The following is a 57,671-nucleotide window of genomic DNA, read 5'->3' as shown; positions in this document are numbered from 1 at the left end:
AATTTGACCATCTTCATAGACTTAGAAAGTCATACGAAGATTTTGGGGGTAGGAAGAAAAAGTTCTTTTTCTTTTTAAATGGTAATAGAGGGGATTTTTTGGTTAGTTACCAAGATTATATTGCCAATGGAGGAATGATTTTATTTCCGCTTCTAATAACATCTTTTCCCGAGCATAGTACATATTTTTTGAACCTTATAACATATTTTCGGACTCTTATGACATTATTTGGAAAATAAATGGAAGTAAAAGGGGGTGAGTAGGTATGTTTTTTACTAAAAATGGAAATTTTATATGTATTCATACCTAAGGGAGTAAACTAAATGATCGGGATTATTATAGCAGTCATCTTATTTAACCTCATTGCATTAAAAGTAAAAAAACGTTTAACCAGAAGTGAGATGCTGCAGATTTGGTTATTTACAACGTTATTCCAACTGATGTTTGATCTATTTGTCAGTTTGAAATACCAGGGGTACTGGTACTTTTCTAAAGGTATTGATTGGCAGTCCTTGCTTGTGTATTTATGTATAGTCCCACCTGTTAATCTTATCTTTTTAAATGTCTATCCCTCAAAAAGTCCATTATGGAAACAATTATCTTTTTTCTTAGCTTGGAATGTAGGAATTGTTATCTACGAGGTTTTAACTTTATTACCAGAGCCATGGGGATATTTCCATTATGGTTGGTGGAGTTTGTATCACTCCGTCATTATCAATCCTTTTCTCCTCCTCATTTTATTAGGGTTCTATAAATTGGTTAGTAGATTGGAACATGAGGCTGTTGTTAAGCAAGTCTAGTGGAGGATAGGAGAACCGGCTCCTTGTTCTATAGGACGTTTGGTTTATTTTTATCCTTAAGATGTTAATTGATTGACAACATTAACCAGCGGGTGTAGAGTGAAGATTAAATTTATAGGAAGACCACTAGGGGAGCCGTTTGGCGGCTGAGACAAGAATAATCTTGGACCCTTTGAACCTGATCTAGTTCATACTAGCGTAGGAAAGTGGAGACTGTGTATGAATAGATACGATTATTCTGCCGCTCCATTTTTGGGGCGGTTTTTTCGTGTTTGAAAATTCTGTCTCTTCCTCTGGTCTCTTCCCGTAAAAACAATAAGGGGGAGAAATATATGAGTTTTTCAGCAGAACTAAGAAAAGAAGCTAATCCGATTTTCGAGGCAATTTTTGAGCATCCGTTTGTCCGAGGGATCGCTAATGGGGAGTTACAAAAGGAACAATTGATTCATTATGTGAAACAGGACTTTGAATATTTGAATTCTTTTATTCGCATCTATGGAATAGCGGTTTCTAAGTGTGAGAATCGTGAAGATATGGATATGTTTAATCAGCAGATTTCTTTCATATTAAACAGTGAAACCCATCCCCATAATAACTTTTGTCAAGTAGCCGGTGTTCCCTACGAGGTATTACAGGGATATCCGTTAGCGCCTTCTGCCCTTCATTATACGCGTCATATGCTTACCGTTGCTCATGAAGGAACATTAGGGGAAATTTTAGCCGTGTTATTGCCATGTCCGTGGACGTATTGGGAAATTGGGAAAAGATTATTGGCCGAGGTGAATCCAGATCGCTCTCATCCTTTTTATGATTGGATCCATTTTTATGGAGATCGGACCGATTCGATTACGACAAAATTCTGTGGCCTCATTGATGAGTGGGCAAAGGCTGCACCAGAGAGAGAAAAGGAAAATATGAAAGAGCATTTCTTACTCAGTTGTCAGTTGGAATATATGTTTTGGGATATGGCCTATAAACTTGAAGAATGGCCAGTGAAAATGGAGGCAGTGAAATGAAGACTTGGAAGATGAAAGAAGTCGTTCTTGCTGTGATTCTTGCCGTGGCCTGTGGAGTGATCTATTTAGGATGGTCGACACTGTGGATTCCCATTTCGGCTCTTGTGGGACCGGTGGGGGCAGGTTTTATGTTTGGCATTTGGGTGATTGCAAGTCCAATCGTCGCGTATATTATCCGCAAACCGGGAGCGGCGTTTATTGCAGAGGTGGCCGCGGCCGCAGTGGAGTTATTAACCGGAAGCCATTTTGGTCTGTCGGCCCTGTTAGTAGGTGTATTTCAAGGGATTGGTTCAGAAATCGCCTTCGCCCTATTCGGATATAAACGTTATAACCTTTTTACTTTAATGCTATCGGGTGCTCTGGCTGCCGTATTTGGAATCCTTTATAACTTAATCGCCAACGGTTTCGGTTATTACACACTGGAAGTATTTTTTATTACATTAGGAATTCATGTCATCAGCGGAATGATTCTCGGTGGCTGGTTAGCAAAGGTTGTTGTGGACGCACTAGCAAAAACTGGTGTGTTAGAACAATACGAGTTGATGAAGGAAAAAAGAAATAGGGAAAACGTCGATGTTCCTGGGATGTAAGGATCTTTCGGTTCGTTTTTATAATCGCTCTGAAAAAACTATCAGTAATATTACCTTGTCAATCAATCAAGGGGAGAAGGTATTAATTCTCGGACCTAGTGGGAGTGGGAAATCTACGTTGATTTCCACTCTTGCAGGGATTATCCCTGAGCATTTGGAGGCAGAGGTCAGTGGTGAAGTATTCAAAAGGGAAGATGCCGGAGTTATGTTCCAAGATCCTGATTCCCAATTTTGCATGCTTCATGTCGATGAAGAAATTGCCTTTAGTCTCGAAAACCGTTTGATTCCGCGTAACGAAATGGATCAAATGATCTCGGACTTGATGGAAAAAGTAGGGCTAACGGTAGATAAGAAAACACCGATTGAAACGCTATCCGGTGGGATGAAACAACGATTGGCGTTAGCGTGTTTGCTTGCATTAGAACCAGAAGTACTATTTTTTGATGAACCTACAGCTCAGCTCGACCCAGCTGGCCGGAATGAGATCTTTGGTTTATTGAATCAATTAGCACGCGAAACCGACCATACGATGGTCTTTGTCGAACATGTCCTTGACGGCTGCATCGAATGGATGGATCGAGTCATTATCCTTAATGAGCGCGGACGTATTATTGGGGATGGGAAACCAAACGAGATGCTGCTCCAATTTAATCAACAAATGAAAGAAGCGGGGATTTGGCGCCCTAAGTTGTTTCCTTACAAATGGGAGGAGGTCGTTCAAAATCCTTCGCACCCTCTATCTATCAAACTTTTTAATAGGGTAAAAACGAAGCCGCTCTTACAAGGGGATATTTTACTCCGTACCGAATATGTGGAAATTGGCTATGGGAAGAAGAGCATCGTAAGTGATATAGATGTAAAAATCCATAAAGGGGAATGGATTTCCATCGTCGGAGAAAATGGGAGTGGGAAAAGTACCTTTTTAAAAAGTCTGATCCGTTTGGAGCCGATTCAAAAAGGGAGAATTTATTTTCAGGGTAAGGAACTAAAAAAATGGTCAGATCGAGAACTGTATGAAAAAGCGGGCTTTGTTTTTCAAAATCCAGAACATCAATTCATTACTGATACGGTTTTTGACGAAGTTGCTTTTGGAGGTCGACAACGAAATTGGCCGGAAGAGCAGGTTCGTTCGAAAACCAGCCGATTGTTAGAGGAGTTTGGATTGGCACCGTACCAGGATGCGCACCCATTTACCCTGAGTTTAGGACAAAAACGGCGGTTAAGTGTGGCGACGATGTTATTGTTTGATCAAGCTTTGCTATTGCTTGATGAACCAACATTTGGTCAGGATGAAAAAACAGCTAGAGAGCTTATTAAACGTCTAAAAGAGAGGCAGGAACAGGGAACAACGATTGTCATGGTAACTCACGATATGGATTTAGTGGATGATTTTTCAGATCAGGTCATTCTCTTTAACAAAGGGAGAGTAACCTATCAAGGGAGCGCCGAGGGGTTATTTTCTGATTCAAGTAATTTCCGTGAAAGTGCGTTGATTCCACCACTCCATTACCAGTTGATACATGCACGAAAGGAGGGTGTTTTGGTATGAAGGCTAATGATTCATTCCTAGCTACTCTCAATCCAGCTTGTAAGTTGCTTTCTCATTTGGTCGTTATGTTTCTTTTAATGGCAATCTCCAATCCAAAGGTGACTTTTTTGATTTGGTTCTTTGCGCTATTGATTGGCATTTTTTTAGGCGGATGGAGAATGACATACCTTGTGAAAAGGCTTTTGCCTTATGTAGGTTTTTTTATTCTTATATGTTGGATGATGGCGGCTTTTGGAGAGGGAGAAGAGACACTTTGGAAATGGGCTTGGTTCCATGTTACGGTGGAGAGTTTAAATCATGGGTTAACCATCGCCTTACGGATGTTAGCGTTTGTTACGTATGGTTTATTATTCACCTCTACCACAGACATCACTTTGTTCATCATGAGTTTAATTCATCAATGTAAACTGTCACCTAAATGGGCGTATGGGCTATTAGCGGGGTTCCGCTTTATCCCGCTGTTCCAATCGGAACTAAACCAAATGAAGACGGCTCATAAAGTGAGAGGTTACAAGCAAAAAAATAATTGGAAAGCGTTTATGAGGTACGCTTTGCCACTGTTTACGCAAGGAATAAGAAAATCAGAACGAATAGCAATTGCCATGGAGGCGCGGGGGTTTACGGGTACAAGAGACAGAACCTATTACCAAACAACTAAACTAGCAGCGAAAGACTTTGGCTATCTACTTTCGTTGTTCTTCCTTGTAGGGGGGATTATGTTTTTTATAGAATAAATTAGCAGGGAGAAGTGTTCGCACGCTTCTCCTTTTTCCTTTTCTTAGAGGTCTGCCTGATCGACGTTTAGTTCAATGAGATTCCCATCTGGGTCAGCACAGAAGATTTGGGCAAAGCCGCTCATGCTCTTGGGTTTCTCGAGTAATTCAACACCTTTATCTTTCAACCAATTCAGCGTAGCATCGTAATCCTTCACTCTTAGGGCAAAATGGCCTTCACGGCTGCTTAGGCGCTTATCTTGGCGAATTGTTTGGGAGGCAGGATCGACGATGAGATGGAGCTGTTGTCCTTCTATATCGTACCAAGCACCAGGGAAATCAAAATTCGGGCGTTGGATTTCTTTTAAACATAGGATATTGCTATAAAAATGCTTGGATTGTTCTAAATTGGTCACCGATAGGCTCACGTGGTGGAGGCAATCATATTGGATCACGGTCGTCATCTCCTTTATAAATTTATTACCATCATACCATAGAGAAGGAGGACGGAATTATATTAAAAACCAGGCATTCAGCCTGGCTTAGGTCAATTTCTTAATTCACGATACTTGCGGCAACCTCTCTGTGCTGTTCGTCCCTCGAGTTATCAAACTCCTTGATCATCGCAATAAACGGTTCGATGAATTGAGGGTCGAATTGTTTGCCGGAGCAATCGCGCAATTCAGCGATCGCCTCTTTGAAGGTTTTTGTTTTTTGATAAGGCCGCTCCGTCGTCATTGCATCAAATGAATCGATCACGCAGAGAATTCGCGCCAGTTTCGGAATGGATTTCCCTGCTAGTCCATATGGATAGCCGTTCCCATCATACCGTTCGTGGTGGAGCTCAACCAGAGGAATCAAATCTTCTAATTTCTTATTTGTTGCAATGATTTCTTTTCCAAAGGTTACGTGCTTCTTCATCAATTCCCATTCATGAGGCTCGAGCTTACCCTTTTTATTTAGAATATCGCGCGGGATCTCAATTTTTCCAATGTCGTGGACAAGCGCGGCCAGGATTAGCGTTTTGCGCTCATGAACACTTAAGTTCAGCACCCGTGAGAAATCCACCGCATATTGATAAACTCGTTTGCTATGGCGATAGGTATAAACGTCTTTAGAAAGGAAAATTTTTAATTGATATTCAGCTTCCTCTATGTCTTTTTCAAGCGAAAGAGATCGTTGAACAGAGTATTCTGAATGTCCATTGTATATCTGAACAAGATTCTTTCCTTGGTTTTTCGCCGCATACATGGCTTTGTCGGCTTTGTTAAGAAGTTCTGAAATACTATAGGTCTCTTTTTCACATTCAGCAATCCCGGATGAAAAGGATAAGCAGCCGTAGGGCAGACCTTCCACCCCTTTATAGTAGGTGTCATTTACTTTTTTCCGCAATTCATTCATGAATGAATATGCAGTCTTTCTATCTGTATTTGGCATGATGATCGAAAACTCTTCACCGCCATAACGGGCAACGATAAAGTTTGCCGCATCGGAATAGGCTTTCAAAAGGGTCCCAAATTCCTGGAGCAGATGATCACCTTGGATATGGCCGTAAAGATCATTGTATTTTTTAAAATCATCGATGTCTAGGATGACGACGCTTAATGGCTGATCATTTTCCTTGGCAGCCGCTACTTCTTTTTCCAAAATTTCTTTAAAGTAACCGTGATTATTAAGGCTAGTCAGGAAATCTTTGTTGGCCTTTTCAGAAATCTCTTTAAATAAGTTGAAATGCTGTTTAAATGCTAAAGACAATAAAAAGGCAATACAGGTAAAGAGAGACAATCCGATTATTTCTTCCTTAATCATTAAAATAACAAGAACTAATGAAAGCATAAGCGTACTAAAATATGTGGCAATGGTCTCTTTTATAATATCCTTAAAGACATTGACTAAGCTTTCTGCCTCAGCAAGAATAAAATATATCCCAATAAGCAACACATTGACTCCAAAATAGATGCTTAACGATAATAAATAGGGTATCAAGTTATCTATGTGGATACTTCCAATTTCACCACCTGTAAAAGTGAAAGCATAATAGGAACCAATAATCATTAATGAATAGATTGAGAAATTAAAAACGTGTTTCCACCAAACAATTTTCCGTTCGGTAAAGGTAAATAGAATGGAATTTAGTAGTAATACACCCAAAGTTAAGTCTAGTCCAAATAAAAAAAGACTTGCCAGAAATATAGAAGAATCCATAGAAAGGGAATTACCCTTTGGAGGTAGCAATATAGGATAATGGTTTAATAGTAAAATGGATCCAGCTAAAGCAAAAATGATTAACCATTGGAACAAAGAACGATGAGGGAAATCATTAAGAGAAAAAAAGGTTATGAAACCAATCGTGGATACAAGAAAAAGATATTTATTTGTTGTTGTCTTTAATAAATGCATTTCCATCACTCTCATATATAAGATATAGGAGAAGTAAAACATTACTTCCCCCATGAATAAGCTATTAAACTAGTCTAAATCCAGAAGTTAAAGCAATAATGATAGAACCGATAATAATTGCATTGTAAAGAATTCCAGTTAATTTAATGCCTTTTTTTTGTTCATTTTTCATCTTTTTTCACCTCCTTTAAGGAGAGGAGGTGCGGTAACTTCTTTTTTTGCGACTGCATGATGAACCATCAAATACTGAATGAAAAAGAAGATTCCGATATTCATTATTATATCACCGATACTGATGATTTGGGTACGCGGGTAAGGGTCTGAGATGGGAATGACATCGCCCAAAAATCTGAGATAGGTTGAAGAGTTTAGCATTGTATGTTTAGCGTAAAAGCTGTCTTTGAGGGCTTCGATGTAACCTGGATCCAGAACTGCAGCCGCCTCTACTGATACCGGCATTCGTCCGCCGTTAATTACCATTACTAAAAAATTCAGAAATACACCAATTAAAATGAGGATAAATCCTGGGTTTTTGCGGTTCATAAATAAGAATAGTAAACCTAGTAAATAGACTACTATATAGATAGAGCCACTGATTTGTCCAAGAAATTTGCTGTCGTTTTGGAACATAAACACGGCTAATTCAACGACCAGCAGGAGAGGGAAAATCCAGCCCCACTTAAGCTTTAACTGCGCTAGTGCCCGTAGGTTTCCTTTCCGGAGGAAACCTACTATAAATGAAAAGATGATGCCGTCAAATACCATGATTGTTCCCCACCTATGCTAGGATGTATGAAATGTTTAAAAATTTTGTCAAGGTAAAATATTCCCATAATAATATAATCAAAGAAAATATTAAAATACAAGTGGTTATCGTGATGATTTTATGAATAATTTGTGTATTTATGAAGATATTTGAGGAAATAGAGACGAATTTCAACCGAAACTATCAAAATATGAGGAAATATAGGATATTTCCTGCGAAATATTTCCGCGTATTTCGACTATTTCCCACCACACTTAGCGAGAGAATCTTTATAAATCAATACTTGCAGTAGTTTCAATCAAACGTTTGAATAGTATAGTCTATAAGGTATTTAGTCGAAAGAAACGGGAAACTTGTAGGAAATGTATGGATTGAAATAAGTGGTGAAAATTTCTTGCCCGCTGTTTCTTATCTTTTTCTTCTTTTTTAAGTAAAGTACAATAGTCTTATAGTTGTATATAGATTATGAAAAGAGTTGCCACTACATAAAATGTTATTTTAAGAGAGTAAGAGATGCGAAATTGCTTGAATTTGAAGCAGTAAATAGTAAAAATTGCAAATAAAGCCGTTCTCACTTTTAAATGAGAACGGCTTTTCAGTCTAAATAAGTTGTGAAACATGATGACCTGTTTGGTTATTTTAAACCTTTTCGAGCATCTTCATACTTCTCTTCATGCATATGGTCTACATAATCATCTGAAATTTCACCTAAATGAATCATGTCTTCCCCATCTCCAAGAGCCTCCATTGATTCGAAAAACTCTTTAGGAATGTTAAAATCAATGAGGAGTTCCCCTGAAGTACTATAGACACTGCCAGATAAAGTACCTGGAGGTTCTTTCATTTTTAGTAAATCCTTTAATGTTACAGCCCGACCGTCAGCTTTCAAGGCCACTTTAACTTCATACAGTGCAATGGTTTGCTCTAATAATCGAACCATCTCATCAAGGTCTTCATCGCTTAGTTGGGAAGGATCTTCTACAGTCATTAAATTTTCCCACAGTGTATCGTTTGTTGCCATTTGGTCTAGTTGGTCTTTATTTTTTTCTTCTACTTCCGCTAAATAGTTGAAAAATCTCTCTGCTTCTGCTTCTGTTATGCCCGTATCCGATAATGCTTTTTCTACTTCCGCCATACTTTTATCGGCATTAATATAAAATTCAACTGTTGAATCCAAATCGTTGATAAACTTATATTCATTTACAGAGTCTCCAAAATGGTCCATTAACTCATTTAGTTCTTTTTCAGTTAGACCATATTTGGTTAGTAAATCCTGATAATTTTTCGAGTTAATAGGGGGACCCAAGAGTTCTTTTAGTCCTGCCATTGTATATTCATCTAAAGGAATTTCGTAGTAATCAATATACTCCAGAAATTCTTGTTTCGTCCATCCTATATCGGCCAAATATTGGTTTATTTCATTTTCAGACGGAGCTGCTTGAGCAGAGGGAGCGCTGAATAGGAATGGGAGTATAAGAAAGCCTATTAGCATAGCTTTTATTTTGACCATTAGTACCCTCCTTCTAATTGGTGCATTAATAATTTCCCCATTTTGAACGTTATTAGAAATACAAATAATTTCCAAAAATATGGTGCATTATTTTCTAAATATGTCATAAGGACATTCCCTTAATCTGTATAAAACACTTTGTATCATCTGATTGCTTTGAAGTAAACAATAATAATGTACTTAGGTAGATATCGAATGAATAATGAAAGTAACTCTTTACATAGGATCAATGTTTTTTGGGGACAAACTATGTTGAAAAAGGCTAAATTATTTAGTTGGATTGTTGTTGCAGTTGCTATTCCATTTGTATTTTTACTATACGGCATCGCTTTTATCAAATAGTAGCGTAAAACCCCTTTCTTCAGAAATGGGGATATAAGCCATATTTTTTCTTTTTACTATCAATTACTATTCCCTAGTAGTATAATGAGTATATAGAACATACGTTCTTATCGGGAGGTGAAAAAGAAATGGAACCTCATAAAAAGAGCATGAAAGAACAGAAGAAAAAAGAATCCAAAGGAGATATTGTCATTAGGAAATTTCCGCTTCGTTTAACCAGCGAGGAGAGACGATTTGTCGATACTTTACGTAAGGAAGCAGCGAATCTGTGGAATGATTGCTTAGATCTCCATTGGTGGCTGTATGATGCCTATCAGGTTTGGACAAGTGCATCTGAAAAAAAGCAATGGTACAATGCCACCACACATAAATTACACTCGCAAACAATACAATCGATCATCGAGTTACATGAAGAAACGTGCAAAAGAACAATGGAGCTACGGACAAAAGGTGAGAAACAGTGACGGTACCCTTGGAAATACAAAAAGTTTTTTTCCGTAAAATATAAAAAAGCAGCGATTAAATTAGCTTGTAAAAAGCTCAGGTTTAGCAATGGAAAACAACAATCCCCCTTAGTGATCCCTCAACCGAAGCACATTGATTTCCATACAATAAAAAGTGCCGAAATCGTTTGGCACAAAAATCAATACTGGATGCATCTAGCAGTGGAAGTACCAAAACAAAAGCAGGTTCAAGGTAAAAAGGAAGCCGGCTGCGACTTAGGAATCATCCATGCAGCCGTTTTAAGTAACGGGAAAAGTCACCTCATTGTAACAGGAAAAGAACTTCGCTCGTTACAGCGCTACAGAAACAAAAGGTTGAAAGAGTTTCAGAAGTTGATTAGCCGGAAGAAGCCAGGTTCGAATAAAAGGCAAAAACTCATTTTGCGTAAACGCCGTTTTTTAGAAAAACTGGAACGGAGAATGGAGTATTTATTGCATTCTATTTCGAAAATGATCACCGATTGGTGTGTGGAAAACCAAATTAAAACACTCTATATCGGAACACCGGATGGTGCTCAAAAGAATACGAAAAAGAAAAAGAAAACCCGTAAAGAGATTCGTCAACAATTGTCCAATTGGAGTTTTGGGCAATTAATCGAAAAAATAAAATACAAACTAAAACTTCGGGGAGGCAAAGTCCAACTTGTGGAAGAGTCCTATACTTCCGGCACGTGCCCTTCATGCGGAGAATTCCACAAACAATGGAATCGAAATTTCCACTGTCGGTGCGGCTCGGAAGGACATCGGGATGTAGTAGGTGCCATTAATATCTTGGACAAGTCTGTAAATAATCGACTAACGAAAAATCGGGATCTACCTAAAATTGAAGATACAAAGTATCGCCGAGTTCTTTTAGCTCCCATTGTCTCGCACAATGAAGCTAAAAGGGCAGTGGCGTAGTGCCTATGATTGGGCTACGGTATGTGGTTTTTACTACATATCGTAATGAACTGGAGAAGTCGTAAGATCTGGAGGCCCTGGCCGACAGGCCGCTTTGATGAAGGTTTAAAAAAGAATCCCCTGGATTTATCCATGGGGCGAAGTCAATTGGAATATATTCCTTTTGGGGATTATTGCGCTAATAAGTAGGGACCTGGAGTTTAAAAATTAAGTAACAAAGAAAAATGCGTTCTACTAACCGTCCTTGCAGTAGATAAAGAGGAAAATAAAGGCAAACCAAAGATGACAAAAGAAGGTTCATTAGTGTACATGATTTATACAGTTCAAGCTATAAAAAGGTCATTCTTTTGAGGAGGGCTTTTTTTGTAGTTTTTTCATGCATTCGTCGTAAACCAAATTGACAACCAATCCCTGTTTTTGTATAGTAGTGGCGAAGATGATGATTGGAGTGAATCGTTTGATTTCGAACTCTGAATTACAACATTTAGACCTTATCGACCTATTAAGTGAACGCCATAGTTTGGTCCGGAAAATCTCGGAGAAAGCATGGAACGACCAAAGTGAGATTTATATTTCCAATTCTGAATGGTATATCATGGCTAGGATTTATAAAAAACAACCTAGCATTTCGTATGTGACAAAGAATGTAGAAATTTCTCGTCAGGCGATCCATAAGTTTATTCAAAAGCTTTCGGAAAAAGGATTAGTTGAAATCCAAAATGTTGAAAACAACAAAAAAGAAAAGTGTATCCAGTTAACGGCTTTAGGTGAGGAATGCTACGAAAAAAACGCGGCACTTAAAGCCCGGCTTGAAAATAAAATTGCAGAAAAAATAGGTTCTGAGCAAGTGACTATGCTTAAAGAACTATTAAAGTTAGATTGGGAAATATAAATATAACAGCTGCTAAATATTCAAAAACCCCTGCGTCGCTCATTTAGTTGAACGACGCGGGGGTTTTTCTTTTCATTCTTTTATCAATCGCAATACCAATTCTTGTATTTCCTCATAAGAAGTGTTCAATGATAGCGCTAATTCTTTAAATAGTAAATTTTGTATCGTGTTTAAAAGTTTATTGTCTTGCTCGTATAGTTTTTTGCCATGAAGGGACGCTTCCATTTTTTTTCGCATTAGTGTATTGATTACTCTCGCAATTTCTTTTCTGTTACCTGTATTAACAATATTTGAATATAAATTGTAACGTATTTTTGGTTTGTCATCCCATTCGATCCCTGAATATGTGAAGGATTCAAGTATTTCATGGGCTTCCACTTTCTGGAGTGGTTCAAGCATGACTACTTTATCCGTATTAACAGGAATAATGATCGTCAATTGCCGATCATTATCCATAGGATGCAATTCATAATAGGTTCTTGTCGTTCCTGAAACGGTTTTCTCGCAAATATCATCAATTTTGCAAATGCCATGTGCGGAATAGATGACCAAATCTCCAATATTAAACATTTGTTCACTCCCAATCAATAACGTCAACTAAGTTGATAATAACTCATTTAATTAATTTTGTCAACTTTGTTGACAATTAGAAAAATTCTTTGATATAGTTAACGAATTGTTAGTATCAGGGGGTGTACTACGGCAGGACTTTTGCTAATCATCATAATCGTTTTTTAGCAAAAGGGAAAAAAGGGGTAAGAGAAAATTTTAATATAAGGGGTTTTAATAAGTGAATGTACAAACTGCTCAGAATCAACGAATCAAAGCAGATTCCGTGGTGAATCATCAAATAAAAACAGGCCCGATCATGGCAGCCCTGTTTGTTGCAGGCTTTGTCGGACTTTTTAGTGAAACAGCCTTAAATATTGCCTTAGGAGACTTAAGTCAAATCTTTCGTGTGAATGCAACGACGATCGGCTGGTTAGCGACAGGATATTTCTTAACATTAGGTATTTTAGTACCGGTAACCGGTATTTTGATGCAAAAATTTACCACTCGTCAAATGTTTTTGACGTCTATCTCACTATCCCTAATCGGGACCATTTTAGCAGCCATTGCACCTGTATTTAGTCTGTTATTGGCGGCACGTGTGATCCAGGCAGCTGGGTTAGCGATTGCTCTACCGTTAACACAAAATGTTATTTTCACCATCTTCCCTCCCAATAAACGAGGCGGCGCGATGGGGGTTATGGGCTTAGTTATGTTAGCTGGTCCAGCCTTAGGTCCAACCATCGCCGGACTTATTTTAGATACATTATCCTGGCATTGGATTTTCTGGGTTACCTTACCGTTTTTATTGTTCTCTCTTATGTTCGGGATCCTCTATTTACCAAATGTTAATGAGGTTCGTAAGGTTTCCATTGATGCCGTATCGGTTGTTCTTTCGACAATTGGATTCGGTGGGGTCGTGTACGGATTCAGTGTTTCTGGTGATGCCGGCTGGACGAGTGCAACAGTCCTTGGATCAATCATCATTGGATTTGCTGCACTGATTCTTTTTGCAATCCGTCAGACGAAAATGGAGACGCCGATGCTAAATCTAATAGCATTCAAATACCCTCTATTCGTTCTAGGTGTTTTTATGACATTCATTACGTTCTTTAATATGTTGTCCATGCTTGTTATCTTACCAATGTATATGCAAATGGCGCTGCTTATTGCTGCTTTTACAACCGGCCTTATCCTGCTGCCGGGCAGCTTGCTTAATTGTATATTAGCTCCAACGATTGGTCGTTTATTTGATAAATATGGTCCGAAAGCGGTCATTACTCCCGGGACCATTTTAGTCGCGATTGGTTATGTATTCTATTCACAATTTGGGTCAGACACGGCATTATGGATGATTGTGGTCACACATATTGTCATGATGTTAGGGATTGGAGCGGTGCTTGCTTCGGTACAAACGAACACGCTCAATTCGCTTCCGAAACAGTACTATCCAGATGGAATTGCACTTACTCAAACACTTCAACAAGTTGCCGGAGCTATTGGTATTGCGGTGTTGGTATCGATTTTTTCAGCTAGAGAGAGTAGTTACGCGGCGAGCATTGCTCATGAATTACCACAGGCAGCAGCAGCGGGATCTTCCGTAGTGTTTACCATTAGTTTAGTGCTAGCGGTGATTAATGTTGTCTTGTCATTATTTATCAAAAGTCCTATTCATCAAAAAGCCAAAGCGTAGAAGGGAGATTGAAACAAATGGCCAATCATTATAAAAGTATTGTTGTAGCTGTCGATGGTTCAAAAGAAGCGGAATACGCATTTCGTAAATCCATCGATGTGGCAAAACGAAACAAAGGAGCACTCGTAACCATCGTAAACATCATCAATACTCGTTCATTCGAGACGTATGATCGTTCCAGTGTTGAACGTGCCCATCAGCGATCAGAGGAATTATTGAATCGTTACAAGGCACAAGCAGATATCGAAGGAATTGAAAACGTAAAGGTAGTAATCGAATATGGTTCTCCCAAAACGCATATCACTAAAGAGGTTGCAAGTGTAGTAGAGGCAGATTTAATAATCTGTGGTGCAACCGGGCTAAATGCGGTTGAACTTTTCTTACTAGGTTCCGTATCGGAAGCGATTGTACGTACTGCGAATTGTGATGTATTAGTTATTCGTACACCGGAATGATGAAGTAGACCACGGTCCCGGTCTGTTGACAAGTGATCCAGCTGCCATTATAGGCAGTTTTTTTTATGGAGCGAACTGGAAGGTTACTTGGGTAAGCAAAAGATCTTAGAAATGTGCAGCAAGCTAATATTTTTTTTATGTTAAGTAAATGTAAAGTTTTGTTCTTGTCCAATTCGAGGTTTATTGTTCTGACATACGATGTAATATCTCTTAATTAAGGTGGTGATAGACTATATCAGATAGATGTGGTGTTAATTTTGCTAATCGTGGTGCTTTCCATCCTATTAATTATTTTCGGTATATTCTTTCGTTAAGTACTAGTAATAAAATAAACGGAACAAAGTAAGCCGAACTGCATTAATTGTTCGAAACTATAGGTTCACAAGGAGGAAAAAGTAGAAACATGGAAATTGAAGTGACGGTCATCATGCCTTCATATAACCGCTATCCCCTTAATCTGCTTAGTCTTTATGCGTTGGAAAAACAGTGCTTTGATTTATCCAAAATGGAAGTGATATTGATTGATGATGCCTCTACCGACCAGACCCCAAAAATAAAGGAATACTGTCCACCCTACCATTTTCAATATATTCGTAATCGTACTAATGTTGGAGTTGCTGCTTCAAGAAATATAGGACTTAGGCATGCGAGGGGAGAAATTATTATCATTTTGGATGCAGAAACCATCGTTTCCCCTAACTATGTTACCCTTAACCAACAGCATCATCTCACTAACGATAAATCCGTTGTTATTGCAGGAAGCAAGCGGGGGCGCATTTATACTTATTTATCCCCGGATTTTACTGATAATCAAATCAACTCGATTTATAAGTGGAGTGAAAGGAATTCCCTCTTCAACCAACGCCTTAAAGAGGTACTATCGCAAGAACCGACACTTAGTAACTTAACGACTCATATCAGACATTTACAAGAGCCCCAACAAGTGGTTAAGAGGGAGGATATTGATGATATAAACAATTTATGCTCAATTGTAAAATACAGAAGTTATGCTCATCATTTATTAAAATACCTAAGTGAACATTTTTATAACAGCCCATTGCGTTGGATGGCTTGCTTAGGTTTTCTTTCTATTAAAAGAAGTTTTATGGAGCAAGTCGGCGGCTATGAGGAGAGTTTCAACGGATGGGGACCCGAGGATGCTGAGTTTGCTTATAGGTTATATAAGGCCTCTGCTAATTTTATTATCGAAGATGATTTAGAAACGTTTCATCAAGAACATCCGCCGTCAAAAACGAAGGAGGAGGATATGAACTTAAATCGTCTGTTGTTTCAACAAAAGCACCCGGTTCTTGATGTTTCCATTAGAGCGCTGCACTCTATTCATCCGACGGATTATGGACTCATGGAAATGATTATATTAGAACATCAATCCCTTAATGCAAGTTTTCCTTATGAGTTTCATGAATTTAACCAAGCAATCATAACGTTACTTCTTCAAATTCGTATAAATATTGCAGAAAACCGTCCCCCTGTTAACCTAGTTCAAGATACCAGGTTCTGCGACGACCTGATTGCAATGGAACGTATCCTGATCGAGAGAGATCAAATACAATCTTTTGGTAAATACATTCATCTTGTTTGGTTGTTCGATAAACTGAGGACGATCTAAAAGGATAGGATTGTAAAGAGCTATCCTTCCTTATTGAATTTATGAGTGCGAGAGTTAAAGATCCGGCTGTCATTCTTGGCGGCTTTTTCTTACATAAGAGTATTTTATGTGATTTTAATATTAAATAGTTTAAAAACTAGATAATAAAAAAAGACTGTAGTGTGCAGCCTTAATATTAAGAACATTCATCGCAGCAATAAACATTATGACCGTTTAAATCCTTTTCTATATAAATGAAATAAGGTTCATCTTGGTCAATTGGAAGTCCGCAGTGTACACAAAAAATGTGGCCTTCACAAGGTTGATTGCCTTGTTGATCCATCCTATCACCTCCTAAATTGATATTGATTTTAGTAATATTTAAATATTATTTTATGCAAAAAATAGAGAAAGGAATTTACGAATTTACTAGTTTTTTTATTTATTTTATTACCGGTGTGCAGATGCGAGGTCTCCTTTTTCTGGCTCCTCGAACCGTCCCCGTGGCATCTCTTTAAAAGGAACTTTGTCTATTCCCAGGATGGGAATGACAAAGTTCCTTTTTTGCATAAAAGTCAAAATATTCATATAACCGGTAAAATTAGTCTTATAGTATGGGCGAGATAATTTGATAATCTTTAACTTGTAAAGGCTTTCAATAATTAATCCTTGATAAGGAGTTGATCAGTTTAAGTTCAGACAAATGATTTTGCTATAAGTGCAGCACTGTTACAAAGTAAATGAATTAAAAAAAGTGGGGGTAAATGATGAAAAAGAATCTCGCCTTAATATTAATGTTCATACTTATTCTTAGTAGTGTAATGGTGGGTTGTAGTTCGGATAAAACAGCATCCAAGGAAACAAAAGATGGAAAAACTACCCTGAAAGTAACGGTTTGGAACTATGATACAACACCTGAATTTAAAGCATTATTTGAAGCCTATGAAAAAGCAAATCCAAATGTAAAAATCGAACCAGTTGATATTGAAGCAGCACAATATGATCAAAAATTAACAACAATGTTAGCTGGTAATGATGATTCAGATATCTTAACGATGAAAAACTTAATTGGCTATTCAAACTATGCTTACCGCGGACAATTAAAAGACATGACTGAATACGCAAAGAGTTTAGATGGAGAGAAATATCTAGGAACATTGGATTATATGAAAGATAATCAAGGAAAAATCTTTGCATTACCATATCGGAATGACTTTTGGGTACTTTATTACAACAAAAAACTATTTGACCAAGCAGGCGTAAAATATCCTGAAAATTTAACCTGGGATGAGTATAAGGAAACAGCAAAGAAATTAACTTCTGGCTCTGGTGATACAAAAGTATATGGTGCTTATAACCATGTATGGAGATCTATTACTAATGCTACTGCAGCAGCTCAAGAAGTAGGTAAGCCTGATGCAATCATTAAAGGAGACTATAGCTTCTTAGCCAATATGTATAAAGTTTTCAGAGGGATGCAGGACGATAAGAGTGTACTAGATTATGGAACGGCAAAATCAACGAACACTACGTATGCATCACAATTTGAAACGGAAAAAGCCGCAATGCTTCCAATGGGTACTTGGTATATGGCTGGTGTTCTTAATTCGAAAAATGGCGGTAAAACAAATGTGGATTGGGCTATTGCTCCACTGCCACAAACGGCCAAAGGCGAAGTTAAATCATGGGGCTCCCCAACAGCTTTTGCAGTAAATAAGAATGCAGCACATAGCAAAGAGGCTGAGAAATTTGTTAAATGGGCTTCTGGTGAAGAAGGTGCAAAAGTTGTTGCAGGCGTTGGTGTAGTTCCGGCTTATCGTACAGATGAAATTAATAATGTCTATTTTAATGTTGCTGGTATGCCAAGCGATGAACTTTCAAAGAAAGCATTTAGCCCTGACTTTGTAAATATTGAAATGCCAATGAACAAAAATTCTGCAGCCATTGATCAAATTTTAGGGGAAGAACACGACTTAATCATGATCGGTGAAAACAGTATTGACAAAGGAATCAAAACAATGGGAAAACGTGTTAAATCTGAAGTGTTAAATAAGTAGATTAAATAGGATGGGACAAAAATTAATAGGTTTAGAGCAAATGACTAAATCGTAGCTTTTGTCCCATTTTAAATACCTTTTTTGAAAGGGGAGAACCGCCAAATTAATAGGGTGGGACAATATGATTAATCCAAACACAAACATGGTCGTTAATGCTCCTGAAATTAAAATTGTATCCGAAAAGAAACGGAAAAGAAGAAATACATTAGTTGCCTGGTCCTTTATCGCCCCGAACTTCCTTGGATTCTTTATTTTTACATTAATCCCTGTGGTCGCGTCCTTCGTGATTGCTTTTATGAAATGGGATGCCTTTTCAGCTCCTGAATTCATAGGATTAAAAAACTTCATAACCATGATTCATGACACAACGTTTTGGATTTCCCTTTGGAATACAGTCTACTATACCATCGGTACCGTTCCATTAACATTAATCTGTTCTTTGCTATTAGCGATCCTACTCAATAAAAAAATCCGCGGAATCGGCACATTTCGTGCAGCGATCTTTTTTCCGTATGTTACATCCTTAGTAGCCATTGCGGTTGTATGGAATATGTTATTTCATCCTGATATGGGACTAATCAATGAATTTTTACGGTGGATTGGAATTGATCATCCACCGGGATGGACTTCTTCGTCAAAATGGGCGATGCCAGCGATTATTATTGTCAGTGTTTGGCGTGGAATGGGCTACTATATGGTCCTTTATTTAGCAGGATTGCAGAGTATACCGAAAGAATTATATGAAGCTGCGAAAATTGATGGTGCGAATGTTTGGCATGAATTTAGACATATAACTTTACCCATGCTTGCTCCAACCACGTTCTTAGTATTAATTATGTTAACGATTTCTAGTTTTAAAGTATTCGATTTGATCCAAGTCATGACAATGGGTGGTCCAGGCCGTGCGACAAACGTATTGGTATATCTCATTTATAATCAAGCTTTTGTAAAGTATGACTTTGGTTATGCTTCTGCCATCGCGTTAGTATTATTCGTCATTGTCTTAGGAATCACGATTGTTCAATTCCGAATTCAAGAAAAGAAAACGGACTATTAGGGAGTGAAAACATTGGATGCAACAGCAAAAAGCCCTGTAGATGCAACAGCAAAAAGCTCTGGAATGTCTCAAAGTACCAAGAAAAAAATAGGGAATACCATCACATATCTCTTTTTACTTCTTTTATCTCTGTTGGTGTTAATTCCTTTTTTCTGGATGATCTCATCCTCATTAAAACAAGATAATCAAGTTTTTAGTGTTCCAATCCAATGGATACCTACTAAGCCGCAATGGAATAACTTTGTAGAAATCTGGCATCAAATCCCACTATTCACATTCTTTAAAAATACCATCTTTTTAAGTGTGGTCGTTACCTTTATTCAGGTACTGACTAGTAGTTTTGCAGCTTATGGTTTTTCAAAGATGAGATTTAAAGGAAGAAATGCACTTTTCTTAGCGTATATTGGGACGATTGCAGTACCGTGGCAAGCTTATATGATTCCACAGTTTATTATGATGCGAGAAGTGCACTTAACCGATACATTATGGTCGCTCGTTCTATTACAAGCATTTAGTGCATTTGGTGTCTTCTTGATGAGACAGTTCTATATGAGTATTCCTGAAGAGTTAAGCGAAGCGGCCCGCGTCGACGGATTGAACGAATATGGCATCTACTTCAAAATCATCTTGCCATTATCTAAACCAGCCCTTACGACCCTAATCGTGTTAACCTTCGTCAATACTTGGAACGATTACATGGGACCGTTTATTTACTTAAATTCAACAGAAGTGAAAACAATTCAGTTAGGTTTACGTATGTTTGTCACTTTATATGATGCACAATATGCTCTGATTATGGCTGCATCTCTAGTATCGATTATACCGATTACCATTATATTTATTTTTGCCCAAAGATATATTATTGAAGGAATAGCAACGACTGGTATGAAAGGCTGATCTTACATGTTTCGAATGAACCTGTCCCATTTTCAATATGCTGCCATTTTTAATTATGGTTATTGGTTTTTGATGTTAAATTTGTATTTTGCTATTGCTAATATACCCTTTATCCTGGCACTGTCTACTTTACAATTTGTCCCATCAAACATGATCTATTACTTTATTACGCTTATACCAATGGGACCTGCGTTAGCAGCATTACTCGCAGCTCTTAATAAAATAGTGGTAGAAAAAGATATTAGTGTGACAAAAGATTATTGGCATTTTTTTAAGGGGAAATTCGCGGAGTCGCTGCGTTTATGGTCGATCACCTTGGCACTGTTATTCATTTTAGCGATTGATATTGCGGTGTTTATGGATAAATCAGTATTTGCTATTGTTTCTCCCTTATTTATCATCTTATCCATCCTATTATTAAATATGGTTGTTTGTGGACTGGTGATCATGGCAAAAACGAAACATTCATTAAAAACGCTGTTCATCTTGTCATTCTATTATTCTATTAAAAAATATTATATTACCTTTTTAAATACGATATTGGCTTGCTTTTTTATCTTCATATTATTAATTAAACCCGTTTTTGCCTTCATGGTATTACCAAGTTTCATTTTTTTCTTGATTGTGCGTAATAGTTCATTGATTTTACGAAATGAATCGAGCGTTAAAGGGATTTTACTTAAAGGAAGTGCCAAACATTGATACCTGTTGAGGAGTATTTCTCCAACTTTAGTGTAAAGAAAAATTATACTAAGCCTTTCCAAAATCAAGTAGAAAAATATATTGGAGAATTAACAAGTGAGGGAACGCTCCTTTTACCTAAGTTAGAAGGTTACCTCGCATACTTAAAGGATGGCAATCGCAAATTGCTAGAGGATGTATATTTTAAGCGCAGAAGAGATGCTGCATCTTTAGCCCTTTATTTGCAATGGGGACATTGTGAAGAGAAACTTCCACTTTTTGAGGAGATTCTCTTCTCCATTTGTCAGGAATATAGTTGGGCGTTACCAGCTCATATTCCAATTAGTGAAGATAAAACGAGATATATGGATGCCTATGAGACGGTTGATTTATTTGCATCGGAAACGGCTCATTTTTTAGCAGAATGTACGGTTCTTTTTAAACATAAATTAAACCCGGTATTACTGGATATGATCAAAACAGAAATTCAAAAACGGGTATTAACTCCATTTGTCAGTAAGGAATGGAAGTTTGAGAGACTGACCAATAATTGGAGTGCGGTTTGTGCCGGTTCAATTGGAATGGCAGCTTTGATCTTAGAGAAAGACCAAGAAAAACGCGGTCTCATCTTACAAAGGGTAGAAAATGCGCTGGAATGTTTTTTACAAGGGTATGGAGATGATGGTGCCTGTGTGGAAGGAATGGGGTATTGGGTTTATGGTGTAGGGTATTACACCTATCTTGCAGATATGTATGAACAAGTGGAAGGGAAAAATTTATTTGCCGCTCCCAAGTGGAAGGAAATTGTGACGTTTCCTTTAAAAGCTATGATGCCTTCGGGAAATTATCTGCCTTTTTCAGATTCACCTGAGAATGTAACCATTCCTTCTAGCCTTAATGCTTTCTTTTATAAAAAGTTTGGTATTGTCCCCTCAAAAGAAAGTACGGTTACGGATTTCCACTTTGATCACTGTTATCGCTGGGGCCATCTAAGCAGGATCTTGTTTTGGAGCAATGAGGAAGTAATAGATTCCTATCAAGAGTGGAATGGTGAGTTTATTTTCGATGATGCTGAGTGGGCAATAGTTAAACGACCCAATCTTTATTTTGCTGCAAAAGGCGGGAATAACGGTGAATCTCATAATCACAATGATTTAGGACATTTCATACTAGGTGATGCCCAGGGATTAATTTTTGATGACTTAGGTGCGCCAGTGTATACAGCCGATTATTTTGGTGAGAAAAGATATGAGTTTGCCCATACAAGATCGTATTATCATTCGGTCCCGTACTTAGATAAAGAGGAGCAAAGGGAGGGCCTAGACTATCACGCGGAGATAATAGAGATTAGTCAGGAACCGAAGCATTTCTCTGTGAAGTTTGCTCTTCACGATGCTTATCCGAATACAATGGAACTTTCATTTACACGTTCCTATACGATATTGCCTGATGAACGTGAATTAACGATTCAGGATGTATTTACACAGCCGATACCATATGAAACACACTTTATAACGAGGAGAAAGCCAGAAATTCAATCAGGGACTCTTTCTTGGAATCATGGACAATGGACTCTCCATTTTGATAAGGAACTATTTACGGTTGAGCTTGAAGAGTTAGAATTAAAAAACCATTTTAATGAAAATGAAACGGTCTACACCATCATTTTCATTTCAAAGGATCACAAAAGACAAGAATTTACGCTAAAGGTGACCTGGTTGGAAGGTGAAAAAGATGAAAAAGATGAATCATGTTGAAACGATAAAGGGAACGAGCAGAAAAGAGTTAGTAGATCTATTAGAAAAATTGCTAGACCCACTAATCGCGCATTTTGACAGCGAAGGTCCTGGGGTGAAGTTTGATACGGGCGGTACGCATTACAGTGAAACAACCCGTCAAATGGAAGCCTTGTTTCGGCCGCTTTGGGGAATAGTTCCATTACTTGCCGGGGGGACTGAATATAAAGAACTCGAGAGATATATTGCTAGACTTAAAGCGGGTATCGATCCAGAACATCAACATTATTTCGGGGTAACCCATCATTATGATCAACGTCTTGTTGAAATGGCCGTTATTGGATTAGCTTTATGTATTTGTGGTGAAAAATGGCTGAGTTTCTTTAATGAAAAGGAACAGAAACAGCTGCATGCCTGGTTAAATCAAATTAATGATTGCGATATACCGCGTAATAACTGGCTCTTTTTCCGAGTTTTAGTGAACCATGGTTTTCGTCTCAATGGCTTGGCCTATAATGAAAATCGATTAGAGGAGGACTTGGAGACCATCCATTCCTTTTACCGTTCAGAAGGCTGGTATGTAGACGGATACCCTGATCAAATAGACTATTATGTTCCTTTTGCGATTCACTTTTACGGTTTGGTTTACGCAAAAACTGCGTGTGAAGAGGATCAGCATGCAAGAATTTTTGTGGAACGGTCTAAAGAGTTTGCCCAATCTTTTGCCTGCTTCTTTGATGGGAATGGGGCAGCAGTCCCATTTGGCCGGAGTATGACCTATCGTTTTGCCCAAGTAGCATTTTTTAGTGCAGCCATTTTTGCCGAAATTGAAGTCCTGCCCTATTCAGAAATGAAATGGCTGGTGGTGGAACACTTAAAGCATTGGATGAAACAATCCATTTTTAGTCATGATGGTTTGCTGACAGTTGGCTATTACTATCGAAATCAAGTGTTTACGGAAGGATATAATGCGTTTGGCTCCCCTTATTGGGCCTTGAAGGCGTTTTTGTTATTGGGATTGCCTGAAGAACATCCTTGTTGGTCCATTCCAGAAAAGTCACCAGAACTTCCTAGCAAAAAGCTAATCACTCCAGCACGAATCTTAGTGACACGAGATCAGAACAATAGACAAGTTCAATTGTATACGGCTGGCTTACATTGTGAACCGCATACCCATTGTGATGCGAAATATGAAAAGTTTGTTTATTCAAGTGTGTTTGGATTTAGCGTTTCTAAAGGGCAGTTGAATTTAAGGCAAGGTGCTTTTGATAATACTCTAGCCGTTAGCTTAGACCCTGAAAGATACTACAAAATGCGCTATGAAAAATCCGACTATCAAGTTACGGAAGACTATTTACTAACAAACTGGCATCCATTTGAAGGGGTAAAAATTAGAAGTATTATTGTTCCATTTACGCCTTTTCATTTCCGGATCCATAGGATTGAAACAGATAAGACGATTTATCTTGCAGATGGAGGCTTTGCGCTCGGCTTTGATATAGATGGTGTTCATATGCAGAAAAAAATGGTGACTGAATCCAATCAAATTAAAGTGACGAATGATGAGCATCAGGTTGGTGTGATTGATTTTAGTCATCATTCCGAACTGGAATTTGTATTTGGTGAGCCGAATTCCAACATCATGAAGGATCAAACCTATATCCCGACGGCAAAGGATAAAGTGGAAAAAGGAAAACATTTACTCATCCATGGATTTTATGGGAGTTTTATAGACGATACCATTCTAGCAGCCAATTGTAATATAGAAGAAAATGAAATTATCTTAACAGTTGGTCAAGAGAAGGTTACCATTCCAAAGAGTCTATTAGGTGTAGATATCTGATACGTTCATCTATGGAAATTTAAATACATGAAAAGGGAGAATAAAACAATGGAAACACGTTATGCCAATCATCCGCGAGAAATTAAAAGATATACGACCGAGGAATTAAGGAATGACTTTCTTGTAGAAACCATTTTTGAACCAGGAAAGGTTCATTTAACTTATACCCATGTAGACCGGATGATTTTTGGCGGAGTTACTCCAGCCCCAAATGAATTAACGATTAATTTGGATAAAGAACTTGGCGTAAATTACTTTCTTGAACGCCGTGAACTGGGAATCATTAATATCGGTGGAGCGGGTTCTGTTGTTCTTGATGGAGTTGAATATGATATGGAGCTTCGTGATGGCTTATATGTAGGAAAGGGAACAGAACAAGTTTTGTTCCGCTCTAAAAATCCCAAAGATCCTGCCAAATTTTATATCAATTCTACGCCAGCCCACCATACCTATCCAACGGTAAAAATTGATATCAAAACTATTAAACCACTTGAAGCGGGAGAACCAGGGACATTAAATGAAAGAAAGATTTATCAATACGTACATCCAAATGTTTGTCAGTCCTGCCAGCTTCAAATGGGATTAACAATGTTATCCCCTGGCAGTGTGTGGAATACGATGCCTTGTCATACTCATGAACGTCGTATGGAAGTTTATTTGTATTTTGATATGGAACCGGATACTCGTGTATTCCACTTTATGGGGCAGCCTGACGAAACTAGACATTTAGTCTTGAAGAATGAACAAGCTGCTATTTCTCCGAGTTGGTCAATCCATACAGGTACAGCAACAAGTAACTATACCTTTATATGGGGGATGTGTGGGGAAAACATCACTTATGATGATATGGACCATATAAAGATGGAGGAATTACGATAATTACTGGAGGTTATATTCATGGAAAATGATTTGCAGCAATTTTCATTAGATTATTTCTCATTAGAAGGTAAGGTTGCCATCGTAACCGGCGGTAATACAGGCCTGGGTCAAGGCTATGCCGTCGCTCTTGCCAAAGCAGGTGCTGACCTCTTTATTACTACTCATGGCTGTAATTGGGATGAAACGAGAGAGCTAATTAAACAAGAGGGGAGACGGGTAGAATTTTTTCAAGCAGATTTATCAAATCGTGATTCCATTCATGATATTGTGTCCGCTTGCTTAAAGGCATATGGAAGAATTGATATTTTAGTAAATAACGCAGGAACGATCCGACGCGGCCCGCTTCTTGAGTATAAACAAGAGGATTGGGATGCTGTCATGGAAATTAACTTAAACTCTACTTACTTTTTAAGCCAGGAAGTCGCGAAAGTAATGGCCGAACAAAAGAGCGGAAAGATTATTAACGTGGCTTCCATGTTATCATTCCAAGGCGGAAAGTTTGTCCCTCCATATACAGCAAGTAAACATGCAGTAGCAGGTTTAACAAAAGCATTTGCCAATGAGTTGGCTGAATACGGTATTCAAATTAACGCGATTGCTCCAGGATATGTGGAAACGGCTAATACCGCACCAATCCGTGAAGACGAAAAACGTAAAGTGGAAATTACTTCGCGAATTCCTGCTGGCCGCTGGGCAACACCTGCAGATTTACAAGGAGTCGTTGTCTTTTTGGCAAGTAAAGCTTCAGATTATATGAACGGTCATATTTTAGCAGTCGATGGCGGCTGGTTAGCTAGATAGAAGAATAGTAGTTTTTGTTTACTTCAAAAGGTCGATTCCGCCTTTTACAATGAATAGTTTCTTAGATTTGTAAAAGGCTTTTACGTGTAATATCAAATTAATTTTGGAGGTTCGCAGATGAAACGAAAAAGGAAAGTTTCTTCCATTCTAGCAACGCTCATGGTTAGTTCGAATTTGATTATTCCGTCAGGCCTTTCTGCATATGCAGAAACTGGGACAACTACAGGGGTGTCTAATAATCTTTTACAGGATGATTTTGGGGATGGTAATTTTTCCTCCAATCCTGCATGGACTGTAGATTCTGGTGAATGGCAGATCTCAGCTGACCCGGCCGATTCATCGAATAAAGTATTGAACCAGACAGATACAAGCGAGGGAATCATTAGTGCAGGAAGTTCAAAATGGACGGACTATGCTGTATCAATGCGTTTGAGGGCGCCAAGTACGGCAAACGTATGGCCCGGGATTTTGTCACGTTTTAAGGACAAAAGTAATTATTACTATTTACAAATGCAAAAGTCTAGTTTAGTCCTAACAAAAGTGGTAAACGGGACTAGTACGACCTTGAAAAGTTCCAATTTTACCACGAAAGAAAACACTTGGTACACTCTAAAAATGGTAGTATCAGGAAACTCTATCCAATGTTATACCGTTAATAATGGAGTCGATACATTGGTAATGAGTGCAACGGATGATACGTTTACAAGCGGCAAAATAGCCATAAGAGATAAATGGCAGCCCGTTTATGTGGATGATATTCAGGTAACAGCGATTACAGCAGCTGGAACATCGGCACCTGCTAACTTTTCGGCTGCAGTCACATCAACTACGGCACGTTTAAGCTGGAATACTGTCATTGGTGCGACTGGATATAATATCTACAGAGCTAAGAGTGCTGCTGGCCCGTATGATATGGTTCAATCCAATGTGACTGGGACATCGGTTACAGATAAAGGATTAGATGCGTCAACAAACTATTATTACAAAATAGCAGCGGTTGGCGAAAGCGGGCAATCGGCTTTGTCTGATTCTATAAAATGTACAACAAATGAAGCGATACCTAATCCAGCTGTGCTTTCATCTTCCAATATTACAGACACCTCTGTAACACTGAATTGGAATGGCATTAATGGGGCCGCAGGATATAATCTATATCGGTCAACTACTTCTGGAAGCGGCTATTCGCTTGTGAATTCTGGTAAAGAAGCATCTTTTACTGATACAGCACTAGTTACAGGGAAAACCTACTATTATGTTATGACCTTTGTTGATGGGAATGAAGATGAGTCGGCAAAGAGTACAGAATTAAAACTGACGACCAAGCTAGTTAAACCTGCTATTCCAACTGATTTGGCAGCCGGAACGGTAACGGCCGGTTCAGCAGTGCTTAATTGGAATCAAGTACCTGGAGCTGATACATATCAAGTGTATAGGTCTGACAGCGCTAACGGTAATTACAAGCTTATAGATGAGGTTTCTGCAAATACATTCACAGATGGCAACGTATTACCTGATACCACTTACTACTATGAAGTCTCAGCAAAAAATGGTGCAGGCGAATCAGATAAATCTTCCACTCTCAAGGTAACAACAGAGAGCCTAGAAGCTACTCCAATCACTGTTGACGGGAACAAGGCAGATCAGAATCCAGCCAACACCTTTAAGGGCTTTGGGATGGTATCAGCTAATGGAACTTCGCGTCTACTGCTGGATTACAAAGCGGAAAATCCTAAGAAATATCAGAAAATCTTAAACGAGCTTTTTAATCCAACCACAGGTGCTGGACTCAACCATATTAAAGTGGAGTTAGGTGCTGATTTAAATACCTCGACTGAAGCAACACCGGCTACCATGCGAACAGCCGATGAGAAGGCCAATGTATTACGCGGTGCGGATTGGCATCTTGTTGCAGATGCTAAAAAGATTAATCCAAACATCACGGTGGACGCACTTCGCTGGGCAGATCCTAAATGGGTGAGCGACGCGTTTAAAACTAGCACAGCCGCAGGATATCAGGCACGTTATAAATGGTACAAGAATACGATTGATGCGGTATACGACACCTATGGAGTAAAGATGGACTATATCGACCCTGATAAAAATGAAACCGGTTCACCTGATACGGCTTGGGTTAAGTATTTTTCACAGAGCCTTAAGAGTGAGACTGATGAACGCTATGATTATAGCAAAATTAAGATTGTCGCCTCCGACGAAAACGCTACGATAAAAATTGCTACATTAATGAAAAACGATGAAGAATTGCGCAATGCAGTCGATGTGATCAGCATGCACTATAATGCCTATGGAACCGCTGACAGTATTCTGATGAATAAGACATATCAAAAGGAAGTTTGGTACAGCGAGGGAACGGCTCCGATGACATTCTCAGAATATCGGGTGAATTCATCGACTCCTGCAGGCGGCTTGGGTGGGACTAACGGTATCCTTGATACGGCAAACCATTTGATTAACATGTTTTATTCATCCGATACCAAAAGTGCCTATATGACCCGTTATGAATTTCAACCAGCTGTCGGTTCATTTTACGACGGCGGACAGTATTCGTCTAAAGAACTGATTCATGCTGACAGCCCTTGGTCTGGCTATTCATATTCCGATTCTGGAGTTCAGATGGTTCGTCATTTTATGAATTTTGCTGAGACGGGCTGGAAGTATATTCTTGGTGCGAGTTTTGGAGATGGAAACGGTGCCAACTCCATCAGTAATACGACCAACAATTACTTGACTCTTACCGATCCTGACACGGATGATTATTCGATGATTTTCACCAACGATAGTTCAGTACCGCGTAAATACAGCGTTACGGTGAAAAACCTGGATAAAGCCGGAAGCAGCCTTAAAGTCTGGGAAACCAAAGGTCCGGATTATGGACAAGCATACGATGCTAACTGGATGAAACATATAGATGATATTACACCTAAAGAAAATGGTGACGGAAGCTATACGTTTACCTATAATGTAAAACCTAATTCTATTGTTACGTTGACAACAACCAGCGGTCAAAAAGAGTATAAACGTGATGCTGATCAAGATGAGAAAAATGATAAGGTTTTACCATTGCCTTATACAGACGATTTTGAGTATAAAGATGAAAAATATACTTCATATAATGATGAGTCGGTCTTAAACAACAGTGACCAAGGATATCTTGAAAGCCGTGGATATACACCGCGTTACACTACCGATATCGGCGGGGCTTTTGAAGTTAATACCGATCCTGACAATAACACGTTGATGGCGCAAATTGATCAAAGCACACATGCCAGCGGGGAATGGAATCCTAAACCAGGTAATGATACAGTGCTTGGTGACGATCGTTGGTCCAATTACCAAGTCAGTATCGATTTCCTGCTTGATACCGCAACTGAGGGCACAGGTGCTAACTATGCAGGAATCGCTGCACGAAATCTGATTACTAGTGGCGGAGAAAATCCGGGCTATATTTTCAAGGTGTTTAAGGATGGTTCCTACCAGCTGCTTAAAGGCGGAACTGTGAAATTATCAGGAACGATTAATGGTTTCGACAACTCCAAATGGCATAATGGGTCTCTCAAAGTTGTGGATAATACAATCACAGCTTACGTTGACGGCACCAAGATTGCAGACTTTACAGATACAACAAGTCAGTATATGTCTGGGAAAATTGGGATTACTAGCGGATATTATCATACTCAGTTTGACAACCTTAAGGTAGTTCCGATTGAGGGATCTTCCGCTTATGTTAATCGAGTGGACGATTTGGATTCTCATGTTCAGTATCAAGGAACATGGAGCCATAATGTCTCTACAGGCTATGGCAATTTTAACCGAACCAATTCTGTTAGTTCACAAGGCGGTATCATGAACTATACGTTTACCGGAACTGGGGTCAATCTAGTGGGCAACACTGGAACATCCAAAATTAAGGTATTGATTGATGGTCAGGCGGTAGACACAAATAATAGTGTTTCTGCTGCTGGTGATCGTGCCACTTCCTATTCTATCCAAGGTTTGAAATTTGGAAAGCACACCATTCAGGTAGAGACAATTAGTGGCTCCTATACAATTGATGCAATTGAGGCAGTGGGTGAATTAGTAGATCATACGAAACCGGTTACTTCAGCTAAGGTTGAAGGTGAAGGGAAAAACAACTGGTACAATACAAATGTTAACGTCTCTTTAGCGGGAGAAGATAACGTGTCTGGTATTGATCGAACAGAATACAGGATAGGTGATAGTGGAGACTGGATTCTTTATAGTGAGCCGATTGTCGTCAAGCAGAATGGGACTCATACACTGCAGTATCGTTCTATTGATAAAGCAGGAAATACAGAAGAGGCAAAACAGAAGACGATAAAAATTGATAAAGCTAATCCAGACTTTGAATTGCTGGTGGATGGAAAGATTCTTAGTGAGGGGGAAAGCTTTGACGACTATTTGCCGCTTACCTTTAAAGCAGTGGATGATTTATCCGGAATTGCTGCTGCATCCATCCATATTGATGGCAAAAACTATCCTATTGATTCTAAAACACAAAGTGTGGAGATAGATAGGGCAGGTAATCCAGGAAACTTCACCGCAACTATTACAGTAGAGGATAATGCCGGTAATATAGTATCTGAATTGCCATTTACCTTTCATGTCAATACCAATATAAATTCAATGAAGCAACTTGTAGACCGCTTAACTTCCCAAGGTGAGTTAAGTGGGCCAATGATCCCGCAGTTAACAAATGCTCTGCAGCAAGCACAGCATCAGCTTGACATTGGCAGGCTAGATCATGCAGTTAAACATTTTCAAGACTTTGTAGACCGTCTTAATAATAAAGCATTAAGTGAATACGCCAGTGAAAAAGCTAAAAGCATTTTAAATGCGGATGCCAATTATTTGATAAATAAATAGTAATATAAAAGGCAAATCTATTGTCACTAGAATGCGGCTCATTCGTTAAAGTAAATGAATGAGTCGTCTTTTTTTGTCTATTACTTTTAAATAAGTCAAAAAAATCAATGAATTAATCAAAAAAACGTTAAAGCATCGATTGTTAATTATTTTATAATGAGTAAAAACTGCGATAGATGGTCTCCTTAGATATTAATGAAATTAACAAGATTATTTGTTAAATATGCCTATTCTTGGTGAGAGGTACAGCTAAGCCTGTTCTCCACCAGGAGATTAAAAATCATGTCAAATTTTCTGTAAAGCTTGTATAATTATTTATATTAGTTGACGAAAGTTCGATGAGTATTTTTGAAAGGGCTTTCTTGCAGAAGCCTTGACTCCTGGGGGGAGAAGGATGAAGAAAAAAATATGTTCTTTATTTATAGGCACCGTACTTTTTTCGGGACTAGTTACAGGCTGTTCCGGAAGCGAAAGCAATACCTCGTCAGACGCTAAAGAAAATAAAAAAGTCTCTTTAAAATTCTATACTTATGGAACCGAGGCTGCCTATAACTGGAAGAAAACCATAAAAGCTTTTGAGAAGAAGTACCCAAACATACAAGTTGATTTAGATATTCTGAGTGATAGGGGAGACACGCAGGAAGCTACCAAAAAGTTGGACCTTGCAGCTGCTTCGGGAGAACAAATGGATGTTCTCATGTTTAGTGAATCTGCCAGTTATGCCCAACATGTAAGTATGGGAATGGCTGCACCTCTAGATGATTTTATTAAAGAAGAAGGATATAAAGTTTCGGAAGAATATAAGGTTGATCCCCAGATAAACGGTAAATACTATGCGCTTCCAGGAAAATTTAATCCATGGTATGTCCTCTTAAATAAAGACCATTTGGATAAAGCAGGCCTTAAGGTACCAAGTAGTTGGACTTGGGATGAATTCATGGAATATGCAAAAGCACTCACAAGAGATGGCCATTACGGAACCTACTTCCATGGGCCGCAGAATGGAAGCTGGATGGAATATATGAGACTTGCACTGGCGAGCGAGTCTGAAAATTCGGAATTTTTGACAGAAGATGGGAAGTCGAATCTAAATAATCCCCTATTTAAGAAGTCATTAGAAATAAGATTAAAAATGGAAAAGGACGATCGATCGGCTGTTCCTTATGTAGATATCCTGTCACAAAAACTTCATTACCGTAACCAGTTTTTTAATCAAAATGCAAGTACGATTCTTATAGGAAGCTGGATGAACACAGAAATCGGGGGTTCAGAACAGTACCCATTAAATTTCCATGTGGCTGTTGCCCCTTACCCCCAAAACCGAAAAACGGACAAGGGTGGATATGCTCCTGTAACAACAGACTATGTGACAATAGCAGCTAATTCAAAGCATAAAAAGGAAGCCTATACTTTTATTCGATGGTATACAACTGAAGGACAAATAGTCCAAGGCAAAAACATTCCATCATGGAACAAAGTCAAAGATCAAGACTTAAAAAAAATTGTCGATCATATTCTTAGTGGTACCAAAAATCCCGAAAAAGTTGATAAAGAATCACTTATTAATGTGTTAACAAATGCCAAGTCATCAAAGTATACTTCGCCAGTTCCCTATCAGGCTGAAATTTATAAGTTAATCAACGAAGAATATGAAAAGCTAATCTTTGGTGAACAGAACATTAATAAGACGATCGAAGCTTCTCAAGTAAGAATACAAGAAATTTTTGAAAACAATCATTAATAAGTGGATGATTAGAGTGGGTAACCCGTTATCCCATTTTTCGATTAAAAGGACTGAGAATATGGGAAAAAAAATTCATATGATACTATCGCCTCGTTCATTTCGTATTAAAGTTATTTTCATTTCTATTATTTGTCTACTCATACCAGCAACTATGACGTTATTTATCTATAACTATTTAACAAAAGATACGATAAAGGAACAGGCATTGTCTAATGCAAATCGAGAGCTGACCATTGCCAATGAATATGTTCAGAAGCTCCTCGAAGATATGATGTATATTACAAATTTTATCCAAGTTGACGCTGAAATGAATACCCTTTTAAAAAGGAAAACAAAGAACATCTCCCAAAAAACTCGTGAACAGGTATACCAATCGTTTTTAGATGATAGCAAAATCAACAAAACGATTGATAATATTACATTACTTGGAGGAAAATCCTACGTCACGATCCTTTTGAAAAATGGAAAGTCATATACAAACTATTCTAGTAGTGAATATGAACCCACTGATTTGTTTCATGAAAAGTGGTTTAAGCATTTGAATCTGACAAAGGGATATGAATCTGTCTGGATTGGAAGCGAACCAACCATGTTTAAATCAGAAAAAAAACTAAATCCCTATCAAGTATCAGTTGCCCGAACCTTAAGAGATGAGAATTCCAATATCTACGGTTACGTAATCGTAACGACAATGGAAAATAAAATCAGTCAAATATTCGAAAACATGAGTGGCCATGAAGAAATGGTGCTCCTCGATTCTTCCAATCATATCATTTCAAACAAAGATCATTCTAAAATCGGTAAACTGTTTCGATACCGGGATCAACTGAAAGAAAATAATTATTCAAATATCTTTCAAATATCGAAGAAGAACTATTTAATTGCGGAACATAAAATCTCATTCACAGGCTGGAAACTAGTCTCGGTTATCCCGTATAAACAAGCTACAAATAAAGTGAATTCGATTTTTAATAAAGTTATTATCGTTCAGATTATCTTTTTCGCTATTTTTCTTGTCCTTATGGCTTATTTGTTGAGAACAATTACAAAGCCTATTTCCCGCCTGGGAAATGTTGCAGACATCGTCCAACAAGGAAATCTAAGTATCCGGTCCCGAATCCGAAGCAAGGACGAGATCGGCAGATTGTCTGAATCCTTTGATTTGATGCTAGATCGCATAAATGAAAAGATTCAAGAAATTACTGCAACGGAGAAAAGAAAACGAAAAGCAGAATTAGATATGCTTCAGGCTCAGATTAATCCCCACTTTCTATTTAATGTCCTAAATTCCATCCGGATGAAGGTATTAGTAAAAGGAGATAAAGAGAGTGCGAATATGATCAGCTCATTGTCAAAATTATTACGGATGACCATTTCAAAAGACAAGGAAACGATCACCTTTCATGAAGAAATTCAAATTGTCTTGGACTTTATTTCTATCATGAATATGAGGCAAAAAGAAAAGGTAAATGTTGAATTAGCCATCCATGAAGATTCCAATTCCATCATGATACCGAGATTTATCCTCCAGCCAATTATTGAAAATAGCATCATCCATGGCCTTAACCAAAGTGCCGGAACCATTAAAGTAAATACAGATTGGAAGGAAAATGAGGTGACCATCGTTGTGGAAGATGATGGTCAGGGAATGACTGAAGATGCGCTAGAACATTTGAAAAGAAAGCTCATTCTATCAAATGACACAGACTACTCAATCATCAAAAATAAAAAAGGTTTCTCATCCTTAGGACTTTCCAATGTGTATGAACGAATGTTTATGACTTTTGGTCAGGATTTTAAAATGGAAATAAAAAGTGAAATTGGCAAGGGTACTCAAGTTATTCTGTCCATTCCTAAAGGAGGTATCCAGTCTAATGTACAAAGTAATGCTAGTTGACGATGATTATCCAGTATTAGAATTGTTATCTCAAACACTTGAGTGGGAGCAGCTGGGTGTAAAGCTTCAAGGAACATACGAAAATGGGGCAAGTGCCTTTGAAGCAGCACTGGATGAGATGCCTGATATTTTAATCACAGACATTGGAATGCCCAAAATGAATGGAATTGAACTAACGAAACGCTTAAAAGAATTAAATCCAGATTTACAAGTTGTTATCTTATCGTGTCACTCTGAATTTGAGTTTGCAAAGCAAGCACTAAAGCTCCAGGTGCAGGACTATATCGTTAAAGACATGTTTGACCCCGAGGATTTATGCGGTGTAATTAAAAAAGTAAAAGAAAGCATCGATCAGCAAAAAAAGAAATCTTTAGAACAGCTTCAGCTGCAGCACATGCTCAACAAAAATAAAGTAAATGTTAAAGAAAGATTTATCAAGCAAACGATCAATCAATCGCAAATTCTTGAACAGGAATGGCTTAAAGATGCTAGTGCGCTAGGATTACAATTAGATAAAAGGAACTACACAGCTACACTAGCATTCGTCCATGATTTTCATTTAGCTAAAGAGCAGTACCTCTCGGAAGATAACGTAATTTTTGCCATCAATAATATAATGGATGATCTTATGAAAGAATCAAATTTGGATGCCGTCCATTTTTCTTTAACGGCGAACGAATTCATTTTGTTCTTTCCTAGTTCCCAACACTTCAATACCAGCTTCTTTGACGATTCATATGAAAGTATGAAAAAAATTCAAAAGGCTATTCAAAAATATTTACATGTTCAGTTATCTTTTTTAATAGGCGGTGACTGCACAAGGCTTGCAGACATAAGGCAGGAGATTTCTATACTGCTTAGTGCAAAGCATCAGAGTTTTTATATGCAGCCAGGAACCATTATAAAGAAAGATACGGTTCATGTTCCAACTGAAGACCTGTTTTCAAAATACGATGAAGCTTCATTAGACTTCAGAGAATTGTTGTTAAAGAAAGATGAAACTATGATTATCCCTATCGTTTCCAAATGGATTAATCACATTGAAGAAAAAACATATCCTCCCGAGTTGGTAAAGGAATGGTTATTAAAACTGTTAATCGATTTAAAGGTCAAAATGCATGCCCTGCAGTTATTCCGTCAAGATCATGCGGTTGATTGTCTGCATCAAGAGATTCTTATGAGTAATTTTTTATGTGAATTAAAAGTATTACTCATTGATTATTTTAAATCATTTTTATATCTCTCCAATGAAGTGTACAATCAGACAAAACGCAGGGAAATATTGGATGCTATTAGCTATGTCTCTGTGAATCTAGAAAAGCGGGTCAGCCTGGAAGAAGTCGCCGGTTATCTATTTTTGAACCAAAGCTACTTTAGCCGTTTGTTTAAAAAAGAGATGGGTGAAACATTTGTTGAATACGTTACCAAAATGAAAATTACCAGGGCGAAAGAATTACTTGAACAAACGACTGACTCTGTCGGGAAAATATGTGAACGTCTCGGCTATGACAATCAAAGCTATTTTATTAAACTATTTAAAAACCATGTGGGGTTCACTCCTATTGAGTATCGAGGCGGGAAAGTCTCAGCGGGGTGAAAGGGTCTTTAGGCAAATCGTCCAGTTGATCGCTGGACTTTTTTTTATGTTGAAAAAAATAAGTCAAAATAGTTTAAACATTTATCAAAATAGTGTTACGAATGGAATCTGCCGTTATTCTATAATTTAACTAAAATATTGAATAGGAAGGGTGAAGAAGATGATAGAGCAACTGCCCTGGGTAGATGAAGCATGGGAGCAAGTTACAATAAAAATTGGCAGAACAAGTAAGAGAATAGGGGCTAATTTTCCCCACGCAAGTCAAGATGGAAAGTATACTCTTGAGGAACCGTACTGGTGGACAGCTGGATTTTGGCCAGGTCTTCTATGGCAAGTGTATCGAGATACACAGGATGAAAGCCTAAGGCTGACAGCTGAGAAATGTGAAGAAAAGTTAGATAAAGTTCAAAATGATTATTACCGTCTCGATCATGATATGGGTTTTATGTGGACTTTAACGAGTGTTGCACGGTATAAGCTCTTAGGTGAGGAGGATTCCAAGCTGCGTGCACTACTGGCTGCCAATCTTCTAATGGGACGTTTCAATTCAAATGGGAATTTCATTCGAGCGTGGAACCCGTGGCATGAGGGAGAAGACAATAGCGGTGTTGCGATTATTGATTGTATGATGAATTTGCCGCTTCTTTATTGGGCGACCGAAGAAACAGGGGATCCAAGGTTCAAAAGTGTAGCGAGAAAACATGCGGATATGGTCTTGGAGAATTTTATTAGGAGTGATGGTGGAGTACATCATATCGTCCGCTTTGATCCTGAAAGTGGGCAGAGGATTGAAGCGTTGGGAGGACAGGGATTCGGCCCAGATTCAGCATGGTCAAGAGGAACAGCTTGGGCGATTTATGGTCTGACAATAAGCTATCATTATACAGGTGAAGCAAAATACTTGGAAACAGCCAAAAGGGTAGCACATTTCTTTATCTCCCATCTTCCGGAGGATGCCGTTCCAGATTGGGATTTCCGCCTTCCTGCTGGAATTGATTCTCCAAGAGATTCATCTGCAGGTGCGATCGCTGCATGCGGCCTCCTATTATTAGCAGATAAAGTGACAGCCGTGGAATCGCCTGTTTACCAACGAGCTGGGGAGAAAATCCTCGAATCGTTATACAAGAATTATGGTGATTGGGAAGGCGAGGAAGAGGGATTAATTCTCCACGGCACAAGCCATTTTCCTGAAGGGAAATATACAGACAACCCACTGATATATGGGGACTACTATTTTGTTGAAGGTCTTGCGAGACTTAAAGGATACAAGGAATTGTTCTGGTAGAATGGAAAAGGAACACCTAAGGGACGGAATTCATGGTTGTATTGGAAGTTACACACGACCACCAGAATCGTCCCTATGGCCTTCCCTACCACCATCAAACAACACTTACCTCATCTAAACTCTCCGTTTCTCCTGCATATATTTCATCCATTTCTTCAGTTTATAACTACAAATAACATACCCAGCAAGCGAGACAGCGGCAACTCCAGCGGAAAGCTGCCAGATGAGGTTGTGTGCGGTATAGAGCCCTGCGGCTATGCCTGTCATTCCGAAGAGGGTTAACTGGAATAATTGCTTTTTCGTATTTTCATAGATGGTGAATTGGAATTGTCTTCGTTGTTCGACTTCTTTTAACTGCTCCATTTTTTGCGGTGCATTCAGAAATTCTGTTACGGAATGAAAGATTTTGAAGACTGGCTGTGATTGGAGCCATTGCCAGACAAACAGCCATTTATTATTCCCTTGTTTGTTTAACCATTCCATAAACACAGGTTTCCCTAACTCTAAGATCTCCGCCTTCGGTGCTAAGTTGCGGATGATTCCTTCAATCGTGACGACCGACCGACCTAAAAAAACAAATCTGGTGGGAATCTGAATGGGAAGCGCTTGAATCATATCATTGATTTCCATCTTAAAGGCAAGCAGGTCCATTTCTTTTAATTGGGCCGGCTGGAAGGTGATGAATTCTGCCAATATCCGTTCAATCGTTCTGGATTCAGCTTCTGGAAGCAGCACGCCTAAATGAAATAAGCAATCCACAACTTTCGGATAATTTTTAGCGAGAAAGCTTTCAATTAAACCTTGAAAATAACCAGCATCCTTTTTGGAAAGCTCTCCAACCATTCCGAAGTCTAGTAAAATAATTTTTCCTTCCTTTGAGACCAGAACGTTGCCGGGATGGGGATCGGCATGGAAGGGACCAGGTTCCATCCATTGAGGGAGAAAGACCTTCATCAGCCGTTGAGCTAGTTCCTGGCGACTCACGGGTAATTGGTCGATGGCGTCGTTATTGGTCAGCCGTAATCCTTCGACCCACTCCATGACTAGCACATTTGCGGTACTTAATTCGGCATACACCGAGGGAATATGGACGGTATCCATCTCCTTAAAGCGCTCTTTAAAGCTCAGGATGGTGTTCAGTTCTAGGGAATAATCCAGTTCGCGTACAATCACTTGCCTTACTTCTTTAAAAAGAACTTTAAAATTCATAAAACCCTTTGGAAGAGGGATTAAGTGATCCACAAACCACATCACAATACTTAAAATTCGAAAGTCCGTATCGACAATGGAATCAATATGCGGGCGTTTTACTTTAATCGCGACTTCGTTTCCATCATGGAGCACGCCCTTGTACACTTCGCCAATTGATGCAGATGCAATCGCGGTTTCTTCAATCGATTGGAAGTGTTGATGATACAGGTTTCCCCATTCTTTTTCTAAAATTTCCTGAATCTCGCCCCATTCGGATGGCGGAACTTTATCGGTCATGTCTTCGATTTGACGGATAAAGGCAGGCGGCAGCAAATCGGCCCGCGTGCTGAGGATTTGTCCCAATTTGATGAGCAGGCCTTCTAAATCAAACAGGGTCTGGCGAAACCGTTCTCCGATGGTCCCCCACAGTTTTTCCCACTCCGCTTTCGGCTTTCTGCGAATCTTGTACCAATAAATTTGTAGGAAAATGCTAAAGGTCAGAGAGAGGACCCTCGACATCCGCACTAGCTTATTTTTCGTCTTCATCCGAATCCCCACAATCCATTTCAAGTTTTACTATTTATAACGATTTTGATAGATAGAAAGTTTCAGTCTAGTTGAGGTGAGTCATTTAAATGTGATGTAAATTTCTTCTATTTATATTTTAACATTTTGTAATCATTGTAAAATATTCTTATGACTTTATTTGGAGGCGAATTTATGACTAATAGATTGTACATGTTAACCGATAATAGCCAATTGTGTCCGTCAAGGTTAAAAAAGATGGTAGACGGTAACGAATAGCAGCTAATCGTGCCCATCCAAGGTAAAAAAGATGGTAGACGGTAACGAATAGCAGCTAATTGTGCCCATCGGGTTAAAAAAGAAGGTAAACGGTAACGAATAGGGGGCCGTTATTAAAATAAATGAAATCTACCAATAATGATTGTCCAAATAATTAAGGTTAATAGCGGCAATGAGATGAGAGTGATTAACCAGGATCTCTCAAAGACGTTATAGCCTTTTTTCTCCGCAATCCATTCACATAATAGAATGAGGAGATACAGTGCGATGAACTGTATCGAGAGGGAGAGTAATTTATAGATGACAAAATTTAAGAACCCCTGATTGTCCATGCATGATTAGCCCCTTTCGCTTGTACATGTTTATTCATTCAAATGCGAAAGTATTAATAAAGACAGGAATCGGGTGCCTGACACCCAAATACTCAAATCGATGAACCAACATCCGCTCTTGATCCGAATTTTTTAAGCGGACGTTAAAAGAAGCATAAACATTTGAAGAAACGAATCCCATTCAATGATGGATTCGTTTTTTTATGACTAAATAACTACAGAAAAGCGCTTGCAAAAAAATGGTGGGCGCTTTATAATGAACACATAACTACCATATTAGTATACTAATATGTCAATGAGTCCGAAAAGGAGGTTCATCTTATAATTCTCATTTGATATACTATTTGCAGTATAAAAAAGAGAAGAGGATAACGAATGGTAAACAACACCGTAAATGCAAAGGAATTTGCGTATGAAGAAATAAAAGCGGAAATTTTAAAATTAAAATTAATTCCTGGTACAAAGATCTCTGAAAAGACGATGTCAGACCGTTTGAAAGTTAGTCGGACGCCGATCAGAGAAGCCTTCTTAAAATTAGCCCAGGAAGAATTGTTAACCATCATCCCGCAAAGTGGTACCTTCGTCTCGCTAATTAATTTGGATCTTGCCGAAGAGGCACGATTTGTTCGCGAGGTCATCGAGACAAATATTGTAGGATTATGCTGTGAGAACGTTTCGGAAGAATCCGCTTTTAATTTAGAAGTCAACTTAAAAATGCAAGAGCATCTTGTAAGTAATCATATAGAGAAGCAACAAATCGAAAAATTTATTAATTTGGATGAAGATTTCCATAAGGAGCTATTTATTGCTTGTGGAAAAGAACGCACCTGGCGAATGATTCAAAATATGGCCGGTCATCTAAATCGATTTAGAATGCTAAGAATCATCGATACAAAAGATTTGGACTGGGCATTATTACTGGCCCATCACAAAGAAATTTATCAAGCCATTTCAGAAAAAAATAAAGAAAAAGCAGAAGCACTTATGAATGAACATTTGCGATTGATGCTATCGGAAAAAGACATTTTACTACAAGAATTTCCTGAATATTTTTATTCACAGGAGTAGAGATCATATTTAATTTTTTGAGAAGTGGGAAAGCGCTCACAAGGGAGAGAACAACATGCAAATGACATTTCGTTGGTACGGAGAGGGCAATGACTCGATAACGTTAAAACAAATCCGCCAGATCCCAGGAATCAAAGGAGTGGTATGGGCGCTGCATAATGTGCCTGTCGGAGAGGTTTGGCCGGTTGAAAAGATCGATGAAGTAGTAAAGCAAGCAAATGAGTACGAATTAAATACCGAAGTGGTTGAGAGTGTTAATATTCATGAAGATATTAAACTTGGATTGCCTAACAGAGACCACTATATTCAGACGTATAAACAAACCTTGAAAAATTTAAGCCAATTTGGCGTGAAAGTCGTCTGCTACAATTTTATGCCAGTCTTTGATTGGTTCCGGACCGACTTATTTAAAGAGATGGAGGATGGAAGCACCGCCTTATTCTTCGATGCTCAAAAAGCTCTCGCGTTAACACCAGAACAGGTCGTAAAGAATATGGAAGAAAACGCAAAAGATTTCACCCTTCCAGGTTGGGAGCCTGAAAGATTAACTGATTTACAGCGTCTCTTTGATCTATATAAGGATATTACTGAAGTGGATTTATTAGAGAACTTGACTTACTTCTTGAAGGAAGTATGCCCAGTGGCAGAAGAATGTGGAATTAAGATGGCCATTCATCCAGATGATCCGCCATTTTCTATCTTTGGCTTACCGCGGATTGTAAAAAATAAAGAAGATATTGGGCGGCTGCTAAGTGCAGTAGATAGTCCAGCCAATGGGTTAACGTTCTGCTCTGGTTCGTTAGGCGGAAATCTTGCGAATGATTTGGTGGATATTGTTCAATCCTTCGCCGGTCGGATAGCTTTTGCCCATATTCGCAATGTCAAACATTTTGAAGATGGCAGCTTTATTGAATCTTCCCACCGAGTAGCCGATGGTTCTTTACCGATTACAGGCATCGTAAATGCCCTCTATGAAAATGGATTTGATGGATATATTCGCTCCGACCATGGCAGACATATTTGGGATGAAGTATGCAGACCAGGATATGGCTTATATGATCGTGCATTAGGCGCTATGTATTTACAAGGTGCATGGGATACAAATGTGTTACTGAAAAATGGAGCAGCTCCTAAGAAAACATTGAAAACAGTTTAAGATTAGTGTCGATCACGACAGTTAGGAAGGAATATGACCGATAGTGTTCCTTTTCTTACACTGGCTCATGAAAGCGTTTTACTTGTTTCTATGTTGTATATCTCACAAATAAAGGGAGGCGTTATAATGCCGAGAAAGAATAAGGAAATTTCGCTAAAAACTAGTATTGGCTTCGGTTTAACCGATATGATGGGCGGAGGGGCATTTACCATTATTGGGGCTTGGCTGCTATTCTTCTTTACGACGTTTGCGGGCTTAACACCAGTACAAGGTGCATCCATTATCGCGATTGCACGAATTGTCGATGCCGTCGTCAGTTTATTCATGGGAAGCTTTTCAGATAACTTCTTTAAATTTAAATTAGGAAGAAAATATGGACGGCGCAGGTTTTTCTTACTATTGGGCGCCCCGTTAATGCTTGTGTACGTATTACTTTGGGTAACTGGAATGAACTTTTTCTATTATCTGCTTACGTACTTAGCTTTTGAAATTATCGCGGCAATGGTATTAATTCCATGGGAAACACTGCCATCAGAAATGACAACTGACTTTAATAAGAGAACGAAATTATCAACCGCCCGAATGTTTATTTCGGGTACGGGTACATTTTTGGCCACTTTTATTCCAGGTCAATTATTTGGTGTGTTAGGGCAAGATAGTCCGACGGCATTTTTGATTAACGGTGCCCTTTTCGCTGTCATCTTTGCTATTTGTGTCTTTATCTCTTTCCGCTCGACATGGGAACGAGAAGTATCACCAGAGGCAATGCAGCAATTTGCGCATCAAAAGAAAGAGCAGAAAAGTTTTGCTGAAAATTTAAAAGTGATTACGCAAACACTTGTTGATTTTGCTTCTACTTTTAAAGTAAAAAGTTTCCGTAAGCATTTATTAATTTATATTTGCTCGATGACAGCTAAAGATGCATTTAACGCAGTGTTCGTTTTCTACTGTGTCTATGCTTTGAATAGTACGTCGGAAGTGGCGGCCAATTTTCTTTCCTTTAGTATTATTGGACTTCCTGGTGCTATCATTTATGGATTCCTAATGATCAAAATGGGACCAGCAAATTTAGCGAAAATTTCTTATTCGACGATGATTCTTTGTGTATTTGGATATGGGGCTGTCTATTACTTCCATCCAAATAACTTATTCCTGACGCTAGGAATAATTTCATTCGTGTATCAAATTGGAAGAAGTATGTTAGAATTCGTACCTTGGAACGTATTTCCGTTTATTCCGGATGTAGATGAAATGATTACGAAACAACGTCGCGAAGGGATCTTTGCCTCCGTGATGACCTTCTTTAGAAAATCTTCCGTTGCCCTTGCTACATTTTTAGTTGGTGCGATCTTGGAAGGCGGCGGTTTTGTTCAAAAAGCAACCACCCAGCCAGAAAGTGCGGTTCATACCATTGTAGGCATCATGCTTATTGGAGTGGTTGGACTACTACTTGTGGCGTTAATTGCGGCTTTCACGTTTAAATTAAATAAAGAAACACATGGTATTCTTGTGGATGAAATTAGCCGTTTGAAAAACAATGGACGTAAAGAAGATGTGAATCCAAAAACAAAAGAAGTGGTAGAAGCACTTACAGGATATAAATATGAAAAGCTATGGGGTGGCCGCACACCAGCTGACCATCCTCGTTCAAAGGCGAATTAATAAGAGGGGCGAATCAAATGAAAGCATTTATGGACAAAGATTTCTTGCTTCAATCGGAAACGGCAAAAGCGCTCTATCATGACTTTGCTGCTAAAATGCCAATCTATGATTACCATTGTCACTTAGACCCACGCGAAATTTATGAAAATAAAAGATATAAAAATATCACCGAATTATGGCTAGGCGGCGACCATTATAAATGGCGTGCGATGCGAGCCAATGGAGTAGAAGAATACTACATTACGGGCAATGCTGATGACTACGAAAAATTTGTCAAATGGGCTGAAACCGTCGAAAAATTGATGGGAAACCCGCTCTATCATTGGACACATTTAGAGTTAAAACAATATTTTCATGTGGACACCATCTTAAATGGAGCGACTGCTAAAGAAATTTGGGAGACCTGTAATGAGAAAATCCAGAGCACGAATTTTTCAGCAAGAAGTTTAATCGAGCAATCAAATGTTGCGTTAATCGGGACAACAGACGATCCGATTGATGATTTGCGTTATCACAAGTTATTACAAGAGGACACCGATTTTTCAACCACAGTTTTGCCCGCATTTCGACCGGACATCGTGATGGCGATTCAACAAACGCAGTCATGGGGGGATTATATAGGCAAGCTGGGAAAGTTGACTGGGATTGAAATTACCGATTTTACAAAATTAGTCGATGCCTTAGAGAGTCGAATTGATTATTTTACGGAAATTGGTTGTAAATTATCCGATCACAGTATTGAGACCGTTGTCTATGAAAAAGCAACGGGACAAGAACTCAATGGCATTGTGCAAAAGGCATTGAACCATGAGTCGATCTCATTAAAGGAAAACCATCAGTTTTTAACACAGTTACTTGTCAGCCTTGGTAAGGCCTATCACAAGCGAGGATGGGTTATGCAATACCATATTGGGGCATTGCGAAGTGCCAACACTCGTCTGTTCCGTGCGATTGGGCCGAATATCGGAGTTGATTCGTTTAGAGACGAGCCGATTGCTGTTCCTCTCTCCCTGCTTTTGGATGAACTGGATCAGGAGCAGCAGCTTCCAAAAACGATTCTATATGGCCTGAATCCGAAAGATAATGAAGTGCTGGCAGCCATGGCCGGTAATTTCCAAGAAGGCGGGATCCCGTCTAAAGTACAGTTTGGTTCGGCCTGGTGGTTTAATGATCACATTGACGGTATGACAGCACAAATGAAAATCCTCGGTAATCTTGGTTTATTATCCAGGTTCATTGGCATGCTGACCGATTCGCGCAGCTTTTTATCTTACAGCCGCCACGAGTATTTTAGAAGAATCTTGTGTAATATCGTCGGCAATTGGGTTGAAAATGGAGAATACCCCAATGACTTAGAATGGTTAGGGCAAATTGTCCAGGATATCTCCTATAACAACGCACTGGAATATTTTGATTTTCAACTCAAGTCTGCAAAAGTGCTGTTGGCGTAATGAAGTTAGAAGGAGGAGCCGCATTGCTATTACTAGAAAAAGACCAGCTAAAAACCAATAAAGATAGATTTGAAGAAATCGGGATTAAAACACCAGCATTTAATTTTGAAGAGGTTTGGGAAGAAACGAAAAAGGAGCCGATTTGGTTACATTTCGGGGGCGGAAATTTATTTAGAGCGTTTCATTCTGTTTTACAGCAGCATTTAATTGAGAAGAATGAAACCGATAAAGGGATTATCGTGGCTTCTACCTCCGATGATGCGTTGATTGAAAAAATCTATCAACCCTATGATAATCTAAGCCTCGATGTCGTGATGAAAGCTGATGGTTCATTGGAGATGGAAGTAATTGCAAGTGTGGCCGAAAGTATTGCAACCTATAACGGTCCATCCTCATGGCAGCGTTTAAAAGAAGTGGCAAGTCATCCATCCCTGCAATTCATTTCCCTTTCGATCACCGAAAAAGGGTATGACTTAAAGGATATGAATGGGGAGATTCGAGCGTCGGTACGTGAAGAAATCGAGCAAGGACTGGATCAGCCTAAAAAACATACCATGCTTTTATTGGCAACGCTTTTACATGAAAGATATCAACGTGGAAAGTCTCCTTTAGCACTAGTAAGTACAGATAATTTTTCCCACAATGGAGACAAATTGAAAGAAGCGATTTTTACAGTAGCTTCAATTTGGGAGGAAAATGGTGCGGTGGAGCAAGGATTTATCGACTATTTAAATGATGAAACATTCATTACGTATCCATGGAGTATGATTGACAAAATTACGCCACTTCCTTCTGTAACCGTACAAGCAAAGTTAACAGACATCGGATTTGGCAGTGCCGAACTCATTCCAAAAAGAAAAAATGGGTCGCTCGTTGCACCGTTTGTGAATACCGAGGAATCGGAATACCTGGTCATTGAGGATCGTTTTCCAAATGGAAGACCGCCTTTAGAAAAAGTAGGTGTCTACTTTACCGAACAAAAAGTGGTCGATCTTGTCGAACGAATGAAAGTATGTACTTGTTTAAATCCCCTTCATACCGCTTTAGCGATCTTTGGATGCTTGCTTGATTATACCTCGATTGCGGATGAAATGAAGGATGTAGATTTGAAGGCATTAGTCGAAAAAATCGGATACGACGAAGGTATGAAGGTTGTCACCGATCCTGGAATTATTGACCCAATGGCATTTATAAAAGAAGTCATTGAAGTACGTTTTCCAAATCCTAATAATCCGGATACACCACAGCGAATTGCGTCAGATACGTCGCAGAAACTAGGAATCCGCTTTGGGGAAACGATCAAATTATATCTAGAAAGAGAAGACCTAGATGTAAAGGATCTATCATATATCCCATTAACGATTGCAGCTTGGTGCCGTTATCTGTTGGGCATAAATGATGCAGGAAAAGAAATGAACATTAGTCCGGATCCGCTTTTAGAAGATTTACAGTTACATCTTCAAAAGGTGGAATTTGGTAACGTTGATTCAGTCGGTGGTCATTTACGACCAATTCTCTCCAACCAAAGAATCTTTGGTATAGATTTGTATGAAGTTGGCTTGGGGGAAAAAGTAGAAGAATTCTTCAAGCTTCTGATAAAAGGACCAGGCTCAGTCAGAACGACATTGCATCATCAAATTCAATCATAGTTCTGTAAAGGTTGAATCAGAGAGTCTTAGAAGTAAGTAAAGGTAACACATTTGCAACGGTTAAGGGAACTATGAAAAAAGCTGAATGGAGAGAATCTCCATTCAGCTTTTATTTACTTAATTTCTAGTTCTGACTTTAATTCCTTTTGAACACGTTGGATTTCTTCTTCTGAAACCAATCCATAATAAATGTTATCGATTCTTGTTCCTTCTTCTTCTATCTCCATTTGCTCAATGGATGACCCAACATGCTTATAACCTTTTTGAATAGCGACCATTTGATCAAACGTAAGGTTTGTTTTTACATTTTTGCCGAGGACGGTAAATATATCGGAGAACTTGGTTAAACTTGAGAAACTAGCCCCTTCTTTAATTACCCCTTCAATAATTTGACGTTGTCTTATTTGGCGGCCAAAGTCACCTCGAGGATCTTGTTTTCTCATTCTTGTATAACTTAACGCTTTTTTACCGTTTAGCGTCAATTCTCCTTTTGGAAAATGGTATCCATCTTGGGTAAATTCTAAGTCATTGGTGACCGTTACGCCGCCAACGGCATCGACCATTCCCGTGAAGCCTTTCATGTTAACCTCTATATAATAATCAATTGGTATATCGAGAAAGTTTTCGACGGTATCCAACGCCATGGGAATCCCTCCAAAGGCGTAGGCGTGGTTAATTTTATCCTCCGTCCCTTTTCCAATAATTTCAGTTCGCGTATCGCGAGGAATGCTTAACATTTTAACGGAATTATTGTTAGGGTTAACCGTTAATACAATCATGGTATCCGAGCGGCCCGAGTCTCCTTCTCGCTCGTCGACACCAAGCATTAAAACCGAAAAAGGATCCTTTTCCTTAAGTGAAACAGGTTCTTCGCGTTTTTCAGATTTTTCCCGCTCCATTGGCTGATGCATCGCAGCAACAGCATTTTTGAAAGATTTATAGACAGTGGACCCGTAGACTCCGCCGCCAATTAACAGAATTAGAAGGATTGTGCCGGTCACCTTCACCCATTTTCTAAGTTTTCGTTTCCTTTTTTTTAATCGCATTCATAAACCTCCAAACTATCACAATCAGTTGTTCATATCATACGATAAAAGTGTTTGAAAGTCGTCGATTTTCCATTGCTATTGTCAAAATGTGTCGGAACTCCTATGGAATAAGGTTTGGAAAATGGGACTAAGAACGAATGAAGTCGCTGTATTCTGGTTGATTATTACTAGATTAAGAACTCTTGAATGGATTAGTAGTAACATAAAATCACCCTTATCTACAGCTGTAGGTAAGGGTGATTATTTTCAAAAAAGTTAAAATAAATAAAAAAATCAAAAAAATCACTTGCTTTTTTAAACAAGGAGCATTATATTGAACTTAAGAAATTTAATTTCACGGCGACCAAACCTAAGAAATTTAATTTCTCGTGTATTTGAAACTATTTTTTTATTAGTAATTCTGTAAAAGTTGAAAAAATCCTTTTTTTCAAAAAAAGAATTAAAACAACAGCGGCTCAATCATAAGGGAGGGATTTAGTCCACAACTAGACGAAATAAATTTTCACCAGAATCATAGCTGAAAAACTAAGTCTGCAAACTATTCTACAAAAAGTAAGCGTCTACATTTTTGGGTTTTAAATAAAAAGGAGATGGATTCTTAGATGTTAATTACAATGAAAGAATTACTTACTGTAGCGAAGGAAAATAAATTTGCGGTTGGAGCCTTTAATGTTTGCGATAGCTCATTCCTAAGAGCTGTTGTCGAAGAAGCGGAAAAAGTGAATTCTCCAGCAATCATTGCCATTCACCCATCGGAATTAGAGTTTTTGACAGATGAATTTTTCTCTTATGTAAAGCACCGCATTTATGAAAGCCGAGTCCCATTTGTCCTCCATTTGGATCATGGCGGTTCGATTGAAGAAATCCTGCGCGCAATCCGCTGCGGATTTACTTCGGTGATGATTGATGGCTCCTTGCTTCCATATGAAGAGAATGTTGCATTAACGAAGCGAGCAACCGAAATCGCTCATGCTGTTGGGGTTTCTATTGAAGGAGAGTTAGGAACTATCGGAAGCACAGGAAATTCAGTCGAAGGCGGCGTCACTAAGGTTACATACACAGATCCAGCTCAAGCAGAAGATTTTGTTGCCCGTACAGGTGTGGATACACTAGCCGTAGCGATTGGTACAGCACATGGCATATATCCAAAAGATATCAAACCAGAATTGCAAATGGATATTTTAAAAGAAATCAATGATCTCGTTGATATTCCATTAGTTCTTCACGGTGGTTCTGCTAACCCAGACAATGAAATTTCCCAATCGTTGCAGCTTGGAGTTAGTAAAATCAATATCTCAAGTGATATGAAATATGCTTATTTTGCAAAAGCCCGTGAAATTCTAAGCACAACTGAATACTGGGATCCAAACGTCATTTACCCAGATTGCATAACTGAAGCAAAAAAGGTCATTAATTATAAAATGCATCTCTTTAATTCAGTCGGAAAAGCGGAACTATATCAGCAGCAACCAGCAACAAGAAAACCAGAACCAGTTGCCAGCGGTATTAAATATTAACTTCCAACTAGAGAATTCTTCTATATAAAACCTTCATCATTTGTCCTTCATCATGAACGAAACGATATAAAGGAAAGGAATTTCTTTATATGACTAAACCTCAATTAAAAGACTATAAAACGATTGTTGAAAATATGTTTGCGGAAGCTGGAATTGTGTTGACCCCGGCTGAGAAAGAGTCGATTGAAATTGCTGATTTTGGCTTAGATGATCTGGAAACCAGCGGCTTACAACTTATCACCTACGTAAATAACGAGCGCTATTGTGCAAAGGAAATGGTGTTATTTCCTAATCAAACTTGTCCTGAGCATCGCCATCCAACTCGGACAGATGGAAGTCCTGGAAAATTAGAAACCTTCCGCTGCCGGAGAGGCACTGTTTATTTATATGTAGAAGGAGAGCCTACTGCGGATCGGCTCGCCTCTCCACCTGAATCAGATAAACAATACTATACCGTATTCCATGAGATTGTTCTCCGTGAAGGCGAACAATATACGATACCTGAGAATACTAAACATTGGTTCCAGGCTGCTGAACAAGGCGCGATTATTTCGGAGTTTTCTTCGAATAGTGAAGATGAATCGGATATTTTCACCGATCCGCGCATCATTCGCGTTCAAGCATAATGGCATGAGGGAGAAGAATGGTAGTTTCGTTCCTGTTCTTCTCCCATCACTTTATAAAAAATGGTTGATTAAGAGAGCTGAACTTTCTTTTTATTATTGAAAGCGGATTCACGATTCGTAAATCTACCATTTAGCAAGAAACACCTGGCATTAAGCAGGTAGGTTACAAAACATAAACCCAATTTATATATTCATGGAGGGAAACTATGAGAAAGCTGTTTGTTCTTTTCTTAGTATGTATGATGGTTCTTTTGTCAGCCTGTAGTTCTGATCAGTCATCGACAGGTAGTGATGGTAAAGAGAGTGCTAACGGTGTAACAACGATTAATTTTGCTGCGATTAAAACATTCGGTGTCGATTCCTGGAGCGAACTTATTAAAAAATTTGAAGCGCAAAATCCCAATATTAAAGTGAAATTAACGCAAATGCCAGCTCCTGCAAAAAGTACAGAAATTCATCAATACCTAGTAACGGCTTTCCAATCCGGCCAAAGTGATATTGATGTCTTTACGGGAGACGTTGTTTGGGTACCTGAGTTTGCGGCTGCTGGATGGACAGAGCCGATGGATCAATACGTAAACAAGAGTGATTATTATCCTGGTGTTATTGATGCCCTAACTTATAATGGTAAATTATCGGCTATGCCTTGGTATGTAGATGGCGGGATGCTTTATTACCGTAAAGATTTATTAGAAAAATACAACAAACCTGTTCCAACTACTTGGGATGAACTAATTAAAACGTCTGAAGAAATCAAAAGCCAAGAAAAGAATGATAAGCTTAACCAATTTGTATGGCAAGGGAAGCAAGCAGAAGTTCTTGTCTGTGACTTTGTAGAATTCTTAGGAAGTGCAGGCGGCTCCATCCTTGATAGCAATGGCCAATCAGCAGCAAGCAGCCCAGAATTCTTGAAAACATTAGAGTTTATGAAAAAGACGACTGACGATAAGATTTCTCCGAAGTCCGTGTTGACGTTTGACGAAGAGCCAAGCCGTACTGTTTTCACCGATGGAAATGCGATTTTCCACAGAAACTGGTCCTATGTTTGGAGTGTTGCCCAAGATCCAAAGCAATCGAAAGTAGTAGATAAAATTGGTGTAGCTCCACTTCCATCCTTTGACGGCAAGAGCAGTGCTTCCACAATGGGCGGTTATCAATTTATGGTTTCTAAGAGCTCGAAAAAGAAAGAAGCAGCCGCTAAATTTGCACAGTTCTTATCTAGTGAAGAAAGTCAATTATACTTTGCCAAAGAATTGGCCTTCAGTCCAACAAGACCAAATGTTTTAAAAGACAGCGAATTACAACAGAAGAACCCATTCTTAACTAGTTTAGACAAAGTATTCCAAGGTACAACGGCTCGCCCTGTCAGCCCTGATTATCCGAAATTGTCTTTAGTTCTTCAATCGAATATCTCTGGTGTTCTTTCTGGCAGTATCAAAGCGAAAGACGCAGCGAAACAGATTGATAATGAGTTGAAAAAGATAACGAACCAATAAATTTTTTGAAGGCACAAACTTACGTATTGTTTGTGCCTTCAACGTATAAGAGGTGAATGGAATATGGAAAAAGTAGAAAAGCAGGTCATTGGGAGCACCAATGCCCCTTTATTACTAGCAAAGAAGAAGAATGTCAAAAAGATATTCAGTAAACCCATGATGATCGGTTATATATTTTTACTCCCATCTCTATTGATTCTTTGTATCGTTGGTATTTATCCTTTGATTCAAACCATCTATTTAAGCTTTTTCGATGTTTCCTTTACAAAGCAGGGTTCCAGTTTTGTGGGTCTGGAGAATTACAGGAATTTGTTAAGTGATATTTGGTTTAAAGTGGCTTATAAAAATACCTGGGTTTTTACAGTGTTGTCCGTGTTACTAGAGACCATCTTAGGTCTTTTCATTGCCTTGGTCCTCAATAAGAATTTTAAGGGAAGAGGTTTGGTGCGTGCTTGTGTGTTAATTCCGTGGGCGATTCCAACCGTTGTTTCAGCAAGAATGTGGGAATGGATTTTTAACGCGGAGTATGGGATTTTAAATTTCTTATTAATGAAAGTCGGAATCATTGATGCCAATATTAATTGGCTTGGAGAAACGTCGACAGCGATGTCGGCAGCGATTTTCTCAGACGTTTGGAAAACAACACCATTTATGGCGTTAATTATATTAGCTGGTTTACAAGGAATCTCCTCAAGTTTATATGAAGCGGCCGACATTGATGGTGCGAATAAATGGAAGCAATTCTTTTATCTTACGCTGCCGTTATTAGTTCCTTCTATTATGATAGCTGTTTTATTACGTTCCTTAGACGCGTTCCGAGTATTTGACTTAATCTTTGTGTTAACAGGGGGCGGACCGGCGAATTCGACCGAAGTGCTTTCTTCATACGCCTACAAGACCACCTTTTCTGCAGCACAGGTGAGCTACGGTGCGGCGATGTCATCGTTAATGGCAGTCTCTGTTTTCATTTTAGCCATGGTTCTACTATTCTTTATGAATCAATCATCGAAAAAAATTGAGGGAGGAAAGTAAGATGAAAGGAATGCTCAAGCGATCTACCATTGTCATACTAGCGTCGTTCATCGTTATGTTCCAAGTAGCGCCTTTCTTTTGGCAAATCATTACTTCTTTTAAAATGGATAAAGATTTATCATCTCTCCCGCCCATCTTTCCAAAAGAAGTGACTTGGCTTCATTATCAAAATATTTTTCAAAATACCGATTTTTATAAATATATCTTAAATAGCTCGGTCATTGCCGTGGTGGTTACACTTCTTTGCTTGTTCCTTGGAAGCCTAGCTGCCTACTCACTAGCTAGACTTCCAATTAAAGGGAAGGGCTTAATTTTACTTTTATTTTTATCGACATCGATGTTTCCGCAAATCGCGGTGGTCACTCCACTTTATAATTTAATTAAACAGTTGGGATTATATAACACACATACTGGATTAGTTCTATCATATATGCTGTTTGGACTGCCGTTAAGTGTACTGCTCTTGTACGGATTTTTTAGAAATATTCCTTATGAAATCGAAGAGGCCGCCTATATGGATGGGTGCGGATATTTTCGAACCTATTGGCAGGTGTGTCTGCCGTTGATGGCACCAGGTCTTGTTACGGCGGGCTTGTTAGTGTTTATCTCATCGTGGAATGAATTTTTATTCGCGATTACGTTTACCAATAATATTGATGCACAGACGATCCCTGTTGGTATTGCCATGCTGCCGCAAATGTTCTTTGTCCCTTGGGGAGATACAGCTGCCACGTCCATACTTGTTACTTTGCCGCTTATTCTCCTTGTGTTAATTTTTGAGAAAAAACTTACAAAAGGCATCATGGGAGGAGCGGTGAAAGGATGACAACGATTGCGACAGGATTTACAGCAAATATTGATTTACTAACGAAAGTATCACCGGAGTTTTACGATGAAATCAGGGGATTTGCCGGTGGAGAACCGAAATCCGTTATTAACACTTGGGATGAGTTTTGTACGGTCATTGATTGGAACATTCAGCGTGGTAGTGGTGCTGAGTATATCGTCGCTAATCCCGACATTCTTTCCCGTCTGGAAAAAAAGCTGAATTGGTCAAAGTCAATCGGTGGAACTGGTTTGCAAGCGGCTTGTGCAGCAAGTTGCGCTGGGTATCTGGCACTGGTCAATATTCCGATTCAAACCAATGAGTTGGAAGAGCTGGTTTCGGGGCATAAAGGGCTAGTTCTTTTGTCGGATCGTGAGGGGGACGTGCCTAAGCATTTTATATTAGAATATGAGTATGGGAATTCATCGAACCGAATCATTTTTCGGAAGGAGGATGAATTTCCGGCCGAAATCATTACGAATACGTTCATTGAACGATTGGCCAACCATCAAGATGGTATCAAGTGGTTGTTAATTTCGGGCTATAATGCCTTCGATCGCAGTGAAGATATTGACCTGTTTTTAGAGAATACCGTGAACATCTTAACAGCCCTTGGACATAATAGACCAAAGGTCCATCTTGAGCTCGCTTCCATTTGGTCTTTGGATGAACAGTGGAAGATTATTCGCACGCTGGGAAGCTATGTGGATAGTATCGGTATAAATGAAGATGAATACCAGGAATTACTTGGGGGCAGTGAACCTCTATTAGGCTATGACGATGAAGAGTTATTAGAAAGGGTGAATACCGCCTGTGAATTGCTAGGTGTTGCCCATTTTATTTTGCATACTAAACAATTTTCATTGATTAAATCCGATCAATATGATACATCAGAGTGGAGGGATTCTTTAACAAATGGAAATTTGTTTGCGTTTTCACGGGCCACAAAAGGGAGATTTTGTGATCGAGAGACGATGCAGCAAGTATCGTTACAAGCTACCCTTCACCCAAGAGGAGAAACGTTACGGAATTTAACGAAAGACCGAAAAGATCTCACCATCATTCCAGCCTTTGAAGGAGAAATTGTTAGCACTATTGGTCTTGGAGATACCTTTACAGCTGGATTACTAGTGGAAGCACCGTTCAAATTTCTGCCGCTTGAGTCAACTACGCTTTTAAATAATGATGGTTTGAAAATATGAAACAGATAAAGGATGAATGGTAGGATGACTTCCGTGAATGAAAATAATTTATTAAGTACTGTAAAAACTTTATATCCCACCTTGCATGATGCCGAAAAAAAGGTAGCTGAGTATGTGATTCAAGAGTATTTTAATGTGATTGATATGAATGTGGCCGAACTATCGGAAAAATGTAATGTTAGTGAAGCGACAATCGTGCGCTTTTGCAAACGGATTGGACTGAAGGGCTTTCACCACTTTAAAATTCAATTGGCACGTGAAATTACCAATCCAGAGAATACACCGCATTCTCCGACAATCCATTTGAATAATATAGCCGAATCGATTCGCAATATTTTTGCGTATAAAATTGATGAACTCAAACAAACGGCTTCGTTCCTCAATCCGGATGCGGTGCAAAATTGCCTGGATGTCATTAGTGGCAGCAGTCTCGTTCAGTTTGTGGCAGCCGGAAATTCGCTTCCCGCTGCACTGGATGGTGCCTATAAATTTAATCAAATTGGCATTCGTTCCATTGTAAATAGTACGCCTGAAATGCAAGTGTCCCTTGCCCATTCATTGACGGAAAAAGATGTAGTGATTGGCATCTCTAACTCAGGGGACTCGAAACTATTACTTGATATTTTTGAAATTGCTAAAAAAAGGAAGGCTACTACGATTTGTATCACGAATCATATAAAATCGCCGCTTTCTCAATTAGCGGATATTCAGTTAATCAGTATTACCAATGAGAAATTGTTTTTTAAAGAATTTAGCTTTACCCGTGTGCCTGCCATTTCTGTGCTTGATACGCTTTTTTTACTATTATCGAGAATTAATTATGATAGTTCGTTTCAATCAATCAGTGACCGCGAGCAAGCATTATCAGATTACAAGCATTAATATGATGGAAAGGAGCATAAATCCATGCGATTAAAAGGTAAGAAAGTACTCAGTCTTGTACACCATGATTTTGAAGATTTAGAGCTATGGTACCCGATTCTCAGACTCAAAGAAGAGGGGGCCATCGTCCATCTTGCCGGAGAAAAAGCGAATGAAAAGTATATTGGGAAGTACGGCGTATCGGCTACCTCCGAATTCTCTTATGATGAGGTTCGCGGGGAAGAGTATGATGCCATTTTAGTTCCAGGAGGGTGGGCTCCAGATAAAATCCGGCGCTTCCCGGAAGTCCTCTCGCTGCTGCAGCAAATGAATGCGGATGAAAAGCCAATCGGACAAATCTGCCACGCCGGGTGGGTGCTGATTTCGGCCAAAATTCTTGATGGTAAAAAAGTAACCAGTACCCCGGGGATTAAAGATGATATGGAAAATGCAGGGGCTACGTGGTATGACGAACCTGTGGTTGTTGACGGCCACCTTGTCTCCAGCCGCCGTCCGCCGGATCTTCCAGACTACCTTCGGGAATTTATCCATGTATTAGAACAGAAATAGTAAAGTGTGGAAGCAAGATAGCGAGCGATTGTTCGCTGTCTTTTTTCGTTCGGCAATGGAAAAGCTATTCGTGCATGAAACCTTTCCCCCAGATCATACGTATGTAATCATAAATAAACGAACGAGGGTGACCACATTACATGGAAACACGAGAAGATTTAATGAATGAACTAGCGGTCATTGAGAAGTGGGAAAATGATCAGAGCGATCTGTGGATTTGGGATCGACTAGGCAGACTTCCATTTAAGATTCTTGATAAAATAACCCCCCAATTCATCCATAACAAAGTTGGTAACTTGCTAGAAGAAATCGGCTCCTATATTCAGAATGGCGGCAGCTATTTAATTAAAGAACATCATCTCTTTGAAAAAATTGAAAAAGAAACAGGGAAACCAATCACCCAAGTATCGGATATTGAGGATATCCCGTTAGCTACGATGGATAAGTTAAGTCAGGAACTAACCGGGCAACGGAAGAAGTTTGCGGCCATCCAAGGAGCAAGCACAGGAATCGGCGGGATTTTTACCCTTGCGCTCGATGTTCCGGCATTAATGGGCATTTCCTTAAAAACACTGCAGGAAATCGCCATCCTTCATGGGTATGATCCAAATGAGAAAAGCGAACGCATTTTTATGATTAAATGCCTGCAGTTTTCATCCGCGGATATTGTCGGCAAACGAGCGATTCTTAATGAACTATCCAGCTACTATCAACAAGGAAGCGGGTCCAGTGAAATGATGTCGCAGCTCCAAGGCTGGCGCGAAGTGGTATATACATATAGGGACCAGTTTGGATGGAAAAAGTTGTTTCAGATGGTGCCTATCGCTGGGATGATTTTTGGAGCATTTACCAATCGATCGATGATTAACGACCTTGCGGAGACGGGAATTATGCTTTACCGGAAGAGAAGGATTCTTGAGAGATTGGAACAGAAAGAGTTATAAAAAAGGGGACAGCATTTTTGCTGTCCCTTTTGACTGGATCCATGGGGCCCGGCCACAACCTTAATTCAAACCTATTAGATGCTAACTAGGCTTTCAGTTTTTTCCTCAAAATATTTATGCATAAGTGAATTAAGTTTAATGGAAAGATTGATGTATTCCGAGCTGCTAGGGCCATCTTGCTTATATATTTCGTTCAGTGTCGTTTTAAGATAAATGATTTCCTTTAAAAGTTCCATATTTTCCATTTTAGTTAGTTCGATTGTTTTCATCATACACCTCGTAAATTTTTTTTTTACTGCCTTTGGTTTGGAAGGCATGATGACTTGTCTTGATTCCCATCTTTTTCATCTTCTATTGATAATACAATTCCAATACCATTCTGATAGTAACATAGTGGGTATTTCCTGTGAACACCGAATTTAAAAGTAAAAATATTAGAAAAAAGGTAAATGATATTGGTATATCAATGTATTTAAATAGAGATTTCTAACTGCTTGAAAATCAACGTCTCCTATATTTCGACAAATTATTTCATTATAACATAGAAAATAAAAGTAAAAGTATTTAAAAAT

General features: G+C 38.8%; 48 protein-coding genes and 1 riboswitch. Of the genes, 38 read left to right on the top strand and 10 right to left on the bottom strand.

Annotated elements, in window-relative coordinates:
- Nucleotides 1–323: 323 nt before the first annotated feature.
- The 5 genes from BR30_RS0106285 (at nucleotide 324) to BR30_RS0106265 (ending at nucleotide 4,689) form a co-directional block, all read left to right on the top strand.
- The gene (locus tag BR30_RS0106285; protein ID WP_026564275.1) at nucleotides 324–800 is read left to right on the top strand and encodes a hypothetical protein; all 477 of its coding nucleotides are present in this window, start codon (nucleotides 324–326) and stop codon (nucleotides 798–800) included.
- A 118-nt stretch (nucleotides 801–918) separates the two neighbouring features.
- A riboswitch (TPP riboswitch) is annotated at nucleotides 919–1,022 on the top strand.
- 110 nt (nucleotides 1,023–1,132) lie between these two features.
- The gene (gene tenA, locus BR30_RS0106280; RefSeq protein WP_026564274.1) at nucleotides 1,133–1,816 is read left to right on the top strand and encodes a thiaminase II; all 684 of its coding nucleotides are present in this window, start codon (nucleotides 1,133–1,135) and stop codon (nucleotides 1,814–1,816) included.
- Nucleotides 1,813–2,406 carry an ECF transporter S component gene (locus BR30_RS0106275; protein ID WP_026564273.1) on the top strand — a complete coding sequence of 198 codons (594 nt, stop codon included), beginning with the start codon at nucleotides 1,813–1,815 and terminating at the stop codon, nucleotides 2,404–2,406. Before tenA ends, BR30_RS0106275 begins: the two co-directional genes overlap by 4 nt.
- The gene (locus BR30_RS0106270) at nucleotides 2,390–3,955 is read left to right on the top strand and encodes an ABC transporter ATP-binding protein (RefSeq protein WP_035445105.1); all 1,566 of its coding nucleotides are present in this window, start codon (nucleotides 2,390–2,392) and stop codon (nucleotides 3,953–3,955) included. The genes BR30_RS0106275 and BR30_RS0106270 overlap by 17 nt, the downstream gene beginning before the upstream one ends.
- Nucleotides 3,952–4,689, top strand: a complete 738-nt coding sequence (locus BR30_RS0106265; protein WP_026564271.1) for an energy-coupling factor transporter transmembrane component T family protein — start codon at nucleotides 3,952–3,954, stop codon at nucleotides 4,687–4,689. The genes BR30_RS0106270 and BR30_RS0106265 overlap by 4 nt, the downstream gene beginning before the upstream one ends.
- A 44-nt stretch (nucleotides 4,690–4,733) precedes the next feature.
- Here BR30_RS0106265 and BR30_RS0106260 read toward each other — a convergent pair whose 3' ends face one another.
- The 4 genes from BR30_RS0106260 to BR30_RS0106235 all read right to left on the bottom strand — a co-directional run bounded on the left by BR30_RS0106260 (nucleotide 4,734) and on the right by BR30_RS0106235 (nucleotide 9,344).
- Nucleotides 4,734–5,123 (bottom strand): VOC family protein, encoded by a 390-nt coding sequence (locus BR30_RS0106260; protein WP_026564270.1) that lies wholly within the window; start codon nucleotides 5,121–5,123, stop codon nucleotides 4,734–4,736.
- A 100-nt stretch (nucleotides 5,124–5,223) separates the two neighbouring features.
- Complete coding sequence (locus BR30_RS0106255; protein ID WP_231507636.1) at nucleotides 5,224–7,083, bottom strand: bifunctional diguanylate cyclase/phosphohydrolase; 1,860 nt, start codon at nucleotides 7,081–7,083, stop codon at nucleotides 5,224–5,226.
- Between the two features lie 153 nt (nucleotides 7,084–7,236).
- On the bottom strand, nucleotides 7,237–7,833 hold the full coding sequence (locus tag BR30_RS0106245) for a DUF5317 domain-containing protein (RefSeq protein WP_026564268.1): 597 nt from the start codon (nucleotides 7,831–7,833) through the stop codon (nucleotides 7,237–7,239).
- Between the two features lie 635 nt (nucleotides 7,834–8,468).
- Entirely contained in the window at nucleotides 8,469–9,344 is an 876-nt protein-coding gene (locus BR30_RS0106235) for a processed acidic surface protein (RefSeq protein WP_026564267.1), read from the bottom strand.
- 470 nt (nucleotides 9,345–9,814) lie between these two features.
- Between BR30_RS0106235 and BR30_RS35145 the strand changes: the two genes are divergently transcribed.
- The 3 genes from BR30_RS35145 to BR30_RS0106215 all read left to right on the top strand — a co-directional run bounded on the left by BR30_RS35145 (nucleotide 9,815) and on the right by BR30_RS0106215 (nucleotide 11,981).
- The gene (locus tag BR30_RS35145; protein WP_051633486.1) at nucleotides 9,815–10,150 is read left to right on the top strand and encodes a hypothetical protein; all 336 of its coding nucleotides are present in this window, start codon (nucleotides 9,815–9,817) and stop codon (nucleotides 10,148–10,150) included.
- Nucleotides 10,151–10,204: 54 nt separating this feature from the next.
- The gene (locus BR30_RS35140) at nucleotides 10,205–11,089 is read left to right on the top strand and encodes an RNA-guided endonuclease InsQ/TnpB family protein (protein ID WP_269320600.1); all 885 of its coding nucleotides are present in this window, start codon (nucleotides 10,205–10,207) and stop codon (nucleotides 11,087–11,089) included.
- A gap of 436 nt (nucleotides 11,090–11,525) precedes the next feature.
- Complete coding sequence (locus BR30_RS0106215) at nucleotides 11,526–11,981, top strand: MarR family winged helix-turn-helix transcriptional regulator (RefSeq protein ID WP_231507641.1); 456 nt, start codon at nucleotides 11,526–11,528, stop codon at nucleotides 11,979–11,981.
- A 72-nt stretch (nucleotides 11,982–12,053) separates the two neighbouring features.
- Here the strand turns inward: BR30_RS0106215 and BR30_RS0106210 are convergent, their stop codons facing one another.
- Nucleotides 12,054–12,551, bottom strand: coding sequence for a CarD family transcriptional regulator (locus BR30_RS0106210; protein WP_026564265.1), 498 nt, complete (start codon nucleotides 12,549–12,551; stop codon nucleotides 12,054–12,056).
- Nucleotides 12,552–12,849: 298 nt separating this feature from the next.
- Between BR30_RS0106210 and BR30_RS0106205 the strand changes: the two genes are divergently transcribed.
- From BR30_RS0106205 to BR30_RS0106195, 3 genes are all read left to right on the top strand, one after another.
- The gene (locus BR30_RS0106205; RefSeq protein WP_051633497.1) at nucleotides 12,850–14,223 is read left to right on the top strand and encodes a DHA2 family efflux MFS transporter permease subunit; all 1,374 of its coding nucleotides are present in this window, start codon (nucleotides 12,850–12,852) and stop codon (nucleotides 14,221–14,223) included.
- A gap of 17 nt (nucleotides 14,224–14,240) precedes the next feature.
- Entirely contained in the window at nucleotides 14,241–14,678 is a 438-nt protein-coding gene (locus tag BR30_RS0106200) for a universal stress protein (RefSeq protein WP_026564263.1), read from the top strand.
- A gap of 403 nt (nucleotides 14,679–15,081) precedes the next feature.
- Entirely contained in the window at nucleotides 15,082–16,308 is a 1,227-nt protein-coding gene (locus BR30_RS0106195; protein WP_026564262.1) for a glycosyltransferase family 2 protein, read from the top strand.
- Between the two features lie 175 nt (nucleotides 16,309–16,483).
- Here BR30_RS0106195 and BR30_RS36525 read toward each other — a convergent pair whose 3' ends face one another.
- Nucleotides 16,484–16,630: a hypothetical protein gene (locus tag BR30_RS36525; RefSeq protein ID WP_155928452.1), complete on the bottom strand. Its 147-nt coding sequence runs from the start codon at nucleotides 16,628–16,630 to the stop codon at nucleotides 16,484–16,486.
- A gap of 424 nt (nucleotides 16,631–17,054) precedes the next feature.
- On the opposite strand from BR30_RS36525, the gene BR30_RS0106185 reads away from it, so the two are divergent.
- The 13 genes from BR30_RS0106185 to BR30_RS0106125 all read left to right on the top strand — a co-directional run bounded on the left by BR30_RS0106185 (nucleotide 17,055) and on the right by BR30_RS0106125 (nucleotide 37,663).
- Nucleotides 17,055–18,344: an ABC transporter substrate-binding protein gene (locus BR30_RS0106185; protein WP_231507635.1), complete on the top strand. Its 1,290-nt coding sequence runs from the start codon at nucleotides 17,055–17,057 to the stop codon at nucleotides 18,342–18,344.
- A gap of 121 nt (nucleotides 18,345–18,465) precedes the next feature.
- Nucleotides 18,466–19,401, top strand: a complete 936-nt coding sequence (locus tag BR30_RS0106180) for a carbohydrate ABC transporter permease (protein ID WP_231507634.1) — start codon at nucleotides 18,466–18,468, stop codon at nucleotides 19,399–19,401.
- A 3-nt stretch (nucleotides 19,402–19,404) separates the two neighbouring features.
- A complete protein-coding gene (locus tag BR30_RS0106175; protein WP_026564259.1) occupies nucleotides 19,405–20,298 on the top strand; it encodes a carbohydrate ABC transporter permease in 894 nt (297 codons plus the stop codon).
- A gap of 6 nt (nucleotides 20,299–20,304) precedes the next feature.
- Nucleotides 20,305–21,000: a DUF624 domain-containing protein gene (locus BR30_RS0106170; protein WP_026564258.1), complete on the top strand. Its 696-nt coding sequence runs from the start codon at nucleotides 20,305–20,307 to the stop codon at nucleotides 20,998–21,000.
- Entirely contained in the window at nucleotides 20,997–22,736 is a 1,740-nt protein-coding gene (locus BR30_RS0106165) for a heparinase II/III domain-containing protein (RefSeq protein ID WP_026564257.1), read from the top strand. Before BR30_RS0106170 ends, BR30_RS0106165 begins: the two co-directional genes overlap by 4 nt.
- A complete protein-coding gene (locus BR30_RS0106160) occupies nucleotides 22,714–24,558 on the top strand; it encodes a DUF2264 domain-containing protein (protein WP_051633484.1) in 1,845 nt (614 codons plus the stop codon). Before BR30_RS0106165 ends, BR30_RS0106160 begins: the two co-directional genes overlap by 23 nt.
- Before the next feature lie 48 nt (nucleotides 24,559–24,606).
- Nucleotides 24,607–25,437, top strand: coding sequence for a 5-dehydro-4-deoxy-D-glucuronate isomerase (kduI, locus tag BR30_RS0106155; protein ID WP_026564255.1), 831 nt, complete (start codon nucleotides 24,607–24,609; stop codon nucleotides 25,435–25,437).
- Between the two features lie 18 nt (nucleotides 25,438–25,455).
- Nucleotides 25,456–26,238: a 2-dehydro-3-deoxy-D-gluconate 5-dehydrogenase KduD gene (gene kduD, locus BR30_RS0106150; RefSeq protein ID WP_026564254.1), complete on the top strand. Its 783-nt coding sequence runs from the start codon at nucleotides 25,456–25,458 to the stop codon at nucleotides 26,236–26,238.
- 117 nt (nucleotides 26,239–26,355) lie between these two features.
- The gene (locus BR30_RS35135; protein ID WP_051633483.1) at nucleotides 26,356–31,140 is read left to right on the top strand and encodes an OmpL47-type beta-barrel domain-containing protein; all 4,785 of its coding nucleotides are present in this window, start codon (nucleotides 26,356–26,358) and stop codon (nucleotides 31,138–31,140) included.
- A 394-nt stretch (nucleotides 31,141–31,534) separates the two neighbouring features.
- Complete coding sequence (locus BR30_RS0106140; protein WP_026564253.1) at nucleotides 31,535–32,881, top strand: ABC transporter substrate-binding protein; 1,347 nt, start codon at nucleotides 31,535–31,537, stop codon at nucleotides 32,879–32,881.
- Nucleotides 32,865–34,781, top strand: coding sequence for a cache domain-containing sensor histidine kinase (locus tag BR30_RS0106135; protein ID WP_081825365.1), 1,917 nt, complete (start codon nucleotides 32,865–32,867; stop codon nucleotides 34,779–34,781). The genes BR30_RS0106140 and BR30_RS0106135 overlap by 17 nt, the downstream gene beginning before the upstream one ends.
- On the top strand, nucleotides 34,759–36,378 hold the full coding sequence (locus BR30_RS0106130; RefSeq protein ID WP_026564251.1) for a response regulator: 1,620 nt from the start codon (nucleotides 34,759–34,761) through the stop codon (nucleotides 36,376–36,378). Before BR30_RS0106135 ends, BR30_RS0106130 begins: the two co-directional genes overlap by 23 nt.
- A gap of 160 nt (nucleotides 36,379–36,538) precedes the next feature.
- Nucleotides 36,539–37,663, top strand: coding sequence for a glycoside hydrolase family 88 protein (locus BR30_RS0106125; protein WP_026564250.1), 1,125 nt, complete (start codon nucleotides 36,539–36,541; stop codon nucleotides 37,661–37,663).
- A gap of 114 nt (nucleotides 37,664–37,777) precedes the next feature.
- Here the strand turns inward: BR30_RS0106125 and BR30_RS0106120 are convergent, their stop codons facing one another.
- Together BR30_RS0106120 and BR30_RS36520 are read right to left on the bottom strand one after the other, a co-directional pair.
- Entirely contained in the window at nucleotides 37,778–39,400 is a 1,623-nt protein-coding gene (locus tag BR30_RS0106120; RefSeq protein WP_035445100.1) for an ABC1 kinase family protein, read from the bottom strand.
- Nucleotides 39,401–39,771: 371 nt separating this feature from the next.
- The gene (locus BR30_RS36520; protein ID WP_155928450.1) at nucleotides 39,772–39,990 is read right to left on the bottom strand and encodes a hypothetical protein; all 219 of its coding nucleotides are present in this window, start codon (nucleotides 39,988–39,990) and stop codon (nucleotides 39,772–39,774) included.
- Between the two features lie 375 nt (nucleotides 39,991–40,365).
- On the opposite strand from BR30_RS36520, the gene BR30_RS0106115 reads away from it, so the two are divergent.
- The 5 genes from BR30_RS0106115 to BR30_RS0106095 all read left to right on the top strand — a co-directional run bounded on the left by BR30_RS0106115 (nucleotide 40,366) and on the right by BR30_RS0106095 (nucleotide 46,976).
- Entirely contained in the window at nucleotides 40,366–41,058 is a 693-nt protein-coding gene (locus BR30_RS0106115; RefSeq protein WP_026564248.1) for a GntR family transcriptional regulator, read from the top strand.
- Nucleotides 41,059–41,113: 55 nt separating this feature from the next.
- Entirely contained in the window at nucleotides 41,114–42,214 is a 1,101-nt protein-coding gene (uxuA, locus tag BR30_RS0106110; RefSeq protein WP_026564247.1) for a mannonate dehydratase, read from the top strand.
- 126 nt (nucleotides 42,215–42,340) lie between these two features.
- Nucleotides 42,341–43,876, top strand: coding sequence for an MFS transporter (locus tag BR30_RS0106105; protein ID WP_026564246.1), 1,536 nt, complete (start codon nucleotides 42,341–42,343; stop codon nucleotides 43,874–43,876).
- 17 nt (nucleotides 43,877–43,893) lie between these two features.
- Nucleotides 43,894–45,327, top strand: coding sequence for a glucuronate isomerase (gene uxaC, locus BR30_RS0106100; RefSeq protein WP_026564245.1), 1,434 nt, complete (start codon nucleotides 43,894–43,896; stop codon nucleotides 45,325–45,327).
- Complete coding sequence (locus tag BR30_RS0106095) at nucleotides 45,327–46,976, top strand: mannitol dehydrogenase family protein (RefSeq protein ID WP_035445098.1); 1,650 nt, start codon at nucleotides 45,327–45,329, stop codon at nucleotides 46,974–46,976. The genes uxaC and BR30_RS0106095 overlap by 1 nt, the downstream gene beginning before the upstream one ends.
- Nucleotides 46,977–47,089: 113 nt before the next feature.
- On the opposite strand, the gene tagU is transcribed toward BR30_RS0106095, so the two are convergent.
- Nucleotides 47,090–48,022 carry a polyisoprenyl-teichoic acid--peptidoglycan teichoic acid transferase TagU gene (tagU, locus tag BR30_RS0106090; protein WP_026564243.1) on the bottom strand — a complete coding sequence of 311 codons (933 nt, stop codon included), beginning with the start codon at nucleotides 48,020–48,022 and terminating at the stop codon, nucleotides 47,090–47,092.
- Between the two features lie 605 nt (nucleotides 48,023–48,627).
- On the opposite strand from tagU, the gene BR30_RS0106085 reads away from it, so the two are divergent.
- The 9 genes from BR30_RS0106085 to BR30_RS0106045 all read left to right on the top strand — a co-directional run bounded on the left by BR30_RS0106085 (nucleotide 48,628) and on the right by BR30_RS0106045 (nucleotide 57,099).
- A complete protein-coding gene (locus BR30_RS0106085; protein WP_026564242.1) occupies nucleotides 48,628–49,542 on the top strand; it encodes a ketose-bisphosphate aldolase in 915 nt (304 codons plus the stop codon).
- A gap of 89 nt (nucleotides 49,543–49,631) precedes the next feature.
- Nucleotides 49,632–50,168 carry a D-lyxose/D-mannose family sugar isomerase gene (locus BR30_RS0106080; protein ID WP_026564241.1) on the top strand — a complete coding sequence of 179 codons (537 nt, stop codon included), beginning with the start codon at nucleotides 49,632–49,634 and terminating at the stop codon, nucleotides 50,166–50,168.
- Nucleotides 50,169–50,374: 206 nt separating this feature from the next.
- The gene (locus BR30_RS32755; protein ID WP_051633481.1) at nucleotides 50,375–51,664 is read left to right on the top strand and encodes an ABC transporter substrate-binding protein; all 1,290 of its coding nucleotides are present in this window, start codon (nucleotides 50,375–50,377) and stop codon (nucleotides 51,662–51,664) included.
- A gap of 63 nt (nucleotides 51,665–51,727) precedes the next feature.
- Nucleotides 51,728–52,696 carry a carbohydrate ABC transporter permease gene (locus BR30_RS0106070; RefSeq protein WP_231507633.1) on the top strand — a complete coding sequence of 323 codons (969 nt, stop codon included), beginning with the start codon at nucleotides 51,728–51,730 and terminating at the stop codon, nucleotides 52,694–52,696.
- A gap of 1 nt (nucleotide 52,697) precedes the next feature.
- Nucleotides 52,698–53,522, top strand: coding sequence for a carbohydrate ABC transporter permease (locus tag BR30_RS0106065; RefSeq protein WP_026564239.1), 825 nt, complete (start codon nucleotides 52,698–52,700; stop codon nucleotides 53,520–53,522).
- Nucleotides 53,519–54,724, top strand: a complete 1,206-nt coding sequence (locus BR30_RS0106060; protein ID WP_026564238.1) for an ADP-dependent glucokinase/phosphofructokinase — start codon at nucleotides 53,519–53,521, stop codon at nucleotides 54,722–54,724. Before BR30_RS0106065 ends, BR30_RS0106060 begins: the two co-directional genes overlap by 4 nt.
- Nucleotides 54,725–54,748: 24 nt before the next feature.
- A complete protein-coding gene (locus tag BR30_RS0106055) occupies nucleotides 54,749–55,606 on the top strand; it encodes a MurR/RpiR family transcriptional regulator (protein ID WP_026564237.1) in 858 nt (285 codons plus the stop codon).
- Nucleotides 55,607–55,630: 24 nt separating this feature from the next.
- Nucleotides 55,631–56,155 (top strand): type 1 glutamine amidotransferase domain-containing protein, encoded by a 525-nt coding sequence (locus tag BR30_RS0106050; protein ID WP_026564236.1) that lies wholly within the window; start codon nucleotides 55,631–55,633, stop codon nucleotides 56,153–56,155.
- Between the two features lie 140 nt (nucleotides 56,156–56,295).
- Nucleotides 56,296–57,099: an EcsC family protein gene (locus BR30_RS0106045; RefSeq protein WP_026564235.1), complete on the top strand. Its 804-nt coding sequence runs from the start codon at nucleotides 56,296–56,298 to the stop codon at nucleotides 57,097–57,099.
- A 74-nt stretch (nucleotides 57,100–57,173) separates the two neighbouring features.
- On the opposite strand, the gene BR30_RS37270 is transcribed toward BR30_RS0106045, so the two are convergent.
- The gene (locus tag BR30_RS37270; RefSeq protein ID WP_026564234.1) at nucleotides 57,174–57,368 is read right to left on the bottom strand and encodes a hypothetical protein; all 195 of its coding nucleotides are present in this window, start codon (nucleotides 57,366–57,368) and stop codon (nucleotides 57,174–57,176) included.
- Nucleotides 57,369–57,671: the final 303 nt, after the last annotated feature.

Source organism: Bacillus sp. UNC41MFS5 (genome assembly GCF_000686805.1).
The sequence above is the reverse complement of the archived record's forward strand: the minus strand, read 5'-3'. Positions and strand labels throughout refer to the sequence as shown.

Excerpts from the sequence above, each read along its gene's own strand:
- BR30_RS0106285 (WP_026564275.1), top strand. The coding sequence starts at position 324 with ATGATCGGGATTATTATAGCAGTCATCTTATTTAACCTCATTGCATTA.
- tenA (WP_026564274.1), top strand. The coding sequence starts at position 1,133 with ATGAGTTTTTCAGCAGAACTAAGAAAAGAAGCTAATCCGATTTTCGAG.
- BR30_RS0106275 (WP_026564273.1), top strand. The coding sequence starts at position 1,813 with ATGAAGACTTGGAAGATGAAAGAAGTCGTTCTTGCTGTGATTCTTGCC.
- BR30_RS0106270 (WP_035445105.1), top strand. The coding sequence starts at position 2,390 with ATGTTCCTGGGATGTAAGGATCTTTCGGTTCGTTTTTATAATCGCTCT.
- BR30_RS0106265 (WP_026564271.1), top strand. The coding sequence starts at position 3,952 with ATGAAGGCTAATGATTCATTCCTAGCTACTCTCAATCCAGCTTGTAAG.
- BR30_RS0106255 (WP_231507636.1), bottom strand. The coding sequence starts at position 7,083 with ATGAGAGTGATGGAAATGCATTTATTAAAGACAACAACAAATAAATAT.
- BR30_RS0106245 (WP_026564268.1), bottom strand. The coding sequence starts at position 7,833 with ATGGTATTTGACGGCATCATCTTTTCATTTATAGTAGGTTTCCTCCGG.
- BR30_RS0106235 (WP_026564267.1), bottom strand. The coding sequence starts at position 9,344 with ATGGTCAAAATAAAAGCTATGCTAATAGGCTTTCTTATACTCCCATTC.
- BR30_RS35145 (WP_051633486.1), top strand. The coding sequence starts at position 9,815 with ATGGAACCTCATAAAAAGAGCATGAAAGAACAGAAGAAAAAAGAATCC.
- BR30_RS0106215 (WP_231507641.1), top strand. The coding sequence starts at position 11,526 with ATGATGATTGGAGTGAATCGTTTGATTTCGAACTCTGAATTACAACAT.
- BR30_RS0106210 (WP_026564265.1), bottom strand. The coding sequence starts at position 12,551 with ATGTTTAATATTGGAGATTTGGTCATCTATTCCGCACATGGCATTTGC.
- BR30_RS0106205 (WP_051633497.1), top strand. The coding sequence starts at position 12,850 with ATGGCAGCCCTGTTTGTTGCAGGCTTTGTCGGACTTTTTAGTGAAACA.
- BR30_RS0106200 (WP_026564263.1), top strand. The coding sequence starts at position 14,241 with ATGGCCAATCATTATAAAAGTATTGTTGTAGCTGTCGATGGTTCAAAA.
- BR30_RS0106195 (WP_026564262.1), top strand. The coding sequence starts at position 15,082 with ATGGAAATTGAAGTGACGGTCATCATGCCTTCATATAACCGCTATCCC.
- BR30_RS36525 (WP_155928452.1), bottom strand. The coding sequence starts at position 16,630 with ATGGATCAACAAGGCAATCAACCTTGTGAAGGCCACATTTTTTGTGTA.
- BR30_RS0106185 (WP_231507635.1), top strand. The coding sequence starts at position 17,055 with ATGAAAAAGAATCTCGCCTTAATATTAATGTTCATACTTATTCTTAGT.
- BR30_RS0106180 (WP_231507634.1), top strand. The coding sequence starts at position 18,466 with ATGATTAATCCAAACACAAACATGGTCGTTAATGCTCCTGAAATTAAA.
- BR30_RS0106170 (WP_026564258.1), top strand. The coding sequence starts at position 20,305 with ATGTTTCGAATGAACCTGTCCCATTTTCAATATGCTGCCATTTTTAAT.
- BR30_RS0106160 (WP_051633484.1), top strand. The coding sequence starts at position 22,714 with ATGAAAAAGATGAATCATGTTGAAACGATAAAGGGAACGAGCAGAAAA.
- kduI (WP_026564255.1), top strand. The coding sequence starts at position 24,607 with ATGGAAACACGTTATGCCAATCATCCGCGAGAAATTAAAAGATATACG.
- kduD (WP_026564254.1), top strand. The coding sequence starts at position 25,456 with ATGGAAAATGATTTGCAGCAATTTTCATTAGATTATTTCTCATTAGAA.
- BR30_RS35135 (WP_051633483.1), top strand. The coding sequence starts at position 26,356 with ATGAAACGAAAAAGGAAAGTTTCTTCCATTCTAGCAACGCTCATGGTT.
- BR30_RS0106140 (WP_026564253.1), top strand. The coding sequence starts at position 31,535 with ATGAAGAAAAAAATATGTTCTTTATTTATAGGCACCGTACTTTTTTCG.
- BR30_RS0106130 (WP_026564251.1), top strand. The coding sequence starts at position 34,759 with ATGTACAAAGTAATGCTAGTTGACGATGATTATCCAGTATTAGAATTG.
- BR30_RS0106125 (WP_026564250.1), top strand. The coding sequence starts at position 36,539 with ATGATAGAGCAACTGCCCTGGGTAGATGAAGCATGGGAGCAAGTTACA.
- BR30_RS0106120 (WP_035445100.1), bottom strand. The coding sequence starts at position 39,400 with ATGAAGACGAAAAATAAGCTAGTGCGGATGTCGAGGGTCCTCTCTCTG.
- BR30_RS36520 (WP_155928450.1), bottom strand. The coding sequence starts at position 39,990 with ATGGACAATCAGGGGTTCTTAAATTTTGTCATCTATAAATTACTCTCC.
- BR30_RS0106115 (WP_026564248.1), top strand. The coding sequence starts at position 40,366 with ATGGTAAACAACACCGTAAATGCAAAGGAATTTGCGTATGAAGAAATA.
- uxuA (WP_026564247.1), top strand. The coding sequence starts at position 41,114 with ATGCAAATGACATTTCGTTGGTACGGAGAGGGCAATGACTCGATAACG.
- BR30_RS0106105 (WP_026564246.1), top strand. The coding sequence starts at position 42,341 with ATGCCGAGAAAGAATAAGGAAATTTCGCTAAAAACTAGTATTGGCTTC.
- uxaC (WP_026564245.1), top strand. The coding sequence starts at position 43,894 with ATGAAAGCATTTATGGACAAAGATTTCTTGCTTCAATCGGAAACGGCA.
- BR30_RS0106095 (WP_035445098.1), top strand. The coding sequence starts at position 45,327 with ATGAAGTTAGAAGGAGGAGCCGCATTGCTATTACTAGAAAAAGACCAG.
- tagU (WP_026564243.1), bottom strand. The coding sequence starts at position 48,022 with ATGCGATTAAAAAAAAGGAAACGAAAACTTAGAAAATGGGTGAAGGTG.
- BR30_RS0106085 (WP_026564242.1), top strand. The coding sequence starts at position 48,628 with ATGTTAATTACAATGAAAGAATTACTTACTGTAGCGAAGGAAAATAAA.
- BR30_RS0106080 (WP_026564241.1), top strand. The coding sequence starts at position 49,632 with ATGACTAAACCTCAATTAAAAGACTATAAAACGATTGTTGAAAATATG.
- BR30_RS32755 (WP_051633481.1), top strand. The coding sequence starts at position 50,375 with ATGAGAAAGCTGTTTGTTCTTTTCTTAGTATGTATGATGGTTCTTTTG.
- BR30_RS0106070 (WP_231507633.1), top strand. The coding sequence starts at position 51,728 with ATGGAAAAAGTAGAAAAGCAGGTCATTGGGAGCACCAATGCCCCTTTA.
- BR30_RS0106065 (WP_026564239.1), top strand. The coding sequence starts at position 52,698 with ATGAAAGGAATGCTCAAGCGATCTACCATTGTCATACTAGCGTCGTTC.
- BR30_RS0106060 (WP_026564238.1), top strand. The coding sequence starts at position 53,519 with ATGACAACGATTGCGACAGGATTTACAGCAAATATTGATTTACTAACG.
- BR30_RS0106055 (WP_026564237.1), top strand. The coding sequence starts at position 54,749 with ATGACTTCCGTGAATGAAAATAATTTATTAAGTACTGTAAAAACTTTA.
- BR30_RS0106050 (WP_026564236.1), top strand. The coding sequence starts at position 55,631 with ATGCGATTAAAAGGTAAGAAAGTACTCAGTCTTGTACACCATGATTTT.
- BR30_RS0106045 (WP_026564235.1), top strand. The coding sequence starts at position 56,296 with ATGGAAACACGAGAAGATTTAATGAATGAACTAGCGGTCATTGAGAAG.
- BR30_RS37270 (WP_026564234.1), bottom strand. The coding sequence starts at position 57,368 with ATGAAAACAATCGAACTAACTAAAATGGAAAATATGGAACTTTTAAAG.